Raw genomic sequence first — 57,671 nt, 5'->3', positions numbered from 1 at the left:
CTGATCTCGGCGTTGCGAAACCACTAGGCCATCCAAGGGGACATGTCCCCTTTTCGCGGGGCGCACGACGGCGGCGCGTCAGGCTTTCTTGACCCTCGCCCTGGGCTTGCTCGCCGCCTTTGTGGTGGCGCCGTCGTCGGACTCTTCGGTGGACGACGCAGCAGACGATCCGCTGGCCGCTTTGCCGCGCTTCTTATCGAGACTCCGTTTGAGGGCTTCCATGAGGTCGATGACCTCGCCGCCTTCCCCTTCGCTGGCTGCGACACCGAACGTCTCCTCGGTGTCGATGGAATCGCCCTTTTCGAGTTTGGCAGCGATGAGTTGGCGTAATTGAACTTGGTAGTTGTCGGTGTATTGCTCGGGCTCGAAGTCGCGCGCCATGGAGTCCACCAGTGCGGCGGACATCTCCAGCTCCTTGTCCGAGATCTTCACGTCCGTTTCCAGCGACGGGAAGTCGGCTTCGCGGACCTCGTCGTCCCAGAGCAGGGATTGCAGCATCAGCACGTCGCCGCGTACCCGCAGCGCGCCCAGCCTGGTCTTCTGCCGGAGGGCGTACTGCACAATCGCGACGCGCTCGGTGTCCTGTAGCGTGCGCAGAAGCAGCATGTAGGCCTTGGGCGACTTGGAATCCGGCTCGAGGTAGTAGGGCCGCTCGTACATGATGGGATCCAGTTGCTCGGCCGGAACGAACTCCACTACCTCGATTTCGCGGCTGTTCTCCGCGGGCAGCGATTTCAAATCGGCCGCGGACAGCACCACGGTGCGGCCTTCCTCTTCGTAGGCCTTGTCGATATCCTCGTAATCCACAACAGAGGCGCAGATTTCGCACTTCCGTTGGTAACGGATGCGGCCTCCGTCCTTGTTGTGGACCTGGTGGAGACTGACATCGTGGTCCTCGGTGGCGCTGTAGAGCTTGACAGGTACGTTGACCAGCCCGAACGCGATAGAACCCTTCCATATGGCCCTCATGCACTAAGTGAACATCACAAGAAGGCGGAGGTGAAGAGGTGGCAACCAGCCAAAAGGAGCGCGTCAACGTTGAAGGCCATGAACTGACGCTCACCAACCTGGGCAAAATCATCTACCCGGAGACTGGCACCACCAAGGCCGAAGTGCTCGAATATTACGCCGCCGTGGCCCCGTTCCTGATCCCCGCTGCCGCGAACCGGCCCGCCACCCGGAAGCGCTGGGTGCACGGAGTAGGGACCACCTCGGATCCCGGGCCGATGTTCTTCCAGAAGAATCTGGACGACTCCACGCCGCCATGGGTTCCCAGGGTCACCATCCAGCATAGGGAACACAGCAACGTTTATCCGCTCGTCAACAACCTTGCCACGCTCACCTGGCTGGCCCAGATTGCCGCGTTGGAAATCCACGTGCCGCAATGGCAAGTGGACGCCGACGGGACCATGTTGCCACCGGACCGCCTTGTCCTGGACCTCGATCCGGGTCCCGGCACAGGCCTTCCCGAATGCGCCGAAGTCGCCAAGTTGGCTCGCAGCATCCTGCAGGACATCGGACTTGATCCGGTTCCGGTGACGAGCGGCAGCAAGGGGATCCATCTTTACGCCGGCCTGGATGGCACCCGCAAATGGGAGCAGGTCTCCGCGTTCGCCCACGAATTGGCGCGCTCGCTCGAGGCCGACCATCCGGACCTTGTGGTCAGCGACATGAAAAAGACCCTGCGCAACGGCAAAGTCCTGGTGGACTGGAGCCAGAACAGCGGGAACAAGACCACCATCGTCCCGTACTCCCTCCGCGGTCGGGCCCACCCCATGGTCGCCGCCCCGAGGACGTGGCGGGAACTCGCCTCCCCCAAGCTCGAGCATCTCGACTTCACAGCCGTCATGAAGCGCGTCAAGGAGGGAAAGGACCCGTTCGCCGCGGTGGCGGCAGCCAAGAACGACGACGACGGCGGCTCACCCGGTGCGGCCGTCGTCAGCACCGCCGTCGCGGCCACCGCCGTGAACCCGCGGCTGGCCAGCTACGTGGACAAGCGCGATCCGCAGCGGACGCCCGAACCGTTTCCCGCCGTCGGACACCAACCCGGTTCGCGTCCCCTCCAGGCCGACGCGGAGCCCAATCCGCCCGGCGGAATCTTCGTCATCCAAGAGCATCACGCCCGACGTTTCCACCTGGATTTCCGGCTGGAACACAACGGTGTCCTGGCGTCCTGGGCCTTGCCGCGGGGCGTGCCGGACACTCCGGACAAGAACCATCTCGCGGTGCGGACGGAGGACCACCCCATGGAGTATGCGCAATTCGCGGGCATCATTCCGAAGGGCGAGTACGGTGCCGGGACGGTCAGCATCTGGGACAGCGGCGAGTTCGAGTGCGAAAAATGGCGCGACGGCAAGGAAGTCATCGCCACCCTCACCGGCAAACCCGGCGGCGGATTGCACGGCACCCGCCGTTTCGCTCTCATCCACACCGGGGAGTCGCCGTCGCAGTGGCTGATCCACCTGATGAAGGACAAACCGGGCCACCGGGCGGTGCTGTTGCCAGACTCCCGGCCGCAATCAATCGGGACCCCCAGCTACGCACCCATGCTCGCAACATCCGGAACAACCGCCGACGTCTCCTCCGGCGACTGGCTGTTTGAGCTCAAATGGGACGGTTTCCGGGCCATCGTTTCAGGTTCGGGCGGCAAGATCAGGTTGACCAGCCGCTCGGGGATCGACATGACACCTACGTACCCAGAACTGGCGGATCCGCGCTATTGGCCGGATCACGACTTCGTGGCAGACGGGGAAATCGTCGCACTCAGCAAGAACGGCCGGCCCAGCTTCGAGTTGCTCCAAAAGCGGATGAACCTCTTCAAACCCGGCGACGTCGAACGCGCCCGGGCCGCGGTCCCCGTGCACCTCATGGTGTTCGATCTCCTGTACGACGCCGGATCCCACGGCAACGCCGAAAAAGGCAGTACCGAAAAAGGCGGCGCCGACCTCACCTCCCTGCCGCTCAGCGAGCGCCGGGACCGGTTGGCGGCGTTCCGTGCCAAGCTCCCGGCCAAGGGCTCCCCTATCCATGTATCGGAGGTTCTTGAGCATGACCTCGACGACATCCTGGCGAGCGCCGAGGAGCTTGGCCTGGAGGGGGTCATGGCCAAGCGCGCGGATAGCCGGTACCAGCCGGGGCGGCGCAGCAGGTCCTGGATCAAGCTCAAGTTGGAACGCACACAGGAAGTGGTGGTGGGTGGCTGGCGGCCCGGCGCCGGGGCGAGGCTGGGGACCATTGGCGCGTTGCTCGTGGGAATTCCCGACGGCGACAAGCTCCGCTACGCGGGACGGGTAGGCACCGGGTTCAAGGACTGGCAACTGCGAGACATCCTGAAGCGCATGCAGGGGCTCGATCGCCCGGACTCACCTTTCCATGACATCCCGGCCGAGGACGCCGCCACCGCGCACTGGGTTTCGCCCGAACTCGTGGGAGAGGTGACGTTCGGCGATTGGACCGGCACCGAGCGGATGCGCCATCCCGTCTGGCGAGGATGGCGCCCCGACAAGTCCCCCGACGACGTCGAGCGCGCCTAGCTCCCCGACCAATCCAGCGAAACGGAAAATGCCCTGCGCCACCGGAATTCCGGTCTCGCAGGGCATTTTCCGTGTCGAAGGTGTTCCTAAGAGGAGTGTGGCATCTGGGGTCGGCTGGTGCGGTGAACCGCGGTGACCGCTGCCTGTTGGCCCACGCGGCCGTGGCTGGCGCCGCGGTCCTTGGGGTGCCTGGTCTTGCCGCTACCGTCTGGCCAAGCCTGTCCTTGCGTCGAACCCAGTGCCATGGCCACAGTTGCCGGGGCCGGCATGGGCGCCTTGTCCATGGACTCGACCAGATGGCTGGCCACCTCCGAGTTGATTTGTTGCTCAACATGCTTCGCAGCCATTGTTCTTCCTTTCTGCATTGAAACGAAGGGATTTTCCATACTAGGTGGGAGCTGTCCGCTTGTCTGCAGGATCTACCAGCGGACCTTCTTCTCGGACTTGGCCTGCTTGCCACTCGCTTGAGTGGGTTTGTGTCCCTTTCCGGTGCTCTGCCAGCCGTTCCCTGCCCCACCGCGGGACTTGCGGGCCAGCATCTCCTTCTGGGCGTCAGTCAGTTTCGATTTGATTCCGGCAGCCGGGGCGTCGGTTTCCTGCGCTTCTGGTTCCTGCCCGGCGTCGGTTTCGGGTGTGTTCGGTGTCATGCAGTGGACTCCTTAAAGCTCTTGATTTGCCTGAGGAGGTATCGGGACGCGATGTCCGCTGCGAGACCCTGGGTCTAACAAAAGCGACAGGAACGGCGCGGAGGCGAAGCCTCAACAGGCATGGATTTTTGTCGGATCAAAACTCAGCGGCATCGGCAAGGGTCGGCAGTGCCTTGACGGCAGCTGCGACGAACCAGGACCCGCTGGTCTATTCAAAAATCAGTGTTCCCATGCACCCACCCTAGACACTCCTGGCCGTGTTTGTGAACCCCGGCTTTTGTCGAAGCCGTTTCACGCATGGCCCCCACCTACGCTCTCGGCTAGCATGGCCCGGAGAGCACCCCTCGGTGTCCCGAAAGGCTCTCCCATGTCAGCACCCACGTTCCAGCCTTCCCATTCCGCCGTCACAGCACGGCTCCGTTCTGCCGGTTGCGTCTTCGCCGAAGACGAGGCCCGCCTCCTGATCGCCGCGGCGCGCGCTCCGGAGGACCTTGACCGCTTGGTCGAACAACGCGTCTCGGGATTACCCCTTGAATACCTCCTGGGCTGGGCCGAGTTCTGCGGCCAACACATTGCGGTGGATCCCGGAGTCTTCGTCCCCCGCCGCCGCACGGAGTACCTCGTCCAGGAGGCGGCCCGCGCCGCCAGGCCGGGCGCCGTCATCGTCGATCTTTGCTGCGGTTCGGGTGCCGTGGGCGCCGCTTTGGCTGCCGCGGTGGGCGGCATCGAGCTTCATGTGGCCGACGTCGACCCCGCTGCGGTCCGCTGCGCCCGCCGCAACATCCGGCCGGACAGCGGACAGGTGCATGAAGGCGATCTCTATTCGGCACTGCCGGAGACTCTTCGCGGCCGGGTCGACGTCCTGGTGGCCAACGCCCCCTACGTCCCTACTGACTCGATCGGGATGATGCCGCCGGAGGCCCGATTGCATGAACCGCGGGTGGCGCTCGACGGCGGCGCGGACGGTTTGGACGTGCAGCGCAGGATCGCAGAGGAGGCTCCGTCATGGCTGGCTCCCGGGGGTCGGCTGCTTATCGAAACGAGCGTCCGGCAGGCCCCGACGACGGCGGCCCTGTTCGGGCACGCGGGGCTGTCCGCGCGGGTGGTCCATTCCAAAGAATTCGATGCCACGGTGGTGCTCGGAAAACTACGGTAAACCCACCAAAAATGATCAGCAAACTGTGCGTTTCGAGGACCCTGACCAAAAATTTTGGTTCCGCAGTCCTGGAGCACGCCAAAATCCGCGTGATTCCGGGGCTTTAGGGGGCGCATGGATGTCAGACATTTGCGCCGAAAATGGGCCGGAATGGCCCCGGAATTCAGACTCCGACTCTCAGTTTCGACGAATCTCGCGTAAAATCGAAACCCTGCCCAGAGCGGAGCAGCTGTATGTCGCAAGCAAATGATCTCCCTAGGAGAAACCCAAATGCCCACAGACCGAAGCATCACCGACTCTTCAGCAGGCGCTAGGAACGCCGCTGCAACGAGCAAGACCGCACCACGCGGTGCCTCAAAATTGAAACTTCCAACACGCCGTCGACTCAAGGTATCCGACGTCAACGTCGTTGACCAGCCCATGCTGAAAAAAGCACTCGGCGGCACGATCGTCGGCAACACCATGGAATGGTACGACGTCGGTGTGTTCGGCTACCTCATCACCACGATGGGGCCGGTCTTCCTGCCCGAGGCCGACAAGTCCGTGCAGACCCTGTTCCTGCTGGGAACATTCGCCGCGACCTTCGTGGCACGGCCGCTCGGCGGCGTCGTCTTCGGCTGGCTGGGTGACAAGGTGGGCCGCCAAAAGGTGCTCGCCACAACACTCTTGCTGATGGCGGCGAGCACCTTCGCCGTCGGACTCCTGCCCGGATACGCACAAATCGGCATCTGGGCAGCCGCATTGCTCGTCATCCTGAAACTCATCCAGGGCTTCTCGACGGGCGGCGAGTACGCCGGCGCCACCACGTTCGTGAGCGAATACGCTCCCGACAAGCGCCGCGGCTTCTTCGCGAGCTTCCTGGACATGGGCTCGTACATCGGCTTCGCCCTTGGCGCGGCGCTCGTGTCCATCCTGCAGCTCACCATCGGCCAATCGGCCATGGAGGACTGGGGCTGGCGCTTGCCGTTCCTCATCGCGGGTCCGCTCGGCGTCATCGCCGTATACTTCCGTAGCAAGATCGAGGAATCACCCCAGTTCCAGGCCACCTTAGATGCCCAGGAAGCCCTCGCCGCGGACGCCGCAGCGGGCGACGCCGCAGTGGCCAAGGGCCCTATCGGCATCGTCAAGGCTTACTGGCGCCAGATCATCCTCGCCATGATCCTTGCCGCAGCCGCCAACACGGTGGGCTATATGCTGACTTCCTACATGCCCACGTACCTGACCGACTCCAAGGGCTACGACCCCGTTCACGGCACGCTCCTGACCATCCCCGTGTTGGTCGTCATGTCAGTCTGCATCCCGCTGACGGGCAAGCTCTCCGACCGGATCGGCCGCCGGCCCGTACTGTGGATCGGCGCGGTCAGCACCGTCGTGTTCGCCGTCCCGGCCTTCCTGCTGATCGGCATCGGCGACATTTGGTCCACGCTTGCCGGTTTGGCCCTGATCGCCTTCCCGGTCACGTTCTACATAGCCAACCTCGCCTCCGCGCTTCCGGCGCTGTTCCCGACGTCGAGCCGTTACGGGGGAATGGGCATCGCCTACAACTTCTCCGTAGCGATCTTCGGCGGCACAACGCCGTTCATTGTCGCCGCCTTGATCCAGGGCACCGGCAACGACATGATGCCTGCGTATTACCTCATGGGCACGTCCGTGGTTGGCGCGATCGCCATCTACTTCCTGCGTGAATCCGCGCAACGCCCGCTCCCGGGCTCCATGCCGAGCGTGGACACCCAGGCCGAGGCTCACGAGCTCGTGGCAACCCAGGACACCAACCCGTTGATCGACCTGGACGAAATGCCGTTCGACGCCGGCACGCCCGTAGCAGCGGAGCCGGACCGGGACCCGGTTCCGGCCTAGGGCTTGTCCTTTACGCCTTGCGGTCGACTTTCTGCTCTTGCATCCGCTTTGCCTCTGCCTGGATCTTCGGGCCGTAGCCGCCGTTCAGTGCGGTGTCCCTGATGTGGGTGGCTTTCGCGACCCGGTCGCCGTCGGCCGCATCCTTCAGCGCTTTCAGGTCCGCCTGCAGCGGGGCTGGAAGCTTTGCGGCCAGCTTCGGGCGCTTGTCCAGGATGAACGTGGCGATCTTCGCGGCGCGCTGGCCGTAGTTGGGCTTGCTGCTGTCACCGTTCACGAAGAACCGCAGGCTGGCCGCCAGCGGATGCCGCCCGAGAGCCGTTTTGGCCGCGACGGAAGCCGTCGCGGCCGTCGCGGTCGGCTGGGAGGTGGCTGCCGCCGTCGTGCTTGGTGCATTGGCCGAGGTGGCTGCGTTTGCGGCAAGCACCCCACCGCCCAGCAGGAGGCCTGCTGCCAAAACACCGACGACGGCGGTGCGGGCCTTGGTGTGTTTGCGGCCCTCAGTGGGGGTACTGGAGCTCGGGGTGGTGTTGTTCATGATCCGTGTCCTTTGTTCCGGCCGGCGGTCGATCCGCCAGCGCTCTTCACCACACTCTGGTCCGGCCGCATGAACTGACTGTTCGGCCAATGTTCGAGGAATGTAAAACCGTCCCCGGCGGCCGACAACGAGGCTCCAAGGGCTCCCTCCTTGCTGTTGAATGGACGCATGGAAGACAGCCGCGGATTGGTGCTGATTGCCGAGGATGAGCAGGCAATTGCCGATATCCAGCGCCTCTATCTGGGCCGCGCGGGTTTCGGGGTGCACGTTGAGCGGGACGGGATTTCCGCGCTGGCACAGATCAGGCGGCTCAGACCGGTCGCAGTGATTCTCGACGTCGGCCTGCCCGGTATGGACGGGATCGAGCTCTGCAGGCAATTGCGGCAAGCAGAGGACTGGACGCCGGTACTGTTCGTCACTGCCCGCGATGAGGAGGTGGACCGCGTCCTTGGCCTGGAATTGGGCGCGGACGACTATCTCACCAAGCCGTTTTCGCCCTCCGAACTGGTCGCCCGGGTGAAGGCGGTCCTGCGCCGGACCGAAGGAACCCCACGGTCCAGACCATTGGTGCTGGGCAGCGTCGAACTGGACCCGCTGAACCGGACAGTACGCGCAGGTGCCGAAGACCTCACGCTGACCGCCACCGAATTCGACCTCCTCGCGTATCTCATGGCCCAGCCCGGCAGGGTCTTTTCCCGTGAGCAACTCCTGTCCGCCGTGTGGGGGCAGGCCAGTTATGCCGCCGGACGGACCGTGGATGTGCACATCGCGCAACTCCGCGCGAAGCTCGGCGGGCACTCCCCTATCGCGACGAGCCGCGGCGTCGGCTATTCGGCCTCAGCTCCCCAAACATCCGGGCCCCGCCCCGGCGCCGGGGGAGCCACGTGAGGCGATGGTTCGGCACACTGGCCGGGCGCACGACGGCGGTGATCGCCGCCGTCGCGACTGTCGCCGTCGTGCTCGCCGGCCTTCTGGCCGCGCAACTGGTCAACGCCACGGCGGTGGACGAAGCCAAGAAGTACCTCGCGGTCGAGGCCGATTCCCTGAGCAAGCAGTCAAGCCTTGGAAGCCTGCAGGACCTGCGCGCGGATCTGCTCACGCACGGCGCGAGGCTCGCGCAAATCAGCACCGACGGCCGCGTAACAGGCGGCGGGGCGAGGCTCGTGGATGCGAAGACCGTGGCGGATGTATTGGCCGGAAAGCCGGTATCCAGGACGGTGGACGGTCCGCAGAACACTGTGGTCCTCGAGGCCCGGCCCTTGGCGGCCGGCGGAGGCGTGGTGCTGGCGCAGCCCGTGTCCGAAATCCGCGCGGCCGCCGCTCCCCTGTTGAGCCGCATGCTGATTGCCCTCGCCGTCTGCCTCGTGTTCGCCATCGTGGCCGGCGGCCTGTTGGCGCAATGGCTGAGCCGCCCGCTGGTGCGCACGGCATACTCGGCCCATCGGCTCGCAGCCGGAGAACGATCCGTGACCGTGGCACCCGGCGGACCGGCCGAAGTGGTGGAGGTTTCACAGGCGCTGGAGGCCCTCGATGCAGCGCTCCGGACCAGCGAGGGCCGCCAACGCGAGTTCCTGCTCTCCATTTCGCATGAAATCCGGACACCCCTGACCGCGCTGCGCGGCTACGCCGAGGCGCTTGCCGATGGCGTGGTCAGCGGAGACGACGTGAGCGGGGTCGGACGGACGCTCGTTGTCGAAACCAACCGTCTGGACCGTTTTGTCCGCGATCTCCTGGAATTGGCACGGCTTGAGTCCGATGATTTCCGGGTGGAACCGCAGCCCGTGGACGCATCCCTGATCCTGCGCGAGAGTTGGCAGGCCTGGCAGGCGGTGTGCATCCAGAACGGCATAGTTGGACGGCTCGAACTGCCTCTTGGGCCGTTGCCGGTCAGCAGCGATGGCCAGCGGCTGCGCCAAGTGGTGGACGGTTTGCTGGAAAACGCCTTGCGCGTGACACCTGAAGGCTCTCCCGTTGTGCTCGCCGCGTACCTTTCCGGCAGCGCGCTCACTGTGGAAGTGCGGGACGGCGGGCCTGGCCTCACGGAGGCGGATGCCGCCGTCGCGTTTGAACGCGGGGCGCTCTTTGCCAGATACAGCGGACAACGGCCTGTTGGAAGCGGGCTGGGTTTGTCCATCGCCGCAAGGATCGTGCAGCGGATGGGTGGCCGCATCAGTGTGCGCGCTGCGCCTGAGGGTGGCGCGGCATTTGTGGTGGAGTTGCCAGCCATTCCGGCGGACTCCCGGCAAAAGTAGACTCTGCGCATGGCTGATGTTCCAGTGGGTTCGCTGCACCACGTAGAGATCTGGGTGCCTCACATCGCGCGGGCGCAGGAAGAGTGGGGCTGGCTGCTGACCGAATTGGGCTACGAACAATTCCAGGAGTGGCCCGAGGGCTGCAGTTGGAAACTCGGAGGCACGTACATCGTGATCGAACAGTCCACGGCGCTCACGGGAAGCACTCACCGGCGGACGGAGCCCGGGCTCAACCACCTCGCCTTCCATGCGGGGACGAGGGAGAACGTGGACCGGCTCCGGGAGCTCGGCGCGGACTCAGGCTGGTACGAGATGTTCGAGAGCAAATATCCCCACGCCGGCGGGGCCGACCACTACGCCGCCTATCTGGTGAATACCGACGGATACGAGGTAGAGCTAGTGGCGGGGTAGCTTTCTCGGCGGAGAGGGGACCGACGTTCGGCCGATTTCCGGGTTTTTCGGCGGGCAGGCGTTCTTTGACCTATTAATGTCAGACCCCCCTGAAATGCTTTGGTTATGGACGGCATTCGGAGAACCCCGGCAGTGGAGGATCTGATCGCTGCCGTGAAATCAATTCGGCCAGCCTCCGGCGGTTCCGGGTCAGTCGACGGCGGGGCACTGCCCGACAGCAAACTGGGCGACTGTGCCTTGCTGATCGACCAGTTACGTGGGCTTGAGGACTTGAAGTCCGCGGCCGCCGCTGCCCAGGCCCGGATCGCCGTCGCGTTCGATGCCGCCCAGCGCAGCGCCGACGCGGCGGCAGGTGTGCCCGCCGAGGAACGCGGACGCGGCGTCGGAGCTCAAATTGCGTTGGCCCGGCGGGAATCCCCCGCCCGCGGATCCCGGCTCGTGGGACTCGCCAAAGCGCTCGTGACCGAAATGCCGCACACCCTCGCCGCCCTGGACACCGGCCAGTTCACCGAATGGCGCGCGACCCTTTTGGTGAAGGAAACAGCCTGCCTGTCCGCCGAAGACCGCTGCGCCGTCGACGAGGAACTCGCCGCAGACACCGGAACCTTCGACGGCGCCGGGGACAAGGCCATCATCGCCGCCGCCCGGGCCGCGGCGTACCGGCGGGACCCCCGCTCCGTGACCCAGCGCGCCAGCCACGCCGCCACCGAACGCCACGTGAGCCTGCGCCCCGCGCCTGACACCATGACCTACCTGACCGCACTGCTTCCCGTCGCCCAGGGCGTGGCCGTGCACGCGGCCCTGACCCGGTACGCCGACACCCTCCGCACCACCGGGGACACCCGGACCCGGGGCCAGATCATGGCCGATGCCCTGGTCGAACGCACCACCGGCACCCCGGGCGGTATTTGCGGGGTTGAAGTCCAGCTCGTCATGACCGACCGCACCCTGTTCCAGGGCGAGAGCGAACCGGCCAGGCTCCCCGGCTACGGCATCGTCCCCGCCGCTTGGGCACGCACACTCCTCACCGGGAACCACGGCCAGGCCGGTCCCGGCCAACCCGCGAACCGGACCTTCAAGGTCTGGCTCCGGCGCCTTTACACCGCCCCCGGAACCGGAGAACTTGTCGCCGCCGATTCCCGGGCCCGGCTCTTCCCTGCCGGCTTGCGGCGCTTCATCCAAGCCCGCGACGACACCTGCCGCACCCCCTACTGCGACGCACCGATCAGGCATTTCGACCACATCATCCCCTGGCACCACGGAGGACCCACCACCCTGGCCAACGGCGCGGGCCTGTGCGAAGCATGCAACCACACCAAGGAACTCCCCGGCTGGACAGCACGAACCGGAGCAGCAACAACCCAGCACGGGACACGGCATGTCCTGGAGATCCGCACCCCCACAGGACACCACCACCGGTCAACAGCCCCGCCCCTGCCAGGCTTCCACCTGTCCGCTGCCAGCCAGGTGACCAGCAATTCACCCGGCGCGGCCCCACCCGCCACGACGGAACACTACTTCGGGGACCTGTACTACAGGCGCCTGCAACGACAGCCGGCCTAGGATCCCGGATTCTGGAGCCGGGCCTTCAGTGCCGCCGTGTCCACGCCCAGCTTATTGAGCAGGACGGCGGCCGGATCGGGTTCGTGCCGTTCCAGCAGTGCGAGCAAGAGGTGCCGGGTGGTGATCCTGCGGGCCTTCTCCCGGGTGGTCAGTACCAAGGAGTCTTGAATGACTGAGCGGGCGGCCGACGTGAAGGTGGTTCGGCTGCTTCCCTTGGGCGCATCCAGCGGGCCGAAGTCCCCCAACGTGATGCCCACGGCTTCCAGCGCCTGCTGGTCGAGGGTGTCGAGCTGGGCGCGGGCAGATTCGAGGTCCGTCTCCAAAGTCCGGCAGCTCTCTGGGTCGTGGAGCAATCCCAGCAGCAAATGGTCCGTGCCGATTCGCCGGTCTCCACGGCGTTTGGCTTCCTCGGCGCCAGCATGGACAGCAGTTCTGGCTTCGCCGGCAAATCGTTCAAACATGGCAGGCTCACTTTCCGTATTTGGCGTGGACCGACTGCTTGGAGACGCCCAAGGCATCACCGATTTGCTCCCAGGACCAACCCTGCTCCCGCGCGAGGGCTACGTTGGTGGCCTCGACTTTTTCGGCCAGGCGATGCAGGGCACCGACGGCGCGGAGGCCAATTACCGGGTCCGTCGCCCGGATGTGGGAAGTCAGCTCATCACCATTCATGCTGTCAGTTTGAACTGACAGCATGAGCCTGTCAATACAGACTGACGGAATCTTCCTGAAGGGGGATTGACCTGACGCGCCGCCGCATCGCGATCCTCGGCCAACGACTCATGCCGACCAAACCCTCGCACTCCAGGATGCCCCTGAGTCCGTCCTCTAACATCTCCGGGCCCAGCTCCTCGAAACCAAGCCTGCGATAGTACGGCGCATTCCACGGAACATCACGGAAAGTGGTCAGGGTCAGCCAGTCCAGCCCCTCGGCGTGCGCCCACTTCTCGGCAACGTCGAGCAGCTCGCTCCCGAGACCTCGCCGCGCATGCGATGGGTGGACACTCAACTGCTCCACGTGTGCGTTGCCGTCGAGGTGCTCAATCAGAAGATAGGCCACGGGAACATCTGACGCGTCGGCAAAGACAAAGGCACCACCGCGCGCCTGGTAGAGAGCCATTTCCGTGACGGTTAATGGCTCGTCGTCTGCGATGGCGTCCATTCCACAGGAGCGGAAGATCTCCCCCGCGGCGAATTCGATCCCCCGGAGCCGTTCCAGTTCGTCCGCGCGGGCCGTCCTGATCATGCGGCGGCACCGTTGCGGACGAGATATTCGTTGCGCAGTTCGATGAGGTTCTGCAGGTATCGCCCCAGGTGCCGGAAGAAGCGAAAGGGGCCCCGCACTTGCTCGTCCGTAAATGAATCGGGAAAGCGAAACCGGGTGATGCGGCTGCTCATCCTCAGGGGGACAGCGAAATGCCAAGCCTGCCAGGTGACCTCGTCGCCTTCCGAGAGCAGTCCGGACACGACGCCGGCAACCGCACGTTCCCGGGACTTGGCCATGGAGCCGACGTGCGCGTCGACGTTGCGGGCGAGGTCGACGAGCTCCCCGGGTTCCATTCCGATATGGGTACGGCATGTGAACGACACAGTCATGCTTCGATCCTGCCACCGTTTCGCCCGGCCCACGTGACGGCTGCGCTGCAGCCAGCGCAGCCGTCACCGAGCCGTACGCCTCAGTTCGACGGAAAGTTGTACGAAGCTCCCGAAGCGTGGGCCGACTCGGGCCAGCGGGAGGTGATGACCTTGCCGCGGGTGTAGAAGGACACGCCCTCGGGGCCGTAGATGTGCTTGTCCCCGAAGAGCGATGCCTTCCAGCCGCCGAAGGAGTAGTACGCCACCGGAACTGGCAGCGGCACATTGATGCCGATCATTCCAACGTCCACTGAACGTTGGAATTTCCTGGCAGACGCTCCCGAGGAGGTGAAGATCGCCGTGCCGTTGCCATAGGGGTTGGCGTTGATGAGCCTGATGCCTTCGTCCAGGTCCTCCACCCGCACCACCAACAGGACAGGTCCGAAGATTTCCTCCCGGTAGGCGCTCATTTCGGTCTTGACGTGGTCGATCACGGTGGGGCCTACCCAGAAACCGTCCTCGTGGCCGGGGACCACAAGGTCGCGGCCGTCCACGACCATCGCCGCGCCGGCCTGCTCTGCTTCGCTCACCGTCTTGACGATGAACTCGCGGGATTCGGGGCTGATCACGGGACCCATGTCCGCGTCGGCGTCGGTGCCGTTCTTGACCTTGACGTCGAGGGCACGCTCTTCGACCTTCTTGACCAACAGATCGGCGGCATCGCCGACGGCGACCGCAACAGAGATTGCCATGCAGCGCTGGCCGGCGGAACCGAACGCCGCGGCGGCCAGGTGGTCGGCGGCGTTGTCGAGGTCGGCGTCGGGCATCACGATCGCGTGGTTCTTCGCGCCGCCCAGTGCCTGGACCCGCTTGCCGTGCGCCGTCGCCACTTCCAGGATGTGCTTCGCGACAGGGGTGGAACCCACGAAGGAGATGGCGTCCACGTCCGGGTGCGTCAGGAGCCCGGAGATGACATCGCGGTCTCCGTGGAGGACCTGGAACACGCCGTCCGGCAGCCCGGCGTCCTGGAACAGCTTGGCCAGCAGCATCGCGGCCGAGGGCACGCGGTGCGAAGGCTTGAGGATGAAGGCGTTGCCCGTCGCGATCGCCATCGGCGCCATCCAGAGCGGCACCATGACCGGGAAGTTAAAGGGCGTAATGCCCGCGACGACGCCGACGGGCTCGCGGAACGAGAAGACGTCGATCCCGGTGGAGACCTGGTCCGAGTACTCACCCTTGAGCAACTGCGGGATGCCGCAAGCGAACTCGATGACCTCCAGGCCACGGCCGATCTCGCCCTTGGCGTCGTTGAGGACCTTGCCGTGCTCGGCGGTGATCAGGGCCGCGAGTTCGTCCACATGCGAGGCGACGAGCTCACGGAACTTGAACAACACGGCAGTGCGCTTGGCCAGCGAAATGTCGCCCCAGCTTGCAGCGGCTTTCTTTGCGGCGGCAACGGTGGCGTCCAGATCAGCCAGGTTGGCGAGGCGAAGCTCGGCCGTCACGGCACCCGTGGCCGGGTTGTAGACGGGCTTGGTGCCGGTTCCGCTGCCCGCGGTCTCGGCTCCGCTGATGAAGTGGTTGATGATGGTCATTACTGCTCCTGTAGTAGGTGGTGCTCCACGGCATGTACGTCGTTGACATCCCGCGGCAAGCCGGTGGCGAGTGATTCCTGGAGCGCCAGGCGGACGGCCAGGTTCTGTTCGGTCAATTCCCTCTGGACGAGTTCGGGTCCGGAGTTGCGCACCCAGGCGCTGAACCGTTCGATCTCCGTCTTGAACGGGTCTTCCCCGATGTCGACAGACTCGCTCCGGCCGTCGCGGAGGGACACGGTAACTCGGGCAATTTCGCCCGGGTCCGGGTCGAAGGCCTTGTCCAGGGTGATGTGGCCTTTCGTGCCGATGATCTGGAACGTGTTGGTGCGGGGGCCTTCGAAGCCGCAGTCCAGTGTTCCCAGGACGTCCCCATAGTCCAGGATCGCGGCCATGGTCGTTTCCACTGGGTCCGTGCGGCTTGTGCCTTTGCCGTAGACGGTTCGCGGCGCGCGGCCCATGACCATGTTCATGATGTCGACGGCGTAGCATCCGACGTCGTTGAGCGCGCCTCCGTCCATTCCCGGCTGGAGGCGGACCTCGCCTTCGCTTCGGTCCATGACGAAGTGGAAGCGGGCGTGCATGGACACCAACTCGCCGATCTTGCCCGAGTCGATGAACTCACGGACCTTCTGGTGCTGGGGGTGGAAGCGGTACATGAACGCTTCCATCAGGTTCACCCCGTTGCGTTCGCAGGCTTCCAGCACCCGGCGGTAGTCGTGGGTGTTGGCGACGAGCGGCTTCTCGCAGAGGATGTCCTTTCCAGCCTCCGCGGCCGCAACAATCCAGTCGGCGTGCAGCGAGTTGGGAAAGGGCAGGTAGACGGCTTCGATGCTTGGATCGGCGAGCAATTCCTCGTGGGAAGAATAGGCGGCCGGGATGCCGAAGCGCTCTGCGACTTCGGCTGCCTTTCCGTTCGGGCTGCTGATGGCCGATGCAACGGCGTTCCGGGCGCGGCTCATGGCGGGCAGGAACCTGCCTTGGGCGATCCGTGCCGTGGTCAGCACTCCCCAGCGGACCGCGCTCATCGCTCGATTTCCGTTTCGAGTTGACGTAGGAAGGCCACGGACTGCCGGACATCCTGGACCGGGCCGTCGTCGATAGGTTCGGCGTCGAGGATGGTGTCCTGCTCCATGGTGAACCAGCCCTCGTAGCCGGCATCCAACAGGTCCCGGACGATTCCGGCAATGCCGACGTCGCCTTGACCCAGCGGCACGTACATCCCTGATTTGACGCCGTCCGTGTACGAAATCTCCCCCGTCTGGACACGCTTCGCAACAGCGGTTCGCACGTCCTTCAGGTGGGTGTGGCCGATACGGGCTGCGTAGCCGCGGACGAGCAACGCCGGATCGGTGCCGCCGATGAGCAGGTGGCCAGTGTCCAGGCAAAGGTTTGCTGCGGTGTCGTTCAAGACCCGGTCAACATCCGAGGTGCTCTCGATCATGGTTCCGACGTGCGGGTGGACCACCGCCTGGATACCTTTGTCAGCGGCGGCCTTGACCACGGCGTCGAGGTTCCTGCCAAACAGCTCCCAGCCTTCGGCGTCGAGCTCGTGGCGCTGATCGTAGCCTGCGACGCCGGTCTCCGCGGCGAGGACCATGACGCTGGCCCCCGCAGCTTCGTAAGCATCCAACTCAGCCGACACAACATCCAAGGGGTTCTTGGACGGATCGTGCAGGATGACGGGGAAGAAGCCGCCGATGGCCTGGAGGTTGTGCCGCTTCAGCACGTCCGCGCGTTGGGCGGCCTGTTCGGGGAGGAACCCTGCGGGGCCGAACTCGGTGGCGCTGATGCCCAGGGCGGTCATTTCGGACAGAACCCTGTCGGCCTCAAGCTGGTGGCCCCAACCGGGGACTTCACAGACGCCCCAGGAGATGGGTGCTGCGGCAAGGCGCTTGGTGATGGTGCTCAATCTGATCCTCCGTATACGTTTTGGTCCCAGTCGATGACCGAGCCCGTGACAACACCGCTCCTGTCGGAGAGGAGAAAGACAATGAATTCGGCGATCTCGTCCACTTGTCCGAGCTTTCCCATGGGAACGGATGCGTTGGCTTTTTCGAGCCAGTCCTCCCCTGCGCCGTGGAATTTCTTCTGGGTTTCGGCTTCGCCGTCCGTGGCGGTCCAGCCGATGTCGAGCCCATTGATGCGGATCTTGTCCCAACGGTGGGCATGCGCCGCGTTGCGGGTTGCTCCGGCCAGGCCGGCCTTGGCCGCCACATACGGCGCCAAGTACGGCTGCCCGCCGAGTTCGGCGATCGAGATGACGTTCACGATGCTTCCTGGCACACCCCTGCTACAAAGGTGCTTGATGGTTTCGGCCATGATGAAGAACGGCGATTTCAGGTTCACCGCGATGTGCGCGTCGAAAAGCTCGGGCGTGGTGTCCAGCATGGTGCCGCGGGTGGTCAGTCCGGCAGCATTGACGGCGCAGTCGAGTTGCCCGAAGACGTTGATCGTCTCAAGCACCGAGTTCCGGGCCTGTTCGACGTCGGCGAGGTCGGTTTTAATGAACCGGGTTTCGACACCGGATGCTGTGATCTCCGCGGCGAGCCGTTCACCCGAGTCCGCGTTCCGCCCGGTGATCGCAATCCCGGCCGCACCTTCGGCGGCTGCGCGTCGTGCGACGCCGGCCCCCAAACCTTGGGTGCCTCCGCTGATAAGGACCACTTTGTCTTGGAGAAGTGGCATGGCTACGGCTGCCCGATCTTAACTGAGTTTTCGATCCTGACAGCGCGGCCGGAACGGGCGGACTCTTCGGCCGCGTTGGCCAGGGCGAGTGCCTGCAGGCCGTCGTCGAATCCCGGGCTGCAGGCAGTGCCCGAGCGGATGGCCTTGGCGAAACCGTCCAGCTCGTTCCGGTAGGCCTCGGCGTAACGCTCCAGGAAGAACGGCAGGTAGGCGTCCGCCTCTTCGGCGCCGGCCGCACCATACTTGCGCACCGTCGTCGGGCTGACGTTGCCCGCGTTGAGCATCCCTTCGCTGCCGAACGCCTCCAGTCGCTGGTCGTAGCCGTAAGCGCTGTGGCGGGAGTTGGTGATGGTGACCAGTTCGCCGTCGCGTCCCCTAAGGGTGATGACCACGGAGTCGAAGTCACCGGCTTCCTCGATGTAGTCGCAGAACACGTTGGCGCCCGAAGCCGACACCTCGACGATGTCCGGCACGAAGAACCTGGCCATGTCGAGGTCGTGGATGCTCATGTCCCGGAAGATCCCTCCCGAGGTGGCGATGTAGGCCGCCGGGGCCGGAGCGGGATCGCGGCTGATGATGGTGAGCTGTTCGAGGCGGCCGATCTCTCCCGCCGCAACACGGCGCTGGATGGCCGCGAAGTGCGGATCGAAGCGCCGGTTGAACCCGAGCATAAGGGGGGTGTTGTTGCCCTTGATCGCGTCGCGGCATGCGAGTGCACGGTCAATGTCGAGGTCGATTGGCTTCTCGCAGAGGGCCGCCACGCCTTGCGCCATGGCACGCGAGATCAGTTCCACGTGCGTGCTGGTGGGCGAGCCGATCACGACGGCGTCAAGGTCACCGTTCGCGAAGACCTCGTCGGCAGTCTCGACGGCGATGGCTCCGGTCCCGGCCGCCAACGTGCGGGCCCCTTCGATGAAGGGATCGGCGATCCAGGCCAATTCCAGGTCCGGGTGGGCGGCGATGTTCCGGGCGTGGACTTGCCCGATACGGCCCGATCCGAACAGCGCGACTTTGAGGGGTCGATCAGTGGACATGTGCATTGGTCCTTTCTAGTGGGCTGCCCGGAGAAGACCGGGGCCTTGGCTTGGTTCTGGAGAGTTGACGGGGACATGCTCAACAGAGGGACCTGTCATGGCCCTGCCACCGCCGCGGGCGTGCGGCCTGCGAGGACGTCAACCGCACCTTGGGCGGCGTCCCTGACGGTGTGGGCCATGCCTTGCCGGGTGAATCCCATCAGGTGCGGAGTCAGGACCACGTTTTCATGGTCAAACAGCGGGTGGTGGGCAGGCGGTTCGGGATCGTACACATCCAGTCCGAGCCCGGAGAGCTGTCCCGACCGCAGTGCCTCGTAGGCGGCGTCGAGGTCGATGAGGCCGCCCCGGCTGCAGTTGATGAGGACCGCTCCGGGCCTCATGGCCTTGAGGCGGTCCGCGTTGATGAGGTTCTGGTTCTCCGGTGTCAGCGGCACGTGGAGGGTGACGAAATCGCTGCCCTCAAGCAGCTCCTCCACGGTGTCGCACCGGATTTCCGCGGGAACCTCCGCGAACGGATCGTAGGCGAGAACCTTGAGCTCGAAGGCTTCGGCGATACGCGCCACCCGGCGACCAATGCGGCCGTATCCGATGATGCCGAGCGTGAATCCCTCGAGGTCTCCGACGCCGACGGCGGCCCGCTGCTCCCAGCGTCCCTCGATGACCAGCGCGGTCAGCGGAGAGAGCTTCTTGACGAGGGCGAGCAGGTGGGCGAACACGCCTTCGGCCACCGAGGCGGTGTTGCTTCCGGGTGTGATGACCACCGGAATTCCGCGTCGATTGGCCTCGGCGACGTCCACGAGCTCGGTTCCCACGCCGGTCCGGGCGATGACTTTGAGCGCCGGCATGCGGTCCAACAGTTCCCGGTCCACGCGGTAGGCGGCCCTGACAATTGCCGCGTCGGCGTTCGCCAGATCCGCGTCGGTGGGGTCCTGGATGAGTCGCTGGTGTTCGGACAGGAGCGGTTCCACCAAGTCGGGCTCAACGCTGCCGAGAGCGACGAAGATTTGGGGTGTGGTTTTGGAAGCCATCGTCATCCTTGAAGATGTGGAGGGGTATGGGGCGGTGCCAGGAATGGCACCGCTGATACGTCTAGAGGCCTGTGTTTTAGAGGCCCAGGAGGCTGGACTTCCGCACGACCAAGTGGGGCGTGACGGAATGGTGGACGAAGCCGCTGCCTTCACCATGGATGCGTTCCAGGAGGGTTTTGGCCCCTGTGACGCCAATGGTGGAGCTGTCCGGGTCAACAGTGGTCAGTCCCAGGCGCGGCATGGCACCCAGCGCGATGTTGTCATAACCGGTGACGGCTATTTCGATGCCGCGTTCATCGGCAGCCGTCATGGCACCAAAAGCGGCAAGGTCGTTGATGCAGGCCAGCGCTGTGGGGCGCTGGTGCGTGGAGCGGGAACTCAGGGCCCTTTGGGCGGCAACATAACCGGATTCCTGGAAGAAGTCGGCGTCGACCACACGGATGTATCGGGCCAGACCGTGCTCTTCCATTGCTGCCGAATACCCGTCCACGCGTTCCCGGCCGACCGAGCCACCCAAGCCGCCAAGGTGCACGATGTTCTCGTGTCCCTGGGCGATCAAGTGCTCAACAACCATGGACATGCCGAGGGCATCGTCGCTTCGCACGATATCGGCGGTATCGATGTAGTCCGGTCCACCACCTGCAAAGACCACAGCTCCGCCGGAAACGGCCCGGCTGAACGGTGCTTTGTCAGGCACGGTTCCGACGACGAGCAGGCCCGCGACCCGCAAGTCCCGGAAGGCCTGGAGGATGGACTGGTCCACCCCCCTGCCCGCCGCTGTGACCGCACTGAAGAGGACGGTGTGCCCGGCCTCTTCAAGTACGGTCCGTGCGGCGTCGGCGACGTCAAAGGCCCACGGGTTGTGCATGTCGCTGACCAGCACACCGATGGTTCCGCTGTCCCGTGTTGCCAGGGACCGGGCTGCGAGGTTCAACTCGAAGCCCATCTCTTCAACAGCCTTGAGCACCCGCTGGCGGCGTTCGTCGCTGACGCGCGGTGAGTCGCGCAGCACGAGTGAGACCAAGGACTTGGAAACGCCGGCGCGTTCTGCCACGTCCATGATCGTTGGCCGCCGGGCGGATGGAGGTGCCATGGTTATGCCCGCGCTGCCGTCGTGCCGTGGATTTCCTCGATCTTCTGCCATTGACCGGACAGCGAGGACGCTTCCGCAGCGCTGACAATGGCAGCGGCCGAGGCGGCGTCGTGGATGTTGGAGTTTTCCTGTGCTCCTCCAGCGACGGCGACGAGGAACTTCTTGGCTTCGATGACCTTGAGGTCGTCAAAACCCATGCTGTTGCCGGGCCCGGGCTGGAAGTGCGAGTAATCCCCATGCCGAGGGCTGGCGTTCACCGTGGTGTAGCCCTGCTCGTCGTTGTTCCGGCCCAGGCAGACCTTGAGTTCGTTCATGCGCTCGAAGTCCCATTTGAGCGAGCCCTCGGTCCCGTAGACCTCGATCTGGTAACCGCATTCGGGTCCAACGGCAACGCGCGAGGATTCGATGGTGCCGACGGCGCCTGCCCCGCGGGCGGACGGGCCGAAGCGGACCAGCGCTGCAGCGTAGTCCTCATTCTCGACCTCTCCCATTTCACCGTTTTCGATCACCGCGAAGTGCGTCCCTGACCCCATCGCCAGCTTGGGGCGCTGCGTGTAGACCGTGCTTGTGAGCGCGGTTACCTCGGCGATGGGCCCAACTACATATTGGCACAGGTCGGTTGCGTGGCTGAACAAGTCCGCCAGCACGCCGGTGCCGGCGAGTTTCCGGTCAAAGCGCCAGGACAAAGCGCCGTTGGGCTCGGACGCGTATCCGGAGAAGAACACCGCGCGGACATTCGTGATGCGCCCAAGGCGCCCGTCCGCGATGAGCTTCCGCGCGTGTTCCACCGCCGGAGCGTGGCGGTAGTTGTATCCGATGGAGGTCACGACGCCGGCCTCCACGGCGGCTTCCTGCACGGCTGCGGTTTCCTCGTAGCCGCGTCCAACAGGCTTTTCGATCCAGAAGTGCTTGCCGGCCTTGGCCGCCGCGATACCGATTTCGGCGTGCAGGAAGTTGGGGGCGCAGATCGAGACAACGTCCACGTCCGGGTGGTTCAGGACATCGTGGTAGTCGGTGGTGCCTTCCGCGAAGCCGAGGACATCGCGGGCGTAGTCCACCCGGTCCGGTGCTGTGTCCGCCGCGATGACGAGCTTGGTGGTCAGGCCAAGCTCAGGGTAGGCGTACGGTACCGTCTGGTAGGCGCGCGAGTGGAGCTTTCCCATCCATCCGACGCTGATAAGGCCTACACCGACTGTGCGGGATTCTGGGCTCACGTTCATGCCTTTCTCGTTGAAAATTCTTGTCAGTTGCGGGCTGTGTCGAAGGCGTCCCGGAACGCCGCCGCCATGATGGTGGAGTCCGAGCCGATGGCCACGAACCGGAAGCCTTGGCGGACGTACTTGGCCGCCGCCATGCCGTCCACCGCGAGGATGCCGGCAGCTTTGTTGTGCAGTTGCGCGGCCGCGACTACCCGCTGGAGTGCCTCCTGGAAGACATTGCTGTCCAGTTGCATCGGGACGCCCAAAGCGAAGGACATGTCCATCGGTCCGACGAAAAGGACATCCACGCCGTCCTGCGCCGCGATCTCCTCCACGTGCTCCAGCGCGTCCAGGGTTTCAATCTGGACGATTCCCACGGCTGATTGCTGGTCTGCGCTCAACGGAGCCCGGTCCATCCCCCAGCGGCACGCGCGGTTGTACGTTGCCACGCCGCGGTCGCCGTAGGGCGGATACAGCATGTGCTTCACGGTGTGGCCGGCTTCCTCCACGGAATTCAGGCGGGGAACCATGATGCCCGCTGCGCCTTGATCCAGGACCCGGCCGATGCGGATCCGTTCTCCGCTCTCCACGCGAACAATGGTGGGGACGCCGTAGCTTCCGGCCGCAAGGACACCGTCGCGGACCGCATCCTCACCGCCGGAACCGTGCTCAAGATCGACGAGCACCCAGTCCGCGCCGGCAGCGGCGCACACTTCCACCGCGGTTGCCGAAGCCATGCCAACGAAGGTTCCCAGGGTCACGTCTCCGGCGGCCAAGCGGCGCCGCAGCCGACCGCCGTCGAGCGGTCCGCCGTCGTAGTTGCCGCCACTCGAGGCGTTCATCCGAACCACCGCTGGCGGCCCTTTGCCTGCTCGTAGTCCGAGCGCAATGAACGGACCCATTCCTGTCCGGACACTTCTGCGGGAGCTACGTCCCACCAGACGTCGCCGCCAGGCAGGTCGACATGGGGAACGGTGGGCACCACGATCACGACGGGTCCTTGGGTGTCGCGAGTGGAAGACAGCGCTTCCCGGACCTCTGCCGCCGTGGTGGCACGGATAGCGAGGGCGCCTAGGCCTTCGGCGATCTGCCGGAGGTCCACCTTGAGGTAGTCGCCGTCGAGCCGCGCCTTCGGGGCGTCGTCGACGGCGACGCTTCCGCCGGTGGTACGGTAGCGGAATTCGTTGCCGAATTCGCGTCCCATGCGGTTCATCTGCAGGCGGTGGATGACCTGGTAGCCATGGTTCTCTGAGACAACAACCGTGACGTTGAGGCCTTCCTGGGCCGCGGTGAGGATTTCCGTAGGTGCCATGAGGAACGTGCCATCACCGATGAAGGTGACCACGCGGTTGTCGTTGTTGCCCTCGGCCAAGCGGACCCCCATGCCGGCCGCGATTTCGTAACCCATGCAGGAGAAGCCGAATTCCAGGTGGCAATTGCGGTTGCCCGTGGCATCCCAGACCTTTTGCAGGTCACCGGGAGGTCCTCCGGCCGCGGCGATGATAGTGTCGCCGGAGCGGGCGTGCTCCTGCATTAGTCCGATCAGCTGTGGCTGGGTCAGGACGGCTCCCGTGACCGGCGCGTCCGGGTGGTCTTCCGGGCGGTAGGGCGTGTCGGCGTCGAGCCATTGGGACCGGATCGGGGCCCACTTCGCCTTCTCGGAATGGACTGTTTCCTGCCAGTTTTCAGCGGTGCTGTGGCCCTCCAAGGCCCGGGCAAGTGCTTCCAGGCCTAGACGGGCGTCCGCGAGGATGCCGGTTGCGCCTTGCTTGCGGGTATCGGCGTCCACGATGTTCAAGGACGCGAAACGGACGTCCGCGTTCTCGAAGATCGACTGGGAGCCGGTGGCGAAGTCGGTGAGGCGCGTGCCGACGCTAAGGACCAGGTCGGCTTGCTTGACCAGGGTGTTGGACGCGAAGTTGCCCTCGAGCCCGACGCCGCCTACTTGCCACCATTCGTCCTTGGTCACGGCGCCCTTGCCGCCGAACGTCTCGACGACGGGAATCCCGACCTGGCCTGCCAGCGCCTCGAGCGCCGCGTGGGCGTCGGAGTAGTGGATGCCGCCGCCGGCGATAATCACGGGACGCTCGGCCGAACGGATGAGCCGGGCGACGTCGTCGACCTCTTCCAGGTCCGGAAGCGGACGCCGGATCTTCCAATCGCGTGGCTCGAAGAATTCGACCGGGAAGTCGTAGGCGTGGGATTGCACGTCCTGAGGAAGCGAAATGACCACTGCGCCCGTATCCGTGGGGCTCGTGAGCACGCGCATTGCCTGCGGAAGGGCGGTCAGGAGCTGCTCCGGGCGGTTGATCCTGTCGAAGAAGCGCGACACGGGGCGGAACGCGTCGTTGACCGTGGCATCAGCCTCGGTGGGGTGTTCCAGTTGCTGCAGCACGGGTCCCTGGTGACGCGTGGCGTAGGTGTCGCCGGGCAGGAGCAGCAGGGGGACCCTGTTGACCGTTGCCAGGCCGGCGGCGGTCACGAGGTTGAGCGCGCCCGGGCCGATGGAGGCCGTGACGGCGAGGACTGCCTGGCGGCGGCTCGCCTTGGCGTACGCGGTGGAGATGTGGGCAAGGTACTGCTCGTGCCGGCCCTGGATGAACGGCATGTCGTCGGCCAGTTCATCCAGTGCCTGGCCCAGGCCCGCCACGTTGCCGTGCCCGAAGATTCCGAGGGCGGCAGGGACCAAGCGGCGGCGGACGCCGTCGGCCAGCGAATACTGTGCGGAGAGGTACTTGATGACCGCTTGGGCTGTGGTGAGCCTGATGGTCTGCGATGGTGTGGTCATTGCCTTATTCCCGTTGTCGTGGTTACCAGGGGCGCCCGTGCAGGACGACCGTCTTCTCTTCGGTCATTTCCTGGACAGCAGAACGGACGCCTTCCTTGCCGATTCCGCTGCCTTTCAAGCCGCCGTAGGGCATGAGATCGGCCCGCCACAGCGGCGACCAGTTGATGTGGATGTTGCCGGCGTCGATCTGCCGCATGGCCTGTACCGCACCGGCGACGTCGCTCGTGAAGATGCCTGCACCCAGCCCGTACTCGTTGTCGTTGGCCATCGCGATGGCGCTTTCCATGTCCTGCGCGGAGGAGACCGCGACGGCGGGCCCGAACAGTTCATTCCGGCTCAGCGGCGACCGGGGGTCGACGCCGGCAACGACGGCGGGAGTCACCACGGCGCCGTCACGGTCACCACCGGTGAGGACACGGGCGCCGGAATGGCGGGCCTCGAGGATCGAGGTGTGGACGCGTGAGGCTTCCTCTTCGGAGATCAGCGAGCCGAGACGCGTGTCCTCTTCCTTGGGGTTGCCCACGGCGATCGCTTCGACCTTCGGGACGAGAGCGTCCAGGAAGTCTTTTTCCACGCGACGGTCAACGATGACCCGCTGTACCGAAATGCATACCTGGCCTGCGTTGACGTAGCCGCCAGCCGCCACTGCAGTGGAGGCGAGTTCGAGATCGGCGTCCGGCAGGATGATCACCGGGCACGAAGCGCCCAACTCAAGGGACAGCTTCTTCACGCCCGCGATCGAGCTGATGCGCGTTCCGATGCTGGTGGAGCCTGTGAAGGACACCTTGCGGACCCGCGGGTCCGTCACCAGCACGTCGCCCAGGGAGCTGCCGGGTCCGGTGATCACGGACAGCGCCTCGGGCGGCAGGCCGGCGTCGACGAAGCACTGCGCCAGCTTCAGCGCCGTCAGCGGTGTTGCGCGGGCCGGTTTAAGTACGACGGCGTTACCGGCCGCCAGCGCGGGTGCGATCTTGTGCAACACCAGCAGGGCCGGGTAGTTGAACGGCGTGATGGCGACGACGATGCCCACAGGCTGCCGCAGCGTGAAGCCGATCTTGTCCAAACCTGTCCCGGCGTTTGCGTCCAAAGGAAGCGTGGAGCCGTACAGCTGGCTCCCTTCGTAGGCGGCGAGGCGGATGATGTTCCCGGAGCGACTGGCTTCGCCCCGGGCTTCCGTGATGGGTTTACCGGATTCGGCGCTAATAGTCTGGGCGATGTCCTCGGCACGTTCATCCGCCAGGGCGGCCGCGCGCAGGAGGATATCGACACGCACGTGGGCCGGTGTTGTCCTTTGCAGGTGGGCGCCGATTTCGGCACGGTCAAGGGCGGCTTGGGCGTCCTGGACCGTCGCAACGGGGACTGTGTCGATCGTCCGGCCGTCGAAGGGCGAGCGGACTTCCTCTGTCCTTCCGTCGGCGGCGCCGCGCCAGTTTCCGGCTATTAGCATTTCCATGGTTGCTCCATCGGGTTGTAAACGTTCGCGCTTAGTGGCGCTTGGTGTTGCTTTCGTATGCCGCGTCCGTGACTTCGGCGACTTCGGCTTGGACTTCCTTGAGGGCCTCCGTGTGCCCGCCGAGTTGTTCGAGTTCGTGGGCGAGTTCTGCCAGTTCCGCGCCGCCGGCCATCTGGGCGGTGAGTTCGTCCAGGGTGATGTCCTTCTTGTCGTAGTAGCCGATCGACTTGCCGCGCTTGAGCAGCAGGAACCGGTCACCCACAGGGAAGGCGTGGTGCGGGTTGTGCGTGATGAAAATGACGCCCAGCCCGCGGTCGCGGGCCTGCAGGATGTAGCGGAGCACGACGCCGGACTGCTTCACGCCCAGCGCGGCCGTCGGTTCGTCCAGGATCAGCACCTTCGCCCCGAAATACACGGCCCTCGCGATCGCGACACACTGGCGCTCCCCTCCGGAGAGCTGGCCGATGGGTTGTTCCACATCGCGCAGGTCGATGCCCATCTGGGCCAGTTCCTTCAGCGTGATGTCCTTCATCTTCTGGACATCCATGGACTTGAACGGCCCGAACCCGGTGGTCAGTTCCGAGCCGAGGAAGAAGTTCCGCCAGATCGGCATCAACGGGACCACGGCCAGGTCCTGGTACACGGTGGCGATGCCCGCGTCCAGGGCGTCGCGGGGGGAGTTGAACTTCCGCTCATCGCCCATGACGTGCAGCACGCCCTCGTCGTGCTGGTGGAGTCCGGCGATGATCTTGATCAGCGTGGACTTGCCCGCACCGTTGTCCCCCAGCACACAGGTCACCCGGCCGTTGTCCACGGCCATCGTCACGTCGCGCAGGGCGATGATGTTCCCGTAGTGCTTGCCCACCCCGTCCAGGGAGAGCAGGTGCACGGGGGTGTGGGTCAGCGGGTCCTTCTCATCCCGGAGCAGGGTCTGCTGGTCGATCTGTTTGGCATTCATGTTCTTGCGGCCCTTCTACTTGAGCTCTGCGCGGCGTTTGACGATGAGGTTCACGATGGTGGCCAGCAGCAGCATCAGGCCCAGGAAGAACTTGAACCAGTCCGGGTTCCACTGCGCGTACACGATGCCCTTGTTCGCCATCCCGAAAATGAACGCACCGATCGCCCCGCCCACCGCGGAACCGTAGCCGCCGGTGAGCAGGCAGCCGCCGATCACCGCGGCGATGATGTAGAGGAACTCGTTGCCCACGCCCTCACCGGACTGCACCGCGTCGAAGGCGAAGAGGTTGTGCATGCCCAGGATCCAGCCGCAGAACCCGACCGCCATGAACAACCCGATCTTCGTCTTCGTCACCGGCACCCCCACCGCACGGGCCGCGTTCGCGTCCCCGCCCACGGCGAAGATCCAGTTCCCCACCTTCGTGCGCAGCAGCACCCAGGACGCGATGGCGACCAGGATGATCCAGAAGAACACCGTGATCTTCACCTCGACCCCGCCGATGCTGATCGAGGACGCGAACACCGCGTGCGCCGACTCGAAACCATCCAGCTTCGAAATCGACGGGGACGACACACTGCCGCCGATCAGCCGGGTCAAGGCCAGGTTCAGGCCCGTGAGCATCAGGAACGTCGCCAACGTCACAATGAAGGACGGCAACTTCGTCTTGACCAGGATCCACCCGTTGATGAAGCCGATCGTCAGGGAAACCAGCAGTGCAATCACCACTCCGACCCAGGCGTTCATCGAGAAGTACCAGCTGAACAGGGAAGCGGTGAGGGCCGAGGAGATCACGGCCACACCGGTGGAGAGGTCGAACTCGCCCCCGATCATCAACAGCGACACCCCCACCGCCATGATCCCGATCGTGGAAGACCCGTACAGGATCGTTGCCAAAGCATTCGGCTGGGTAAACGTGCCGGACACCGAAGCGAAGAAAATGAAGAGAACAACGGCCCCCACCAGGGCGCCGACTTCAGGACGGGCCATCAACTTGCTCAACGGGCTCCGCTTCGCGACCCGCTCATCCGCGGCAGTTTTGGGTGCCGGGGCAGTAACTAAAGCCATGAAATACCTTTCTTCTCGATCAGCTCGCGCGGCAAAGAAATCGTGCCGCGCGAGCCGAGCGGTCATCGGATTAGCGGATGCCCTGCTGAACGAACTTCAGAACGTCGGAAATGTTGGACTTGTCCACGATCGTCGGGCCCGTGAGGACAGGTTGCCCGCCACCGACCTTGAAACCACCAAGCTTGTTCTGCCAGATCGAGTCAATGGACAAGTAGCCCTGGAGCCACGGCTGCTGGTCCACCGTGAAGAGCACCTTGCCATCGTTGATCGCCTGCGCCAGCGCGGGGTTCAGGTCGAAGCTGGCCACCTTGATCGGGCTGTTGGCATCTGCCACGGCTTTGAGAATGGTCAAGGTGAAGGGAGCGCCCAACCCGATGATCACGTCAGCGTCCTTGCTGGCCTGCAGTTTCGCCGTCGCAGTGGACTGCACCGCCGTCATATCGGCCCCGTTGACATATAGGATCTCGGTCCCGGGCACCTTCGTCTTCACGCCTGCGCACCGCTGTTCGAGTTGCACCTGTCCCTGTGACATGATCACGCAGATGGGGTGCTTGTAGCCCTGCGAAGCCAGCTTGGCGCCCACCGCTTCGCCGGCCAGGGTCTCATTGGAACCGAAGTGGGTGAACGCGCCCATCTGCGCGGAGACGTCACCGCCGGCGTTGAAGCTCACCACCGGGATGCCGGCGTCGGTGGCCTTCTTCAGCACGTCCTTCATGGCGCCTGGGTTGGCGATGGTGACGGCGATGCCGTCAACCTTCTGGTCGATGGCCTGCTGCACCAGCTGGGACTGGCGCCCCGCGTCGGCGTCGCTCGTATAAAGAACCTCGACATTGTCCTTCGCGGCCGCCGCCTCCGCGCCTTTGCGGACGATGTCCCAGAACGTGTCCCCAGCCTCGGCGTGGGTGATGAGCGCCACCTTGATCCGGGGAGTGCTGGCGGCTTGTCCGCCACCGGCGGCGTTGGCGGTGTCAGCCGGCTTCCCGCCTCCGCTGGAACAGGCTGCCAGGGCCAGAAGCGGTACTACGGCCAGCGCCACTGCGCCCCGCCGCCAATTGAGCTTTGCCACGTGAAATCTCCTTTGATGTCGCGTACTTCGACCGTCGACCCCGTATCTGTGCCGTCGAAGGCAGGGGACGCCGGAACCATCTAGCTATGAACGGATGTGATCCACTTTTCGCAATGTGATTCAGATCGCTTTGTGGAACGCTCCAACGCTAAATCAAGGCTTGACCAATTGTCAATGGAGCGTTCCAATTAGATTGTGACTGGGTATCCGCGCCCTCACCTGCCGTAACTAGCCGCGCACTGTCGCGAGGAGAACGATGACGTACTCAAGCACACCCGAACTAATCGCGACCTGCTGGACCAGCGCAGGAGACATCGCGCCTTTGACCAACCCCGAGACAAGCCCGGTCCCCCTGGGCGAACGACTGGAAGCCATCGCCTCCACCGGATGGGCAGGGTTCGGATTGGCGTGCGACGACCTGGTGGCCGCAAGGGACACCATCGGCTTCTCCGGGCTCAGGAAACTCATCGATCAAGCAGGTTTCCGCCACGTTGAAGTCGAGCTTCTCAGCAACTGGTGGGACGAATCCCGCTCCCACGAATGGAAGCCGCAATTCGAACTGCTGCTCGAGGCGGCCGAAACACTGGGCGCGCGCTTCATCAAGATAGGAACGGCGTTCGGTGAGCCCCTGGATGATCTCGAATTCCTGGTGGAACCGCTGCGGCACCTGACAAAGGAAGCCTCACAACGAGGGACCCGCATTGCGCTCGAGCCAATGCCGTTTTCGATGGTCGGTTCGATGCCGGCGGCGGCCGAGCTCATGCGATCTGTCGATATGCCGGACTGCGGTTTGGTGGTTGATTATTGGCATGTCTTCCGGGCTGGAACGAGCTTGGATGAGCTGTCCCGCAGTCTTACCCCCGATCAGATTTTCGGCGTCGAGCTCAATGACGCTGATGCGGAAATCAAGGGGACGCTCTTCGAGGACACTCGCGACAATCGCCGCCTTTGCGGAGAGGGCGACCAAGACGTCGCAGGGTTCATCACAACGCTCCAGGCGATCGGCTTCAAAGGGCCGTGGGGCGTGGAAATCCTCTCCGAAGAACACCGCGCACGTCCCGTTCGCGAAGCGCTGGAATCCGCCCGCTCGACGGCGTTGCGATGCTTCCCGGCCTGACGCCCCTTTCGGGCACGTTGGCCACGGTCACGGGGGACGCCAGGAGGATGCACCTCCAGCACGACTGGGTGGCGCTACTCGGCGAATTGATCCAGATCCGGTTGGATGACAGGACAGTCCGCACCGGTCGCGTTGACGGCGTCACCCCGGACGGAGCCATCCTCTGGATCGAGGGACACGGCGCCGAGTCCCGCACGATGTTCGAGCGCTGCGAGGGGTTCACCGCGTGGATCGACTACAAATGGGATTCAGCGGGATGCCGCTGACCTCGGTGCGATCACCAACGACCGCCAGCGCGCGACGCACAAGTTAACGTTGTGACCCAGCTAATGGCGCGGATCTTGGGGTGCTGATAACTTCCCAATGATCGACTGAATTGATTGGTGGTGTCCCGTTGCGATCAATCATGGCCCATGCCCGTGCGCTCCACACCGTTCCACCGGCAAGCAACGATCACCTGGCCGCCGTCCGCGTCGCACTGAGCGTCGCCGTGCCGGCACTCGTGCTTCTCGCAGTTGGCCGGGCGGACCTCATCATCTACGCCGTGTTCGGCGCCCTGACCGGCATGTACGGTCGTGCCGAATCGCATCAACTGCGGCTCAAGCACCAGGCCCAGGCCGCGGCTGTACTCCTGGCCGGCGTCTCTGTGGGCACGTTCTTGTCCGTCTCCCATATCCATTCATGGGGATTGGTAGTAGTCGAGGCGCTCCTGGCGGGTGTTGGCTCGCTGTTCTCGGACAAGGTACGGCTCAAACCCAATGGCCCGTTCTTCGGGATCCTGGCCCTTGGAGCATGCGCTTCCGTCCCCGGGCACCTCCCTTTCCTTGCCGCGGTCCTGATCTGCGCGGCATCGGCAGCGTTTTCGATGGTGGTGGGTTTTGCCGGGTGGCTTCTGTACCGGGTGTGGGAACGTGGCGCCGTCCGGGACATTCCGGCATCCTCGGCGCGGCTGCGCCAAGCAGCCGGGCTTCACGCGGCCCGGTATGTGCTCGCCGTCGGCGCGGCAGGTGCTTGCGGAGTGCTCACGGGCAGCGGGCACCCGCACTGGGCCATGGCTGCCGCCGCCGTTCCGCTGGCCGGAGCCGATGTGCCGAGCCGCCTGCACCGCGGCATTCACCGCATCGTGGGGACGTTCCTCGGATTGGCGATTGTCGCCGTCGTACTCTTTCCGGGACCACTGTCTCCGCTGCACTATTTCCCGGGACAAACCACCATCATCCTTGCCCTGCTGGTGATCGGTTTCCAGTTCCCCACCGAGCTATTCATGGCTCGGCACTACGGCTGGGCCATGGTGTTCTTCACTCCGGTCATCCTGCTCATGACTCAGTTGGCGGCGCCCGCGGATCCCGGTGTGCTGGTCCTGGAACGCGGGGTGGAGACGTTCGTGGGAGCCGTGATCGGGATTGCGGTGGCGGTGCTCGTCCAGGCGCCGCGGCTCACTTCGCGGGCCCGGATTCCTTCGCGGCGAGGCGAGGCGGACCCGACGTAAGCTTCGCCGGCAGGAAGCGCATGACGGCGGTGAGCGCTTTGTAGCGCTTCGACGGAATGGACACTCCTTTGCCCCTGGCGTTGTCTTCCAACCCTTCCCGGACAACGCGCTCGGCCTTCAGCCACAAAAAGCGCGGAGCCACCGACTTGTCCATGCCCATGCGATCGTGGAACTCCGTGTGGGTGAAGCCCGGGCACACCGCGGTGACTTTCACGCCGCTGCCGGCATACGCAGTGTTCGCCCAACGGCTGAAGCTGACCTGCCAGGCCTTGGCCGCCGAATAGCTTCCCCGGTTCGCGAATGCCGCAACGCTCGCAACGTTGATGATCCGGCCCGACTTGCGTGCCAACATCACCCCCAACGCCGCGTGGCACAGCTCCATGGGCGTCTGGACATGCAGCCGCAAATGCCGCTTTTCGTCTTCCACATCGTTTTTCTCGAAAGAGTTCAGCAAACCGATTCCGGCGTTGTTGACCAGCACGTCCACCGGCCGCGAAGCGTCCCGCAACCTGGCCGCCACAGCCGCAACCCCGACGTCGGAGGTCAAGTCTGCGCGCAGGACCTCCACAGAGATACTGAAGTCCCGCTCAAGCACCTCGGCGCTTGCCCGCAGCCTGCTTTCATCGCGGGCCACGAGGACGAGGTGGTGGCCGGATTCGGCAAGCTGGCGGGCGAATTGCGCACCGAGTCCGGCAGTAGCACCGGTGACCAAAGCGGTGAGTTCGTTGGCACGAGTTGTCATGCGCCCAGACTAGTCCCGTCGGGCCTGGAGTGGGCCGGCCGCCTACGTGAACTTCGCCAGCGGGTTTGTCAGCCGCCCGGCCATCTGGAGGCCGCCGGACGGATCCGCGAGGTCCAGCATGTGCTGGTTGTTGCGCAGCTGCAGGCGGTTCAGGCATGAAAGCTCGAAGTCCGGCGCGAAAAGATTGTGCCTGGCGAACTGCTCCGCCAGTTCCGGGTGCCGCTCCTGGTATTCACGCACGACGACGGCGGCCGTCGCCCAGAATTCGTCCTCGCCGAGCGTGCCGTCCTCCACAAGAATCGCGGCAAGCAAACGGAAAATGCAGTCGAAAACGTCCGTGAAGACCGCGAGCACCATTTCCTCCGCCGGGATCTCCGCCTTGATGCGGGAGACCTCTTCCGGAAGCTGCAACCGCTCCCCCATCACCACGATTTCCTCGCCGATGTCCTTCATGATGGCCCGGACCGGCACGCCGTCTTCCAGCACCAGGATGACGTTTTCACCGTGCGGCATGAGCGCGAGCTCGTACTCGCAGAGGAAGTGGACCACGGGCACGAGGTACGCCTCGAAATAGCGACGCAGCCACTCGCGTGGGGCCAGTCCGGAGCGCGCGATCAGCGCGGAGACCGCCGGAACGCCGTCGGCGTCGACGTGCAGAAGCGAAGCCATCGTGGCCAACTGTTGGCCTTCCTTGAGCAAGGGAAGCGGACTCTCCCTCCACAGCGCCGAGAGCATCTTCCGGTACGGGGATCCCTTGGCCGAAGCGGCCTCGAAGTAGTGGTTGTGGTATCCGATGGCCGCGGTCTCACGGATCATGGCCAGGCCCCGGTTCTGGAGCTCCTGGTCATTTTCGATGAGTTCCTGGAGCCAATCATTGATAGCCGGTGTAGCTTTCATGTATTCCGGCGATAGACCTCGCATGAAGCCCATGTTCAGCACGGACATCGCCGTCTTGACGTACGACTTCTCCGGCGAGCTGGTGTTGAAGAACGTTCGAATGGATTGTTGTGCTTGGTAGACATCTTCCCCGGTACCCAGGTGGACGATGTGGCGCTGGGCGATTTCTGCCGCAAACGTCACGCTGAGCTTGTTATCCCACTGCCAGGGATGGACCGGCATCAGCAAGTAGTCCTGCGGATCCAGCCCGTTGGCCGACAACTCCGCGTCGAATCCGGCCAGGGTGGCCGCGCCGAGTTCGGCCTCGAAGTGGGTGCGGTAATCGAGTCCGGCCCTGGAGGTGAACTCGGCCTTGCTCCGGTGGACCGCGATCCATTGCAGTTGCACCGCGGCACCCGTTTCCGGGGCGAAGGAGTGGTAGTCCAAGATGCCGAAGCCCAGCCTGCCGTTATTGGCAACGAAACACGGGTGACCCTCGCTCATGCTCCGTTCGATCGCCTGGAAGCCGGCCGAAGGGTCCGAATCGCTGGAGATTCCGGCAATCAGGGCCGCCGAGCTTCTGCAGGCGCCCTGTTTGTAGGCGTGACTCGCCAGCGTACTGCTGATTTCCTCGAGGTACACCGGCAGCATTTCCTCGCGGACGCCAAGGGTGTCACGGAATTCGGTGATGAAGGACAACGCATCCAGGGGCAGTCCGGGGACATTCCCGGCGGCTCCGCGCTCGATCCGTACAATTGATTCCGCTGGAATGGACCAATGATCCAGTTCCAGGATCCGGGCACGGAAGCGGTACTCGACTGTCCCGTCGTCGCTGACCACGCAGTAGAGGCCAAGGCCGGTGCCAGCTTCACTGAGCAACTCCGGCGTCAGGATGCGTTCATGCGAAAACTCGGCGAGCGCCTTGCGGACCAGGTGCCGATTGGCCACTGCCCAGCGTTCGGGGTTCAGGTGGGACGTGGATGAGCCGGCTTGGCTGGCGATGGTTTCAGCTGTGGTGGTCACGGGGTCTCTCCAAGGGTCGCCGCGGCAGGCGCGGCCAGGATGGGGTTCAGGGTCGCGTGGAAATCCGCGCGGTTGCAAAAGCTGAGCAGGGCCTGCTTGCGGTTTTCGGAAAGGTCGACGGCGGGAAGCGTCACCACCCCGCCGGGCCGGAAGCCCACGCGCTCGTTGAGGATGTGGATCTTGTGGTTGCGGGCATCCGGCTCCACCACGATGCGCTCTGTTCCGCGATCTTCGAAGAGGTACGCCATGACGGACTGCATGACGGCGGTGGTGTACCCGGCAGCGGGAGGACCGGGAGGAGGCCCCACAAGAAGGTGCATCCCGATGTCGCCGGGCAACACGTTGTAGGCGCCGGCCAAAGGTGATTCGGCGGGCAGGTACCTTTCCATCAGGAAGGCGGGGACGCCGTCGTCGAGCCCTAGGAACGCTTGGTGGTGACTGCTGGCAGCGAGGCGCGAGTACTCCTCCACAACGTCCTCGACTGTGGAGGACAACATGCCCCAGAAGCGCGCGTACTCCTGGCTCACCCAGCTGTGGAGGACAGGTGCATCGGCAGCCGGATCAACGGGCCGGAAGCTGAACCTCACGCGCCAACCTCCGCGACAAGCTCGGCCGACGCATCAACCGGCGCCCCAAACTGCTGGAATGCGATGCTGCGCTCAACGGGGTAGGGCTCTTCGCCGGTGATCTCGCGCAGGATGCAGGAGTTTCGGTATGCCGCCATGCCCAAGTCCGGAGTGACGAAGCCGTGGGTGTGAAGCTCTGCGTTCTGGACGAAAATCTCACCAGGTTCGACGCCGATGCCGTAGTTTCGTGCGACGTCGAAGCGGCCTTTCGCGTCACGACGGATACGGTCCTCGATGCCCCCGAGAAACCCGGGCTCTTTGTAGGAGTATCCGGTGGCAAGCACTACGGCCTCGGTGTCCAAGGAATAGTCGCGGCCGTGTTCTTCATGGCGGAATTGCAGGGTGTGGCTGCCAGTTGCCGGGTCCCACTCCGCTACCGTCAGGCTGGAGTGGGTGTGCAGTTGCGTGTCGACCATCCCGGAAAGGCTCTTCGTATAGAGAAGGTCGTAGATGCTGTCGATCAGCTCCGAGTTGATGCCCTTGTACAGGTTCTTCTGGCTGCTGATCAGCGAATCGCGCTGTTCCGGCGGAAGGGAGTGGAAGTAGTCCACATAGTCCGGCGAGGTCATTTCGAGCGTGAGCTTGGTGTATTCCAGCGGGAAGAACCTGCCCGAGCGCGTCACCCAATTCAGTTGGTAGCCATGGACGTCGATCTCCTGCAGTAGCTCGTAGTAGATTTCAGCCGCACTCTGGCCGCTGCCCACGATGGTGATGCTGCGCTTGGATTGGAGTTCACTCTTCCTCAACAGGTAGTCGGCGTTGTGGAGGACAAGTCCGCCCCCGTCCACAATTCCCGCACAGGCCTTGGGAACGTGCGGCGATGTTCCGGTACCCAGAACCAGCCGCCGGGCGCGAAGCACCTCAGCGCAGTCCGGGCCTTGGACCGAAAGCCGGTACACGCCGTCGTCGTACGCCACATCTAGCACATCAGTGCTAAAACGCACCGATCGCAGTTGCCCGGCCACCCACTGGCAGTACTGGTTGAACTCGGCACGCAGCGGGTAGAAGTTCTCGCGGATGTAGAAGCGGTACAGACGGCCGGTCTGTTTGAGGAAGTTCAGGAACGAGTACTTCGATGTGGGATCAGCCAAGGTCACCAGGTCTGCCAGGAACGGGACCTGTAGGTGTGCGGGCTCCAGCATCATGCCAGGGTGCCAGTCGAAGGATTCGCGGCGCTCCAGGAACACGCACTCCAGCCCGTCCAGCGGCTCGCTGAGGGCGGCGAGGCCCAGGTTGAAGGGCCCGACGCCGATGCCCGCGACGTCGTAGATCTTGCTGTCCGGTTCGTGGGTGCTCACGCTGCGGCCCCTGCCTGCCCAGTCGCCTTATCGGCCGCCCGATCCGCCGCCCGATCGGCCGCCCGATCGGCCGCCCGATCGGCGAGAAGGTCCTCGCCGGTTCGTCTGATGAGCTCGACGATTTCCCTAATGTCGCCCAGGGTGGCCTCGGCATTGAGCAGGGTGAATTTCAGGTAGTGGCGGCCGGCCACTGTGGTTCCAGCAACAACAGCCTGCCCCGAGGCAAAGATCGCGGCGCGGATGGCGGGGTTGAGGACATCGCTTGCGTCCTCCCCGAGCCTGACTCCCCCAGCGAGCGGACGGTAGCGGAAAACGAGGGTGCTCAAATGCGGTTTCGACGCGAGTTCGAAGTCCGGATCGTCGGCGAGCAGGGAGCCGACGCGTCCGGCGAGATCGATCGCCTCGTCAAACAACGCGCCGACGGCATCGGCGCCCATGATGCGCAGCGTCAGCCAGAGCTTGAGGGCATCGAAACGGCGGGTGGTCTGGATGCTCTTGTCCACCTGGTTGGGGATTTCGGCCAGCGCAGCGCTCTCGGGATTCAGGTAGTCGGCGTAATACGTGACATGGCGCATCATGGCGCCATCGCGGAGCAGCACGGCGCTGGAACTCACCGGCTGGAAGAAGGTCTTGTGGAAGTCCACGGTCACCGAGTCAGCCAGGCGGGTGCCTTCGAGGAGATGCCGGTAGCGATTGGAGACGAGCAAGCCGCCGCCGTATGCAGCGTCAACGTGCAGCCAGGAATCATAGGCGCGGGCCAAGGCAGCGAGCTCTGCGAGCGGGTCCACCGCTCCGAAGTCAGTAGTCCCGGCGGTGGCTACAACCGCCACCGGCACCAGACCGGCATCGTGCGCTTCCGCGAGGGCCGCCGCCAAAGCGGTGGGATCCATGCGGTGATCTGCGCCGGTCCGCACTGCAACCACGGCGTCGAAGCCCAGTCCCAGCATGGATGCCGACTTCTGGATGCTGAAATGGCTGTCCGCCGAGGTGAAGATCCGCAGACGCTCAAGGAGCGTAGGTAGCCGACCCCCGCCGCTTTCGGCCCGAAGCTTGGCCACGGCATGGTTCCGGGCGATGAGCAGGGCCTGGAGATTGGACTGGCTGCCTCCCGAGGTGAACACGCCGTCGGCGCCTTGTCCGAAGCCAAGCCGTTCGGCAGCCCAGTCGATCAGGCGGCGCTCGATCATCGTTGCCCCAACGCTCTGGTCCCAAGTGTCCATGGAGGAATTCACGGCGGACAGCACCGCTTCGCCGAGCAATGCCGGGATCACCACAGGGCAGTTCAAGTGCGCGGCGTAGCGTGCGTCATGGAAGTAGATGGCGTCCCGCAGATAGAGCTCGTCGAGTTCCTCGAGGGCGGCGGCAGTGTCCGGGAGCGGACGTGAGAGGTCGACGGCGGCCACTCGCGCCGCCATTTCGCCATGCCCGACGCCGGTGAACGGTTGGGTGGTGCGCTGCACTTTCGTGGCGACCGCGTTGACACCTTGCAGCACCTGGGCGACGTAGCTCGGCGAATTTCGGGCGTTGAAAAGCTGGTTGGTGGCCGCAAGGGCCAGCTCCACACGGGAGCCGAAATCCTGGTCCGGTTCAATCCGGTCTTCGACACTGGGCGACGTCACGTCGGCTTCCTTCCGTCGGGGTTGAGGCACTGGGCTTGCTTCACTCGTAAGCAAAGGTAAGCCTTACTTAGGTTTACCTTTTCGTCAAACTTTCGTGTCCTAATTCGCCGTGGGTGAGTGCTCGCGGTAGAGTGCTAAAAAGTGCGCCTTTCGAGCCTCACTGGAGGGCCACGGCACACCAAACCGGGGGGAAACGGACAATGGACGAGGCTCGGGCCAGGATTGAATTCCGCGAAATCGACGAGCACGGCAATGCGCTGGAGCATCGCCTAGAGACAGCGGAGGCGCCTCGGAGGGCCTCGGTGAATCCGTTCATCATCGGGTTGTGGGTGCTGGAGGTGGCTCTCGTCATAGCCATCATGGTGATCATCAATGAGGCCATGGCCCCGTTCATCCCCAGCCCGGGAAATACGATGCCGTTCGCGTACGTCCTGATGAACATGACCCCGCAGCTTCTCCAGGCCGCCGCCTTGATCCTGGCGACACTGCTTTTCTGGCACGCCTGGCAATGGCAGAAAAGGAAGGCGCAAAAGTAGGCACCCGCCCGGCGATGGAGGACTTCCGCGGCGGCAGTTCGGCCTGATTACGGCAATGGCAGAGGTGGCGTGCGGCTGGGGGTCTCAGATCCAGCCGCACGCCGTGCAGGGATCCGTTGATCCCTGCACGCGCCCGGGGCCGCGGGTCGCATGGGGGCGCGCGGCCCTATGGGCACGGCCTGACATGAGGTCCATCGGGAACGCCTCCGTAGCGGCCCCCCAATAGGTCCGCCAGGAGTCTCATTCCATCCCATGCCAGGCACTAACTTTGTGTCGCTGGGGTGCGAATCGTGTCGCGAACGCCGCAAGATGTTTCCGAAAGTCTGTCCAAATCCCTGGGCTGGACTTAGTCGGCGGGGCGGTTTTCCGGCGTCGAACCGGTGAGATCAACGATGCGCCCCTTGACGGCGGCCTCGCGAACTGACCAGATTGCTGCGATTGCCGCATCCTGGTCCTCAAAAGCCGTGGAGGTGAGCAGCACGTCTCCATTTCCGGTGACGAGTTGGAAGCGCAGACGGGAGTCCGCGTCAACGTAGAGATTGAATTGCGAGGTCATTGTGGTGCTTCCTTGTCTGGACGTAGGTGTGCCTCGGGCCCTTGCGTGCCTGAAGCCTTTGGATCATCGGCTTCGTCGACGGTTCCACACACGGGAAGCCAGGTAGAAGGTGAGCAGGCCGCCGATGAAGTAGACAATCCAGAACGGGAATCCGATGTTGGCTTGGCGTCCTGCGAGGGTTTTCTGTTCCGGTGCGTCTTTGGGGAGGTCTGCGATCCGGGAGGCGTGGACGAGGAGCCGGTGCGAGTTCACGCCGATGGGGGTGCATGTGATCAGGGTGATGGAGTCCTGGCCAGGGGTGATTTTCAGTGAGGAAATGTCATCCGGTTTGACCACTTCGATCCTGTTCACCCGGTATAGGAACGTGTGGTCCATGACCTCCGTGGAGAAGATGTCACCCGTTTTGGAGCTATGGAGGGGGTTGAAGAGCTCGGCATTGGGGATTCCTGAGTGCGAAGTCAGGACGCTGTGAGTGCCGGGGCCTCCTACCGGAAGGGAGGATCCGTAGAGGTGGCCGACTCCTTTGGCGAGGACGTCGTCGCTGGTTCCGTGGAAGATCGGCAGGTCGATTTTCACGGACGGGTAGCGGAATCTTCCGATCACCTCGTCATTGGCGACGTTCAACTGGCTCTGATAGTCCTTCAGTTGCCCTTCCAAAGCCGTCGCGGGGGCGTGCGCGGAGTAGGGGTCCCGCAGCTGTCCGGTGGGGATGCGGGAGTTGTATTCGCGTGCCCGGTCCAAGACTTTCGTCCGGGCTGAGGGTTCGAGTTGTTCGACTTCCTGTGCGTAGCCGGAAAGTTTGCTGTTGTGCGAGATAGAGCTGAACCAGTCCGCTGCCTGGGGGTAGAGGACCAGACCAAGCCCGATGGCCGCGATGACCATCATCGTGACAAATCTGCGGTCGATACGGCCGCGCAGGATGCTTGTGCGTCCACGCAATGCCTTACGCGGGCGCCGAGGTTGGTCGTGTTTCGGGCCGGTTTCGGAACCCTCCATGAATTCCTTGAGGGTTTGAGTCATTGGTGCCTCTTGCTTTGATGGACGGGAGCAGCATGGGGCATCCACCAGTTGGTGGATGCCCCATACCTGCATCAAGGGGTGCAGGTCACCGCGGAGTGCTTATTTTGCTTCGTTGCGCTTCCGGCGGCCGGTGACCGTGAACAGGCCTGCGCCTGCGAGCACGAGGATCCCGCCCGCGGTCAGGGCCCAGGTTCCCACGCCACCGGTGAGCGGCAGCCGGAATCCGGCGGCGTTCGCCAGGACGTTGTCGATCGTCACCGTCACGGTCGAGGGATCGTTGCCGGTGACCGCGGTCTCGACCGGCTGGGCGAGCAGCGCGTACCCGGTCGGGGCCTTGGTCTCCACCAGCCAGTACGACTGGTAGCCGGCCTCGCCCGGGCTCACGGCTGCCCCGTTGGCCCAGTTGGAGTACCGCAGACCGGAGATCACAAGGTTGCCGCCGGCATCGGTGGTCCAGGAAGTGGTCCCTCCGACGCTGATAGCGTTGGTGCCGGCCAGCGCATCGGCCTGGGTCCGGTACACCGAGAAGACGGCACCGGCCAGGGCTGCGGAGCTCCGGGAATCCTTCTTGTGCAGCACGATGTTGCCCCACTTGGTTATTACCGGCGCGGTCGCGGCCGGGCCGTTGGGCTGGCCCGGGGTGATGGTGAAGCTGGCCGCGTTCGGGTAGACATGGGCCGTGTTCGCGACCTCACCGACCGTGTTCACCGTGGTGTTCACCGTTACCAGGACTTTGGCGGTGGGGTTGGCGGCCAGGATGGCCCGGCCGCTCGCGGTGAAATCGACAGTGAGGGTGTTCGAGGCCGCGTCGAAGACGATGGTGTAGTCCGTATTCAGCGTCAGGGTAGTCCCGTTGGAGAGCGCGACCGTCGAGTTGCTGTAGCTCAGCTTCGAATCAAGCTTGTCCACCACCCGGTACCCGTCAATTGGGTTGACATTGGGAATGTCGGAGGTGATGGTCCACTGCACCGTATCGCCGAGCTTGACGGCGGACGCATCGTTAGCGCTCTTCGTGGCTGTCGTCACAGCGTTCTTTGGGTAGACGTTCACGTCATACATCCAGCCATTCCCGCCGGTTGGGTCTGTCATGGGTATCGTCACCAGGAACGGGGCAGAAGGAGTCACACCGGCCGGGTAGCCGGTCTCCGTCACCAGGTACAGGCCCAGGGGAAGGCTCCCCAGAGTCGCCGTACCGGTAGCGTCGGTCGTGACCGCGGTGCCCGGGGTGGCCGCCTTCGCCGCGGCCTGAGCCGGAGTCAGGGCCGCCGCCGCAGCCCAGCCCGCATTCGTCGCCAGGTCAATGTCGTTCACCTTCTGCACCGTGAACGTCACCCCCGCCATCGGGGTCAATGCCGCGGTCTGGGCCGGGGTCAATGCCGTTCCGTCGCTAGGCAGACTGGTCGCCGTGGCTGGCTTCTCATACTTATGGATAGTCAACGAACCCGTCTTTGACGGGTCGATGTTCGCGGTGTTCGCCGCGCTTGCACCTCCCGCCCCGAGGGCAAGCATGCCCGCTGAGGCTATTGCGGCCAAAGAGGCTATTATGCCGCGCCTCACCTTCGATGATTTCATCGTGTTCCTTTCGTGTTCCCCCATTGATTTGCGCCGATCTGCGCTACGGAGTTTGGGTTTGTGGGGTCTTGTCCGCTCGCCTGAAGATGATGAGGGCGAGGGAAATCATGAGAAGCAGTAGTCCTGCGAGGGTCGCTGCGAAGAGGCCGGCAGTGCCTGGTACGCCGGCCGATGGGAGTTTGACAGCAGCCATGTCAAGAACGGTGATGGTCGAGCCGTTGACTGTTACTGACGTTCCCGCGGTGGCCGTGTCCAAGACGATGGCGCCGTTCGCCGCAACGGTGAACTTCACGGGGGTCGCGAGGAGCGAGTAACCGTTCGGGGCTTTGGTTTCGAGCAGCCAGTACGTCCCTGGAAGCAGATTCCTGACCTCGACCAGTCCGGGTGACCCGAACACATCGCTGTTCACTCCGACAACTGTCGTGCCCGTTTGCCCCGCTGCGTCATTGCGGATCTCAAAGGTCGAGCCAGTCAGCTGGGCGGTGGAACCCTGGACTGACCCGGCTCCTGCTTTTTGCACGAACACGTGGCCGGTAGTGGGATTCGTGGTGAAGCAGGCCGGGTCGAGAGGTGCCGCGCTTCCCGTGACGCACCGTGCAGGAGGGATGGCCCCGTTGCCGGTTGCCCCGTTCTTCAGGGTGACGAGCCAAGCGTTCGCGTTGACCGTCACCGAGTAGGTCAAAACCGCCGTGCCATTGCCCGGGAGGGTGAAAGAGGGACTGGTCAGCTTGCTGTCAGCACCGGGATCAGGAACCGCGACTGGTGTGCCCCCGTTGATGGTCAGCTTCGCCGAACCTGCGGTGAACGTGGCGTTGTTCAGTACCTGGCCCAGGTCATCGCTAAGGATCACGCCGGTGATGGGATTCACCGTGGAATTGGTGGCGGTCAGCGTATACGTGATCACCCTGCTCGCGGCCGGGTCGCCCGGGTTGATGGACGTTCCCGAGGCCGGGGACGCAGACTTGCCCAACGTCCATGAGCCCACGGGATTGACGGTGCAAGTGGTGCTGCCGGCCGGGCAGCTCGTTGGCGGAGTGGTGGTGGTCGAGGGTGTCAGGTAGTTCGCGATCGAGGCATTGCCCAGGGTGCCGGCGTTGTTGACCTTCACCTGATAGGTGACGACGCTTTTCGCCCCTGCAGCCACCGTGCCGGTGATGCCCAGGGTCGGTGGTGCCGCCCCCGAGTTGTTGGCCACCACCAGGGCAGTGCCGCTTGTGGTGGTTGTGGTGATGGAATTGGCCACGAAGCTTGTGTCATCCAGGATGTTCCCGAGCCAGTCGGTGTAACTGACGGGAGCCGGCGCGGTACCGGTTGTGTTGTCGAAGGTCAGCGAGTACGTCAGGACCTGTCCGGGTTGGACCACGGTACCGGCCGCCGGCTCCACGCTCTTGGAGGCCACCAGATTGGGCAGGAGGGAACCGCAGGCGGAGTTGTCCGTCGTCGGGCCGTGCTCCTGGCCTGCCGGCAAGGCAACCGAGTTGAACAGGCCTGTCCCGGGACCGGCGCAGGCCGTTGGCTGGTTGCTGTTTGTGTAGTGGAACGTCACCGCGAGGTTGAAGCTGTGCGTGATTCCCGGGCCGATGGCGACACCCGGCTGGGCCAGCGCGTATGGACCGGAGGTCGGAGGCGAGCCGCCGGCGGGAGCACCGGCCCCTGACGTTGTCCAGGAAGCACCGGTAATAGCCAGGTTCGGGGCGAATGCCGGTATGTCGGCCAGTGAGCCGTAGCTCCCGGCTGCCGAGCCGGTGTTGGAGACGGTGATGGTGTAGTTGGCGACATAGTTGCCGTTCGTATCCGGACCGGTGACGGCGCCCGCCTGCTTGGCTACATTGATGATGGGCATTGCGAGTGCGCTGTTTGACAAGGTGCAGGCGATGTTGGCCCCGGCCACCGGTGTGATGGCCAGGGATCCGGTGAAAGTTGCGCCGTTCGGCAACCCGGACTGCAAGCCGGACGAGTCCGTACAGGAGATGGTGCTGGCGTAGTAGGCAAGGTTTGCCGTTCCGGCGGCCGCTTCGCTCAGGGTGTACGTTGTTCCGGCCGTGGCCGAGTAGGCGCCGGTGGTGCCGGATCCCGCAGTTACTGACGATCCCGTACCAGTCGTTGTCGAGTTCGCGGGGTCGTTCACCACCGTGCCATTCGCGCCGCCGGTGCGGATCTGCATCGTGAACTGATCCGTCGCCGCCTGACGCGGCGCCCCGAGCGCCTTCGTCAACGTGATCCGCGGCGCCCGGACCGTCAAAGTGGCGTTCGCCGGCGGGTTGAGGTTGGTCACGATGTTGGCCGGCCCATTGACATATGTCCCCTCTGCGGCTGCCGTCACATTGAACGTGATGGTGCAGGATGCCTGCCCCGTGAAAAGGTCACCGCCCGTGGCCGTGAAGACACTTGATCCGGGAACTCCTGTTTTGACGAAGGGTGCGCCCGCCACCTGGAAACACGTCCCACCGATCGCGGGGTTCTGTGCGATGACGACGCCGGCAGGCAGCGTGTCCGTGATGTTCCAGTCGTTCTTCGTGTTCAACTCACTCGTATTGGTCACCGTCAGGGTCACCGTCGAGGTCTGACCCGGAACAATCAACGCCGGGCTGAACGACTTGTCCAGTTGAGGCGTTGCGTCCACGAGTTTGATGTTGCTGAACGCACCGTCGTTGCCTCTGGTGGCCCCGTTCGTGTTGTGCATCTGCAGACCAGTCCCCGTGCTGGTCGCCTTAAATGCCTGGTTTGTGGTCATCGAAGCGACATTCACGGTCCTCGCGACGGTGCCGAGGGTTCCGCCGACATTGCTCGTCACCGTCTGCGTGGAGGTCTTCACGTTCGGGCTGCTGGTCGAGGAGCAGCCGTTGAGCGGAGTACCCAGGTTGCTGATGACAGCACCGGTGACCGGATCCACGGTGGCGAATTGGTAACCAGGGTCACCGCCCGCGATCCCGCAGTTCATGTACGCGGTGTTGACGCTGAAGGCGTAGTAGTGACCGGGGATCGTCGGGATCGGCTGGGTGGTCTTGAACATGACGCTACCGGTGGCGACATTCGGGCCAACCGGTAGGGTGTCGCAGGCGCCGCTGGTGGTCGAGTTGGTCTGGCATTCGGTGTAGGAGCTCACCACGTTGTAGGTCGACGGCGAATTCGGGCCGAACTGCTGCCCCATCGCCAAGGCCAGCATCCGAAGGAATTCGTAGCTGCGAACCCCATCGGCATCTGAGCAGCGACCGTTGACGCCGGAGCTCCAGCTGGCGTCACCCGACCGGGCCCACGGCGGGAGATTCCAGTTCACGTAGTTCAGAATGATCCCGTTGCAGCGGCTTCCGTTGATCCATTGCGGTGATCCCGAATAGGTCGTAGTCGTCCCGCCGTAGTCACCCCAATAATTGATTGATCCGTTTGCGGAGTATGACTTCGCCCCGTTTGCCGTTGTATCCGGAAAACGGGAGAAGTCCTCGGTGTAAACCGGCTTGCCCGGCTGGGGCACACCAGGCGTACCCGGCGTGGTCGCATTCGCGGGTGAAGGCAGGGCGCCGCCCAGGCCAAGGCAGACGATCGTGGCGGCGAGGAGAATTGCCAGCAGCTTGGCTGGAAGGGACTGCTTCATGGGCTTTTCTTGCATCACTTTCGGGAGCAGGCACGCAGATGGTCTCTAGCCTTCAAGTGCGCGCTTCCCACGATTCGTGTCGCAGAAAACAGATTCAATTTTTTGAATTAAGTGTGGAGAAACGGCCACCCACTAAAGTAGTAGGAGCTATTCGCGGATCGTGACGCGAAAATCAGAAAATATTTTCAGAACGTGACATCGCTCGCTCAGGTTCCGGGCAGCCAGCACCGCGGAGTGCTTATTTTGTTTTGGTGCGCTTCCGGCGGCCGGTGACCGTGAAGAGGCCTGCGCCTGCGAGCACGAGGATCCCGCCCGCGGTCAGGGCCCAGGTACCCACGCCACCGGTGAGCGGCAGCCGGAACCCGGCCGCGTTCGCCATGACGTTCTCGACCGTCACCGTCACGGTCGAGGGATCGTTGCCGGTGACCGCGGTCTCGACCGGCTCGGCGAGCAGCGCATACCCGGCCGGGGCCTTCGTCTCCACCAGCCAGTACGACTGGTACCCGGGCTGGCCCGTGCCCACGGCCGCCCCGTTGGCCCAGCCGGAGTACCGCAGACCGGAAATCACCAGGTTGCCAGTGGCATCGGTGGTCCAGGAACTGGCACCTCCGACGCTGATCGCGTTGGTGCCGGCCAAGGCATCGGCTTGGCTCGGGTACACCGAGAACACAGCGCCGGCCAGCGCTGCAGAGCTCTGGGAATCCTTCTTGTGCAAAACGATGTTGCCCCACTTGGTGGTGCTTACGGGAGGCATGACCACCGGACCGCCGGGCTGGCCAGGGGCGATGTTGAAACTGGCCGCGCTCGGGTAGAAGAGAGCCGTGTTCGTGATCTCACCAACGGTATTCACCGTGGAATTCACCGTCGCCAGGACCTTTGCCGTGGGGTTCGCAGCCAGAATGGCGCGCCCGCTGGCGGTGAAGTCGACCGTGAGGGTATTCGTGGCCGCATCGAACACGATCGTGTAATCCGTATTCAGCGCCAACGCCGCGTTGTTGGACAGCGCGACGGTCGAGTTGGTGTAGCTCAGCTTCGAATCCAGCTTGTCGACGATCCTGTACCCATCGATCGGGCTGACATTGGGGATGTCAGAGGTGATGGTCCACTGCACGTTGTCCCCGAGTTTGGCGACGGACGCATCGTTGACGGTCTTCGTCGCCCCGGTCACCGCGTTCTTGGGGTAGACGTTCACGTCATACAACCAGCCGTTCCCGCCGGTAGGATCCTTCATCGGCAGTGTCACTAGGAACGGGGCCGTGGGAGCCACACCGGCCGGATAGCCGGTCTCCGTCACGAGGTACAGGCCCAGGGGAAGGTTTCTCAGGGTCGCCGTTCCGGTCCCGTCCGTCGTCGTGATAGAGCCGGGGCTCGCTGCCTGCGCCGCGGCCTGGGCGGGGGCCAGGGCCGCCGCCGCAGCCCAGCCCGCGTTGGTCGTCAGGTCAATGTTGTTCACCTTCTGCACCGTGAACGTCACCCCCGCCATCGGCGTCAGCCCCTGCAACTGCGCGGCGGTCAAAGCCGTTCCATCGTTGGGCAGACTGGTCGCCGTGGCCGGCTTCTCATACTTATGGATAGTCAACGAACCCGTCAGCCGAATGGGGGTTGTGATGACGGGTTCGGAATCAACCACCCTGACCGTCTGCTGCGGCACAGGAACCGCTTCCGGCGCGATTGGCGCGGGCGCCGGGGGTTCCGGCACCGCGATGGCGGACGCGTCCGCCGTCGGCGCCGAGCTCGGTGCGGGTGCCGTTGGTGCCGTCGGGGGCCGTTCCGGCACGGACTGTGGGGCCGACGGCGCGCTGCTCGGAACATCGGCTTCAGCGAGTGGCGCCGGGCCGGCCTGTCCCAGCCACGCGAGGATGCCCCCGATCACGAGGCCGCCCACGACCAACGCGGCGACTGCCATCGTCCAAACTCCACCCACTGAGCGCAGTCCGGCGGCGGCCGGTTCGGCCCCTCCCGGAAGGAGCGTCTTGGGAAGGAACGGCTTGGGAAGGAATGGCTCCCGGAGAACCCCGCCGGGGAGAAGCGTCTCCAGCAGTACGGTTCCGGGGAGGAATCCGGCGGTCACTTCCGGTGTGAAGACCACCCCGACCACCAAGGGGAAGACAAGCGCCCTCATGCCCGCCTGGACATCGTTGAGTTCCATCAGCACGGCCGTGCACTTCGGACACTCCTCCAAGTGGGCCGTGACCTTCTCGTAGGACGCGCGTTTCAGGCCGCCGCGGGCGTACTTTCCCAGCTGGCTCGAAAATTCGGCGCATGGGTCGTCACTGTCCAAGCTGATGTGGTTTTGCAGGTAGGCCTGCCGGAGCCCCTCACGCGCCCGGATCACGAGTGACGAAACGCCGTTGGGGCTCAATCCGATAAAGGGTGCGGCTGCGGCAGGTTTCAGACCTTCGATGTCCACGTGCCAGAGGGCCGCCTGCCAGCGTTCCGGAAGCGACTTGAACGCCTTCGCCATGGTGCTGGACTCAAAGGCGTCCAGAACGGTGTCCGCGTCGACGGCAACGGTATCTAAGACGTCGACGTCGCCTACGACCTGAGTACGCCTTGCCTTCCGGTTCCGGTCGTAGGCAATTCGCCGCACGGCGGTCAGAAGATAGGACCGGAAGAACTGGTCCGGTCCCTTGCCCTCAGTGAGGGCTTGGAAAATCGAAGCAAAAGCCTCGGACACGACGTCGTCGGCGTCACTGGCATTGTCTGTCTGCGCGCGGGCAACAAACTGGGCCGCTGCCACATGTCGCTGGAACAGCACATCGAAGGCGGAAAAATCGCCGTCACGCACCATCGCCATGATTTGAGGGTCGCTGTGCCCGACGGTCAACGACGCGTCCCCACCCTCCGAACCGTCCTTTGAAACCTGCCCCATAGCAACCCAGTGTGACAGCAACAGAGTTTGTGACTTGAATTTTACTTCGAACCCGGTTAGTCAACGGCACCGAGCTTGTTTACGCCACGGGTATCACAAAACTGCGTCACGATCCGGCGTCAGCGCCCACTCATCAATGACACGACCACTCAAAGAACACCACTCGACGGGAAGTTTAGATGATTCAACCCATGCCGCTGGACCGCGAGGGAAAGCCCCGCGTTTTCTACGTGACCCTTGATTGCAGGGACGGGGTTCACGCGGCGTGCGTTGTATGCCATTGCCTTTGCCACGCCGCCAGGCACGGGCCGGGCACGGCGGACTGACTAATCGTTCCCCGGTTCCCCCACCGGCGGTTCCGGCGGCCAGTCGACGTCGAGCTCGTAGCCCTCATGCTTGCCCAGATAGGCGGCGATGAACGGGCAATGCGGGATGATCCGCTTGCCGGAGGCGACGACGTCATCCAAGGCAAAGTGCGCCAGGACCTTGGCCAGCCCGCGGCCTTTGAACTTGGGGCGCGTCTCGGTGTGGAGGAAGTCGATGTGGCCGGGTTTGTCCATGAACTGCGAGATCACGGCTACTTCACCGTCAACCAGAAGCTCGTAGCGGTGGAATTTGTCGTTCCTGACCGTTGTCACGTCCGGGCTGAACGACTCTGCGGTTGAATCCGTGAACTCAGTCATGAGTCGAGATTCGCACGTAAACCGGGCTCTGGCAATGGCACCGCAGGGGCACCGGGAACCGCCGGGGACAGGACTCCGGCAGGCACCCGTCCCAGCAGTAACACTCCCAGCGCGAAGCACGCCGCTCCCCCAGCGAGGAGTGTCAGCGTGAGTCCGTTGAAGGCGGCGTCCACTACCGGAATGAAGACCACGACGCCGGCAGTCACCACCGCGACGCGCGTCCTGCCGCGCGCGTGGCTGGCCGCCGTCGGGCGCTCTTCAAGTCTGCCGCACAGCAGCAGGACCGGGAGCAAGAGCAGGAGGACGCCGAGCAGCACAAGCGGGCGGGCCCACCACCATTCGGCTGTACCGGCCGCCGGCTTGGGGAAGTCGGTCAGCAGAAGCAGTCCCGACATGGCTGCGAGCAGCGGCAAATGCCACAGATAGACCGTCATGGACCGTCGGCCCGCCACGGTCACCATCCAACGGATCCAGCGCACGCCGGCCGCCCAGACAAGAGCAGGTCGCAGCAATTGGAGGGTCGCCGCCTGGGACAGGCCCAGCAGCAGCATGCAGAAGTTGGGCGGATTCAGGTCCACGATCATGTTTCCGGAGTAGACCCCGATCCCGGTCACGAACCCCAGCAGCAGGTTGCTGCCCACGATCAACCCCGCGAACCAGCCCCGGCTGCGTCCGGCGAAGATGCCGTCGGCAATGAAGAAGCCGAATTGCTGGACTGCGCACCACACGAAGAGCATATTGACGAAGGCGAGCATCGGAAACGCTCCGCGCAGGGAGTCCAGGGTGATCACTGCGGCGACGAGCCCGCTGAGGGTCAACCACGGGGAATGTCCGTGCAGGCGGGCCAGCAGAGGAACACTCAGTTGGGTAGCGAGGTACGCGGCCAGGAACCACAAGGGCATTCCCGCCCCGGTCGCGATGAGCTGGACCACTTCCGGGTCGACGCCGAGTAGGCTTGCGGCCCACAACCCCACGAACATCGAGGCCAGCAGCGCGGTTGCCGGACGGATGAGGCGCAAGAGACGCAGTTGAGCGTAGTCGACGCCGGAGCCGCCCCGCGCACGCAAGCGACGCCACGATTCCAGTCCCGTGATGCCGCCAAGGACGAAGAACAGCGGCATCACTTGGAACACCCACAGGACGGGTTCGAACCAGTGCTGTTCCATCAGCGTGTTTTCGGTGGTGACGGTCCCGTCGGGGTGCAGGACCGGGCTGACCATCATGCAGTGCGAGAGCACCACCAGAATGAGGCAGAAGAACCGGGCGAGATCGATCACGGGATCACGCGAGCGGCCAAATGCGGCCATGCCCGCCGACGTCTTCTGTTGCCTCGAGAATCCCATTGCGCTCCCTCGCGAACTGCTGAGACCATTGTCCGCCCGCTCGACGGCGGGAACCAGAGCGGGCGGACTGCGTGAATTCGTGGGTGCGGCCCGGGGCCTGCGTGCCGGAACGAAGCTGTGGAGCCGCACCCACGGTCACGGCGCTTAGCGAAGGAGCCGTTCCCGTTGCCGGGGATCGCTGGCCGCCGCGCAGGCCGCCAGGGCCAGACCGAAGGCGCCGTCCAAGACCGCCCGGTCCGCGGAGGCGGACGAGCCGTGGGCAGCAAACTCCGCGGTGTGGTGGGCGGCTCCGTGTACGTCGTACCCGAGCAGCGGATGGATGCTTGGTACCAGTTGCGAGACGTTGCCCATGTCTGTGGAAGCTACTGGATCTTCGTTGAACGCAACAGCCCTCCCCCGGGCGGACATTGCTTCCCGGTATGCCTCGGAAAGGTACCGGTCCTGCCTGAGTTCAGCGTAGGCGTTGCCCGTGGGGGATACCTTGAGCGTGCTCCCGCTGGCCAGCGCTCCCGCTTCCAGGCAGCGCCGCACGCGTTCCTCGATGACGCGAAGATTCTTGATGCTGGGTGAACGCATTTCGACGTTTGCCCGCGCCCGCTCCGGTATGACGTTGACGGCGCTCCCGCCTTCCGTCACGATCAACGAAACAACCGAGCCGGGCGGAAGCTGCTGCCGCGCCAAGGCAATGGCCGTCTGGGCAATCACGAGCGCGTCGAGGGCATTGACCCCCTCGAACGGAGCGGCCGCGGCATGCGCAGGCCGCCCTTCATAAAGCACGTCCCACATACCCATGGCCAAGGATGAGCCGCCGATGACGTCCTCGGCACCGGCATGGGCCATCATCGCCAGGGACACGTCCTCGAAGAAGCCCTCACCAATGAGATCGACCTTGCCGCCACTTGTCTCTTCCGCAGGAGTGCCGAGGACCTTGACGGTGATCCCGAGCTCGTCGGCGACGGAAGCGAGCGCGAGTGCCCCGCCTACAGCACAGGCCGCGTTCACATTGTGTCCGCAGGCATGCCCGATGGTCGGCAAGGCGTCATATTCGACGCACAACGCGACCACCAGCTCACCGGTCCCGAACCTCGCGCTGAAGGAGGCCGGGAGCAGCGGCTGCGGAGCGTCAAAGCTGAAGCCCGCACTCCGGAGCAGCCGGCTAACCCGCTTGGCGGCCCGGAACTCCTGCCCGCTGAGCTCGGGATCGGCGTGGATGGCGTGGCTCAGGCCAAGGATTTCCGGCTTCCAGCCCTCCAGCGCAGCGGAGACGGAGCGCTCGACGGCGGCCGAAGAGGTTGTGACGGGCGTTGCGGTTTCCAGGGAGGCCGCTTTCACGGCCGCGGCTTTCATACGGCGACCCCTGCGGTTGTCGCCGCGGCTGGCCGCTTCGGGTAACGGGCGGCTGCTGCCGCGGCAATCAGGGCAGCGATGGCCAGGGCAATCCAGATCGACAGGAGCCCTCCCTCACTGATGTGACCGGACTGGACTGACGACGAGGAGATGAGCTTCACGACGGCGGCGCCCACCGCGATGCCAACGGACAGCGCCAGTTCGTTGAGGCCGGCCGCGGTCGAGGTTTCCTCCAGGGGAACCCCCTCCACCGACAGCGCCCGGGTTCCCGCCTGGTACATGCCAAGGCTCAAGTTGAACATGGCGAATCCGGCGCAGTAGCCGGCCAGGGAACCGTGAGCAGCCGCCATGACCAGGAAGCCGCCCGCCAGCAGGAGACCGGCGAACACCAAGGTGGCCCGTTCGCCGAACAGGCTGAGCGCCTTTGAGGTAAGAAGCGAGGAGAGCAGCGAGAGCACGGATGCCACCGCGAGGACGATGGCGATCATGAGCGGGCTCAGCGCGAAGCCGTATCCGGTCTTGTCCGGGTTTGAATACAGGAAGATGCCGTTGGTGCCGAAGTAGCTGATGGAAGCAAAACCGAAGAAGAAAGTGGTCAAAGAAACCGTCCGGATCCGCGGGATGGCAAGCATCCGCAGGTCCATGAAGCGCTTCCCATTCACGTCGCGAGAGTCCAGGACCACCCAGTAGGCCAAGAGCGCGAGTCCGATGATTCCGGAGCTGAGCGTCTTGGCATCCAACCAACCCCAGTCCGGTCCCATCGAAAGAGCCACGACGAAGCCGATCAGTCCGAGGGAACATGCCATGAGTGGCACCAGGGCGAGTCCCTCGCGGGTGGGGGTTCCGGCGTCGGGCAGGACGAAGGAGCAAAGCAACCCCACAACCGCGAACGGCACTGCCACCCAGAATCCGAGGGTGGGATCGTCGACGCCGATTATCCCGGCGAGGAGGCCGCCGGCACCAACCATGATCATGAGCATGCCGATCATCACGCTGACCCCGGTGCGGGTCCGCGCCGGGCTGCTGACGCGCAGGATGCCCATCATGAGCGGAATGAAGCCAACCACGCACGTGAGCATGACGACGCCGATCGTCACCGTCCACAGCGACGGCCACAACGCCATCATGACGACGCCGGCCGCGACTACCGCCGTCGACCAGCGGAGGACGAGCCTGTAGCCGTAGCTGTCGCCGAGCCGCGAGATGATCGGCGTGAGCACGGCAAAGCTCACGTTGGAGATGAGGAAGATGCCGTTGATGGTGGGGTCGTCGATCGAAAAGGCGGGCCCCAAGGCGGGGAGGATCGGGTTCAGGTAACCCTGGGTGACTCCGCTGAGCGATTCGATCAGGGCCATCGCCACGATCATTCCTGTGATGGTCCGGCGGGCGATGGCCGCCGTCGCCGGAGGTGCTGTCTTGCTTGCCATGTGCTTCCTTGAGTGTTGGGGGCTTCTTTGCCTGGGTCTTCGGATGCGAGTGGGGGTGATGCGAGTCACAACGTTAGGTCCGCCGTCTACACTGGCTAGGAATTTGTTTGAAATCTTCTGAGAATCGTGAATTTTGAAGGAATCGGCCATGATCTCTGAAACTGATCTTGAAATCGTCAATGCCCTGCAGATCAATCCCCGTGCCGACTGGAGCCGCGTTGGGGATGTCCTGGGCTTGTCCGGACCCACCGTCGCGCGCCGCTGGAACGCCCTAGCTGAGCAGGGACTGGCGTGGATCACCCCGGCCCCAGGTCCGCGCTATCTGAGTGCTGGCTGGTCGGCGTTCATCAGTCTTTCCTCTCTTCCAAGCGAGAACGAAGCCCTCGTCCGGAAGCTGTGCGAAGAGCCCGCATTCGGCACCGTTTCGCTTGTGTCCGGCTCGCACGATCTCTTCATCGACTGCTTCGCCTCGAGCCACGAAGAGCTCATGGAGATCGTCACCGGCTCCTTCGCAGGCCTCCCCGGAGTGACCCACCGGGAGGTCGTTTTCGTCACGAAGCTTTACCGGCAGGCTTCCGACTGGCGCAGCGGCACCCTGGAACCGGCGCGGGCACGGCTCATGTCGGCAGAACCCGTGCCCGCCCCGGCGGCCTATGCGCCGGACAGGCTCGACGCATCCCTCTTGGAGGAACTGGCAAAGGACGGGCGCGCCAGTTGGGCGGAACTGGGAGCCGCCTGCGGCGTCTCTCCTCAAACGGCACGACGGCGGGTGGAGCGGTTCCTCGCGTCCGGCTACATGACGCTGAGGTGCGATACGTCCGCTTCAGCCCAACAAGGACTAAGGGAAGTGAGCCTGATCCTCAACGTGCCCGCCCACCATGTTGACGCCGTCGGGCGCTATTTCGCGGCCCTGCCGAATTGCAGGCTCAGCGCCCAGGTTCTGGGCGCCCAGAACCTGCTCGTGACACTGTGGGTCCGCGACTACCTGGAGGTCCAGGGCCACGAGCGCGAACTGGCGGAGCGCGCTCCAGGAAGCGCCGTGATCTCCCGGCAAGCCGTGGTCCGCAACTACAAACGCCTCGGGCACGTGTTGGACGAGTCCGGGCGCAGCCGCAGCGTCGTCCCGTTGCCGCTGTGGCGTGAAGGGTAGCTGCCCACTCGTCCCCCAACGCTCGCTCACGTATGACACCAAATCCCCCAACGCTCGCTCACGTATGACCGGAAGATCCGCTCCCATCTGGACACCCAGACGGCAACCCGGACATTTGCCCTACACCGCGACGAGCCGCGGCGTTTAGTAGAGAGTGCTATCAATCCATGACAAAGGAGTCATCGTGGCACGCGCCGATTTCGCGACAGTGCAGTCAGCCCCATTTCCTCTCCCTCCAACTCCACTTGCCAGCGGCAATGCGCTTGGCCCCGGTTTGGCGGCAAGACCAAACGCCGACGACGACTCAGAGGCCGGCGGCGAGGTCCCCAGCAGCGCGTGGCGGGTGCGCGCGGACGCGTGGGAGTTCCTTGGCTACGCCGTCAAACAGCTGGCCGCCGGCGCCCGGACCTTCGCCGGCCGGCAGCCGCGCGAACTGCCGCAGGAGGTTCGAAGGCTGTTGCCGCTGCTGGAATCCCTCGAAATGTATTGGGCGTCTCCGGGGCAGCAATATGTCATGGAATTGCGGCGAATCCTGGAGGCTGGAGAATACCCCGAGGCGCTAAGTCTCATAGAGCCAGTCGCGCGACGCGTTGCCGGCCACAACCAACATGCCCAGGAACCATCGCCGGACCCCGAACGCGAAGCGGAACGGGTTGAAGAACCCGCCGAATCGCGCAAGCGGTTCGAGGTCCTCGTGATCGATGATGTCTCCAGCGCCGACCGTGAAGCACTTCAGACCGAACTGCTCAGCCAGCGCCGCCCCGCCGACGCCTTCAACTACGAGCTCGTGTTCGTGCCGAGCTTCGAGGACGCCATCGTGGCTGTCCTGCTCAACCCCGACATCCAGGCGTGTGTGCTGCGGCCGGGGTTCGTTCCCGACAGCAGGCAGCGCCTGAGCCGGGACGTGCGCAGCTTCCTGGGCAGGTTCTTGGGGAAGTCACTCCCCCAGCGACCGTTGGACCGGATCCTGAGCTTGGCGGAGAAGCTGGGCCAACTCCGCCCCGAGCTTGATCTCTACCTTGTGGCGGGCGTGGGGATCGAAGAACTCGCCGGTTCCTTGACCCGCCAATTCCGCCGGATATTCCGCCGCCAGGACGGGCTAGAGCTCCATTTGTCCTTGCTGGCCGGCATCGCGGAACGGTATGAAGCGCCGTTCTTCCACGCGGTCCAGCAATACAGCCGCAAACCCGCCGGTGTTTTCCATGCCCTGCCGGTATCCCGGGGCGGATCGGTCATCCATTCCAAGTGGATCAACGATCTGGGCGATTTCTACGGCCTCAACCTGCTCCTTGCTGAAACCTCTGCCACGTCAGGCGGGCTCGATTCGTTGTTGGATCCGCACGGCTCCCTCAAACAAGCCCAGAAGCTGGCGGCCCGGGCATTTGGCGCCCAAAAATCGCTTTTCGTCACCAACGGAACGTCAACAGCCAACAAGATCGTGCACCAATCGATCCTGGCTCCCGGTGATGTGGTCCTGGTGGACCGGAACTGCCACAAATCGCACCACTACGCCCTTATGCTGGCCGGCGCGCAAGTCTCATATTTGGACGCGTACCCCTTGAACGATTTCTCCTTCTATGGCGCGGTTCCCTTGGAAAGCATCAAGCGGATGCTCCTGGATTACCGCCGGGCAGGCAGGCTCCACGAGGTCAAGATGCTTGCCCTCACCAACTGCACGTTCGACGGCATTGTGTACGACGTCGAACGAGTGATGGAGGAGTGCCTCGCCATCAAACCGGACCTGGTATTCCTATGGGACGAGGCCTGGTTCGCATTCGCGGGCTTCCACCACATCTACCGCCGCCGCACTGCGATGGCTTCGGCCCGATCACTCGAGGCAAAGTTCGCGGATCCGGCTTATGCGGCCCGCTACGCCCAGCAATTGCGCGAGCTTGCAGCGGCGGGCGGGGCGGCCGACGGCGCGGCGGGCGGCAGCGAGCCCGACGACGGCGGCCCGGGTTCCGGCGTCGGGCACGTCAGCGATGAGCTGCTCCTGAAGACACGGCTGGTGCCGGATCCGGCGAAGGCCCGCCTGAGGGTCTACTCGACGCAGTCGACCCACAAGACCCTGACGTCGCTCCGGCAGGGTTCGATGATCCACATCCATGACCAGGACTTCGGCCAGTTGAACGAGGAGAGCTTCCGGGAGGCGTATATGACGCACACCTCCACGTCGCCCAACTACCAGATCCTGGCTTCCTTGGACATGGGACGGCGGCAGGTCGAGTTCGAAGGATACGAACTCGTGCAACGGCAGGCAGATCTCGCGGTCAGCATCGCCCAGGCCGTGGCGAGGCACCCCTTGCTGAAGAAGTACTTCCGCGTCCTCGGCACCCAGGACCTCATACCTGCGCAGTACCGCGAAACCAGCCGGCAAATGCCGCTCCGCGACGGGCTGGCGGCCATGTCGGAAGCCTGGGAGCGGGACGAATTCGTTGTTGATCCGAGCCGTTTGACCCTGCATATCGGCCTCACCGGCGTGGACGGCGATACCTTCAAGCACGACTTCCTGATGGACAAGTACGGGATCCAGGTCAACAAGACGTCAAGGAACAGCGTTCTCTTCATGACCAACATTGGCACCTCGCGAAGTGCCGTCGCCTACCTCGTCGAGGTCCTGGTCAAACTGGCCGAGACCTTCGAAGACGAGCAATCCGGCCTGAGCGGCTTGGGCCAGCGGGCCCGCCGTGCCCGTGTCGCGGCACTGACCAGCACGCCGCCGCCCTTGCCGGACTTCAGCCGCTTCGCCGAACGGTTCCGCAGGGACGCGGACACGCCGGACGGCAACATGCGGGACGCCTATTTTGAGAGCTACAAGGCCGGATCCTGCGAATACTTCACTGCTGCCGAACTTGCGCGAAGGGTCGGGGCAGGAGAGGAGATGGTCTCGGCGTCCTTCGTCACCCCCTACCCGCCGGGATTCCCGGTCTTGGTTCCCGGGCAGGTGATCACGGAGGAAATCCTGGCCTTCATGTCGGCATTGGACACGCGGGAGGTCCATGGATTCAATCCGGAACTGGGGTTCAGGGTTTTGACGGGTGAGCTAGCGTCACGCCAAAAGCCCGCATAAGTGAGCGAGCGACGGGATTGGAGGGCACATACGTGAGCGAGCGTTTGCCTCGTAGCACGCTCGCTCACATCTGACGCCATTTTCGCCAACGCTCGCTCACATCTGACGCCTTTTTCGCCAACGCTCCCTCATCGTCAAGCTGGTTGTGAGTCATTCATTACCTGTTGATTGAAGGAGCCGGCGATGGCCGTTGATAACAAGGGTTTTACGCGTGAAGAGA

50 protein-coding genes (1 of these 50 running past the window's edge) are annotated in these 57,671 nt (G+C 64.3%); 14 read left to right on the top strand and 36 right to left on the bottom strand.

The window, feature by feature from the left end; all coding sequences use genetic code 11:
* Positions 1–27 carry the end of a Rho termination factor N-terminal domain-containing protein gene (locus ACFVTG_RS20085; protein WP_284754434.1) on the top strand. Its footprint begins 240 nt before the window's first position, so only the last 27 of its 267 coding nucleotides appear in the window; its start codon lies off the left edge, out of view; its stop codon occupies positions 25–27.
* Positions 28–78: 51 nt separating this feature from the next.
* Here the strand turns inward: ACFVTG_RS20085 and ACFVTG_RS20080 are convergent, their stop codons facing one another.
* A complete protein-coding gene (locus ACFVTG_RS20080; protein WP_284754433.1) occupies positions 79–969 on the bottom strand; it encodes a Ku protein in 891 nt (296 codons plus the stop codon).
* Between the two features lie 38 nt (positions 970–1,007).
* Between ACFVTG_RS20080 and ACFVTG_RS20075 the strand changes: the two genes are divergently transcribed.
* Entirely contained in the window at positions 1,008–3,533 is a 2,526-nt protein-coding gene (locus ACFVTG_RS20075) for an ATP-dependent DNA ligase (protein ID WP_390282630.1), read from the top strand.
* A gap of 86 nt (positions 3,534–3,619) precedes the next feature.
* On the opposite strand, the gene ACFVTG_RS20070 is transcribed toward ACFVTG_RS20075, so the two are convergent.
* Together ACFVTG_RS20070 and ACFVTG_RS20065 are read right to left on the bottom strand one after the other, a co-directional pair.
* On the bottom strand, positions 3,620–3,880 hold the full coding sequence (locus ACFVTG_RS20070) for a hypothetical protein (RefSeq protein ID WP_390282629.1): 261 nt from the start codon (positions 3,878–3,880) through the stop codon (positions 3,620–3,622).
* Positions 3,881–3,952: 72 nt separating this feature from the next.
* Positions 3,953–4,180, bottom strand: coding sequence for a hypothetical protein (locus tag ACFVTG_RS20065; RefSeq protein ID WP_390282628.1), 228 nt, complete (start codon positions 4,178–4,180; stop codon positions 3,953–3,955).
* 367 nt (positions 4,181–4,547) lie between these two features.
* Between ACFVTG_RS20065 and ACFVTG_RS20060 the strand changes: the two genes are divergently transcribed.
* Together ACFVTG_RS20060 and ACFVTG_RS20055 are read left to right on the top strand one after the other, a co-directional pair.
* On the top strand, positions 4,548–5,336 hold the full coding sequence (locus ACFVTG_RS20060; protein WP_390282626.1) for a putative protein N(5)-glutamine methyltransferase: 789 nt from the start codon (positions 4,548–4,550) through the stop codon (positions 5,334–5,336).
* Positions 5,337–5,606: 270 nt separating this feature from the next.
* Entirely contained in the window at positions 5,607–7,193 is a 1,587-nt protein-coding gene (locus ACFVTG_RS20055) for an MFS transporter (protein ID WP_390282624.1), read from the top strand.
* Between the two features lie 10 nt (positions 7,194–7,203).
* On the opposite strand, the gene ACFVTG_RS20050 is transcribed toward ACFVTG_RS20055, so the two are convergent.
* Positions 7,204–7,728 (bottom strand): hypothetical protein, encoded by a 525-nt coding sequence (locus ACFVTG_RS20050; RefSeq protein ID WP_390282623.1) that lies wholly within the window; start codon positions 7,726–7,728, stop codon positions 7,204–7,206.
* Between the two features lie 168 nt (positions 7,729–7,896).
* On the opposite strand from ACFVTG_RS20050, the gene ACFVTG_RS20045 reads away from it, so the two are divergent.
* From ACFVTG_RS20045 to ACFVTG_RS20030, 4 genes are all read left to right on the top strand, one after another.
* Positions 7,897–8,616 (top strand): response regulator transcription factor, encoded by a 720-nt coding sequence (locus ACFVTG_RS20045; RefSeq protein WP_284754426.1) that lies wholly within the window; start codon positions 7,897–7,899, stop codon positions 8,614–8,616.
* Entirely contained in the window at positions 8,613–9,980 is a 1,368-nt protein-coding gene (locus ACFVTG_RS20040; protein WP_390282622.1) for a sensor histidine kinase, read from the top strand. The genes ACFVTG_RS20045 and ACFVTG_RS20040 overlap by 4 nt, the downstream gene beginning before the upstream one ends.
* 9 nt (positions 9,981–9,989) lie before the next feature.
* The gene (locus ACFVTG_RS20035) at positions 9,990–10,391 is read left to right on the top strand and encodes a VOC family protein (RefSeq protein WP_390282621.1); all 402 of its coding nucleotides are present in this window, start codon (positions 9,990–9,992) and stop codon (positions 10,389–10,391) included.
* A gap of 105 nt (positions 10,392–10,496) precedes the next feature.
* Positions 10,497–11,954, top strand: a complete 1,458-nt coding sequence (locus ACFVTG_RS20030) for an HNH endonuclease (protein WP_390282620.1) — start codon at positions 10,497–10,499, stop codon at positions 11,952–11,954.
* Here the strand turns inward: ACFVTG_RS20030 and ACFVTG_RS20025 are convergent.
* The 18 genes from ACFVTG_RS20025 to ACFVTG_RS19940 form a co-directional block, all read right to left on the bottom strand.
* Complete coding sequence (locus ACFVTG_RS20025) at positions 11,951–12,415, bottom strand: Clp protease N-terminal domain-containing protein (RefSeq protein WP_284754423.1); 465 nt, start codon at positions 12,413–12,415, stop codon at positions 11,951–11,953. The two genes, ACFVTG_RS20030 and ACFVTG_RS20025, sit on opposite strands and share 4 nt — an antisense overlap.
* 7 nt (positions 12,416–12,422) lie before the next feature.
* Positions 12,423–12,626: a hypothetical protein gene (locus ACFVTG_RS20020; protein ID WP_390282619.1), complete on the bottom strand. Its 204-nt coding sequence runs from the start codon at positions 12,624–12,626 to the stop codon at positions 12,423–12,425.
* 31 nt (positions 12,627–12,657) lie between these two features.
* Positions 12,658–13,200 (bottom strand): GNAT family N-acetyltransferase, encoded by a 543-nt coding sequence (locus tag ACFVTG_RS20015; RefSeq protein ID WP_284754420.1) that lies wholly within the window; start codon positions 13,198–13,200, stop codon positions 12,658–12,660.
* Positions 13,197–13,550 (bottom strand): cyclase, encoded by a 354-nt coding sequence (locus ACFVTG_RS20010; RefSeq protein WP_390282618.1) that lies wholly within the window; start codon positions 13,548–13,550, stop codon positions 13,197–13,199. Before ACFVTG_RS20010 ends, ACFVTG_RS20015 begins: the two co-directional genes overlap by 4 nt.
* An 80-nt stretch (positions 13,551–13,630) precedes the next feature.
* Positions 13,631–15,124: a CoA-acylating methylmalonate-semialdehyde dehydrogenase gene (locus tag ACFVTG_RS20005; RefSeq protein ID WP_390282616.1), complete on the bottom strand. Its 1,494-nt coding sequence runs from the start codon at positions 15,122–15,124 to the stop codon at positions 13,631–13,633.
* Positions 15,124–16,149 carry a Gfo/Idh/MocA family protein gene (locus tag ACFVTG_RS20000; protein ID WP_390282615.1) on the bottom strand — a complete coding sequence of 342 codons (1,026 nt, stop codon included), beginning with the start codon at positions 16,147–16,149 and terminating at the stop codon, positions 15,124–15,126. The genes ACFVTG_RS20005 and ACFVTG_RS20000 overlap by 1 nt, the downstream gene beginning before the upstream one ends.
* A complete protein-coding gene (locus ACFVTG_RS19995) occupies positions 16,146–17,033 on the bottom strand; it encodes a sugar phosphate isomerase/epimerase family protein (RefSeq protein ID WP_390282614.1) in 888 nt (295 codons plus the stop codon). The genes ACFVTG_RS20000 and ACFVTG_RS19995 overlap by 4 nt, the downstream gene beginning before the upstream one ends.
* On the bottom strand, positions 17,030–17,809 hold the full coding sequence (locus ACFVTG_RS19990; protein WP_284754411.1) for an SDR family oxidoreductase: 780 nt from the start codon (positions 17,807–17,809) through the stop codon (positions 17,030–17,032). The genes ACFVTG_RS19995 and ACFVTG_RS19990 overlap by 4 nt, the downstream gene beginning before the upstream one ends.
* Positions 17,810–17,811: 2 nt before the next feature.
* Positions 17,812–18,843, bottom strand: a complete 1,032-nt coding sequence (iolG, locus tag ACFVTG_RS19985) for an inositol 2-dehydrogenase (protein ID WP_390282613.1) — start codon at positions 18,841–18,843, stop codon at positions 17,812–17,814.
* Positions 18,844–18,938: 95 nt separating this feature from the next.
* Positions 18,939–19,871 carry a hydroxyacid dehydrogenase gene (locus ACFVTG_RS19980; protein ID WP_390282612.1) on the bottom strand — a complete coding sequence of 311 codons (933 nt, stop codon included), beginning with the start codon at positions 19,869–19,871 and terminating at the stop codon, positions 18,939–18,941.
* A gap of 76 nt (positions 19,872–19,947) precedes the next feature.
* On the bottom strand, positions 19,948–20,964 hold the full coding sequence (locus ACFVTG_RS19975; RefSeq protein ID WP_390282611.1) for a LacI family DNA-binding transcriptional regulator: 1,017 nt from the start codon (positions 20,962–20,964) through the stop codon (positions 19,948–19,950).
* Between the two features lie 2 nt (positions 20,965–20,966).
* Entirely contained in the window at positions 20,967–22,178 is a 1,212-nt protein-coding gene (locus ACFVTG_RS19970) for a Gfo/Idh/MocA family protein (protein ID WP_390282610.1), read from the bottom strand.
* A gap of 29 nt (positions 22,179–22,207) precedes the next feature.
* Complete coding sequence (locus ACFVTG_RS19965; protein ID WP_390282609.1) at positions 22,208–23,005, bottom strand: HpcH/HpaI aldolase/citrate lyase family protein; 798 nt, start codon at positions 23,003–23,005, stop codon at positions 22,208–22,210.
* Positions 23,002–24,951: a 3D-(3,5/4)-trihydroxycyclohexane-1,2-dione acylhydrolase (decyclizing) gene (gene iolD, locus ACFVTG_RS19960; RefSeq protein ID WP_390282608.1), complete on the bottom strand. Its 1,950-nt coding sequence runs from the start codon at positions 24,949–24,951 to the stop codon at positions 23,002–23,004. Before iolD ends, ACFVTG_RS19965 begins: the two co-directional genes overlap by 4 nt.
* Positions 24,952–24,973: 22 nt before the next feature.
* Positions 24,974–26,404, bottom strand: coding sequence for an aldehyde dehydrogenase family protein (locus ACFVTG_RS19955; RefSeq protein WP_284754403.1), 1,431 nt, complete (start codon positions 26,402–26,404; stop codon positions 24,974–24,976).
* Positions 26,405–26,435: 31 nt separating this feature from the next.
* Complete coding sequence (locus tag ACFVTG_RS19950) at positions 26,436–27,362, bottom strand: ATP-binding cassette domain-containing protein (protein ID WP_390282607.1); 927 nt, start codon at positions 27,360–27,362, stop codon at positions 26,436–26,438.
* Positions 27,363–27,377: 15 nt separating this feature from the next.
* A complete protein-coding gene (locus tag ACFVTG_RS19945) occupies positions 27,378–28,427 on the bottom strand; it encodes an ABC transporter permease (protein WP_284754400.1) in 1,050 nt (349 codons plus the stop codon).
* A gap of 70 nt (positions 28,428–28,497) precedes the next feature.
* Positions 28,498–29,493 carry a substrate-binding domain-containing protein gene (locus ACFVTG_RS19940; protein ID WP_284754399.1) on the bottom strand — a complete coding sequence of 332 codons (996 nt, stop codon included), beginning with the start codon at positions 29,491–29,493 and terminating at the stop codon, positions 28,498–28,500.
* 256 nt (positions 29,494–29,749) lie between these two features.
* Here ACFVTG_RS19940 and ACFVTG_RS19935 point away from each other — a divergent pair, with 256 nt between their 5' ends.
* From ACFVTG_RS19935 to ACFVTG_RS19925, 3 genes are all read left to right on the top strand, one after another.
* Complete coding sequence (locus ACFVTG_RS19935; RefSeq protein ID WP_390282605.1) at positions 29,750–30,610, top strand: sugar phosphate isomerase/epimerase family protein; 861 nt, start codon at positions 29,750–29,752, stop codon at positions 30,608–30,610.
* Positions 30,595–30,876, top strand: a complete 282-nt coding sequence (locus ACFVTG_RS19930) for a hypothetical protein (protein ID WP_284754397.1) — start codon at positions 30,595–30,597, stop codon at positions 30,874–30,876. Before ACFVTG_RS19935 ends, ACFVTG_RS19930 begins: the two co-directional genes overlap by 16 nt.
* 140 nt (positions 30,877–31,016) lie before the next feature.
* The gene (locus ACFVTG_RS19925) at positions 31,017–32,099 is read left to right on the top strand and encodes an FUSC family protein (RefSeq protein WP_390282604.1); all 1,083 of its coding nucleotides are present in this window, start codon (positions 31,017–31,019) and stop codon (positions 32,097–32,099) included.
* On the opposite strand, the gene ACFVTG_RS19920 is transcribed toward ACFVTG_RS19925, so the two are convergent.
* The 5 genes from ACFVTG_RS19920 to ACFVTG_RS19900 are packed head-to-tail and all read right to left on the bottom strand — an operon-like array spanning position 32,047 to position 38,283.
* Positions 32,047–32,841, bottom strand: a complete 795-nt coding sequence (locus ACFVTG_RS19920; protein ID WP_390282603.1) for an SDR family NAD(P)-dependent oxidoreductase — start codon at positions 32,839–32,841, stop codon at positions 32,047–32,049. The two genes, ACFVTG_RS19925 and ACFVTG_RS19920, sit on opposite strands and share 53 nt — an antisense overlap.
* Before the next feature lie 42 nt (positions 32,842–32,883).
* Positions 32,884–34,740 (bottom strand): IucA/IucC family protein, encoded by a 1,857-nt coding sequence (locus ACFVTG_RS19915; protein ID WP_390282602.1) that lies wholly within the window; start codon positions 34,738–34,740, stop codon positions 32,884–32,886.
* Complete coding sequence (locus ACFVTG_RS19910) at positions 34,737–35,327, bottom strand: GNAT family N-acetyltransferase (protein WP_390282601.1); 591 nt, start codon at positions 35,325–35,327, stop codon at positions 34,737–34,739. The genes ACFVTG_RS19915 and ACFVTG_RS19910 overlap by 4 nt, the downstream gene beginning before the upstream one ends.
* Positions 35,324–36,664 carry a lysine N(6)-hydroxylase/L-ornithine N(5)-oxygenase family protein gene (locus tag ACFVTG_RS19905; protein WP_390282599.1) on the bottom strand — a complete coding sequence of 447 codons (1,341 nt, stop codon included), beginning with the start codon at positions 36,662–36,664 and terminating at the stop codon, positions 35,324–35,326. The genes ACFVTG_RS19910 and ACFVTG_RS19905 overlap by 4 nt, the downstream gene beginning before the upstream one ends.
* Positions 36,661–38,283: a pyridoxal phosphate-dependent decarboxylase family protein gene (locus ACFVTG_RS19900; RefSeq protein WP_390282598.1), complete on the bottom strand. Its 1,623-nt coding sequence runs from the start codon at positions 38,281–38,283 to the stop codon at positions 36,661–36,663. Before ACFVTG_RS19900 ends, ACFVTG_RS19905 begins: the two co-directional genes overlap by 4 nt.
* 200 nt (positions 38,284–38,483) lie before the next feature.
* On the opposite strand from ACFVTG_RS19900, the gene ACFVTG_RS19895 reads away from it, so the two are divergent.
* Entirely contained in the window at positions 38,484–38,819 is a 336-nt protein-coding gene (locus tag ACFVTG_RS19895; protein WP_284754387.1) for a hypothetical protein, read from the top strand.
* Between the two features lie 346 nt (positions 38,820–39,165).
* Here ACFVTG_RS19895 and ACFVTG_RS19890 read toward each other — a convergent pair whose 3' ends face one another.
* The 9 genes from ACFVTG_RS19890 to ACFVTG_RS19850 all read right to left on the bottom strand — a co-directional run bounded on the left by ACFVTG_RS19890 (position 39,166) and on the right by ACFVTG_RS19850 (position 53,231).
* Positions 39,166–39,375: a YegP family protein gene (locus ACFVTG_RS19890; protein ID WP_390282597.1), complete on the bottom strand. Its 210-nt coding sequence runs from the start codon at positions 39,373–39,375 to the stop codon at positions 39,166–39,168.
* A gap of 63 nt (positions 39,376–39,438) precedes the next feature.
* Positions 39,439–40,395 (bottom strand): class C sortase, encoded by a 957-nt coding sequence (locus tag ACFVTG_RS19885; RefSeq protein ID WP_390282596.1) that lies wholly within the window; start codon positions 40,393–40,395, stop codon positions 39,439–39,441.
* Between the two features lie 99 nt (positions 40,396–40,494).
* Positions 40,495–41,967 carry a SpaH/EbpB family LPXTG-anchored major pilin gene (locus ACFVTG_RS19880; protein ID WP_390282595.1) on the bottom strand — a complete coding sequence of 491 codons (1,473 nt, stop codon included), beginning with the start codon at positions 41,965–41,967 and terminating at the stop codon, positions 40,495–40,497.
* Positions 41,968–42,010: 43 nt separating this feature from the next.
* Positions 42,011–45,559, bottom strand: coding sequence for a SpaA isopeptide-forming pilin-related protein (locus ACFVTG_RS19875; RefSeq protein ID WP_390282593.1), 3,549 nt, complete (start codon positions 45,557–45,559; stop codon positions 42,011–42,013).
* 238 nt (positions 45,560–45,797) lie between these two features.
* On the bottom strand, positions 45,798–48,431 hold the full coding sequence (locus ACFVTG_RS19870) for a SpaH/EbpB family LPXTG-anchored major pilin (protein WP_390282592.1): 2,634 nt from the start codon (positions 48,429–48,431) through the stop codon (positions 45,798–45,800).
* Between the two features lie 326 nt (positions 48,432–48,757).
* On the bottom strand, positions 48,758–49,114 hold the full coding sequence (locus ACFVTG_RS19865; protein ID WP_284754377.1) for a GNAT family N-acetyltransferase: 357 nt from the start codon (positions 49,112–49,114) through the stop codon (positions 48,758–48,760).
* Entirely contained in the window at positions 49,111–50,457 is a 1,347-nt protein-coding gene (locus ACFVTG_RS19860; protein ID WP_390282591.1) for an acyltransferase, read from the bottom strand. Before ACFVTG_RS19860 ends, ACFVTG_RS19865 begins: the two co-directional genes overlap by 4 nt.
* A 144-nt stretch (positions 50,458–50,601) precedes the next feature.
* Complete coding sequence (locus ACFVTG_RS19855) at positions 50,602–51,804, bottom strand: amidohydrolase (RefSeq protein WP_390282590.1); 1,203 nt, start codon at positions 51,802–51,804, stop codon at positions 50,602–50,604.
* Positions 51,801–53,231 carry an MFS transporter gene (locus tag ACFVTG_RS19850; RefSeq protein WP_390282588.1) on the bottom strand — a complete coding sequence of 477 codons (1,431 nt, stop codon included), beginning with the start codon at positions 53,229–53,231 and terminating at the stop codon, positions 51,801–51,803. The genes ACFVTG_RS19855 and ACFVTG_RS19850 overlap by 4 nt, the downstream gene beginning before the upstream one ends.
* 148 nt (positions 53,232–53,379) lie before the next feature.
* On the opposite strand from ACFVTG_RS19850, the gene ACFVTG_RS19845 reads away from it, so the two are divergent.
* Both ACFVTG_RS19845 and ACFVTG_RS19840 read left to right on the top strand, forming a co-directional pair.
* Positions 53,380–54,381: an Lrp/AsnC family transcriptional regulator gene (locus ACFVTG_RS19845; RefSeq protein ID WP_390282587.1), complete on the top strand. Its 1,002-nt coding sequence runs from the start codon at positions 53,380–53,382 to the stop codon at positions 54,379–54,381.
* 274 nt (positions 54,382–54,655) lie between these two features.
* Entirely contained in the window at positions 54,656–57,451 is a 2,796-nt protein-coding gene (locus ACFVTG_RS19840; protein WP_390282681.1) for an aminotransferase class I/II-fold pyridoxal phosphate-dependent enzyme, read from the top strand.
* Positions 57,452–57,671: the final 220 nt, after the last annotated feature.

The sequence above is a fragment of the Arthrobacter sp. NPDC058127 genome, from assembly GCF_042884555.1.
Taxonomy (GTDB): Bacteria; Actinomycetota; Actinomycetes; order Actinomycetales; family Micrococcaceae; genus Arthrobacter.
Note: the sequence above shows the minus strand (reverse complement) of the source record. Positions and strands in the feature narration are given on the sequence as shown.

Coding starts and splice junctions, on each gene's coding strand:
- ACFVTG_RS20080 (WP_284754433.1), bottom strand. CDS start 969: ATGAGGGCCATATGGAAGGGTTCTATCGCGTTCGGGCTGGTCAACGTA.
- ACFVTG_RS20070 (WP_390282629.1), bottom strand. CDS start 3,880: ATGGCTGCGAAGCATGTTGAGCAACAAATCAACTCGGAGGTGGCCAGC.
- ACFVTG_RS20065 (WP_390282628.1), bottom strand. CDS start 4,180: ATGACACCGAACACACCCGAAACCGACGCCGGGCAGGAACCAGAAGCG.
- ACFVTG_RS20060 (WP_390282626.1), top strand. CDS start 4,548: ATGTCAGCACCCACGTTCCAGCCTTCCCATTCCGCCGTCACAGCACGG.
- ACFVTG_RS20055 (WP_390282624.1), top strand. CDS start 5,607: ATGCCCACAGACCGAAGCATCACCGACTCTTCAGCAGGCGCTAGGAAC.
- ACFVTG_RS20050 (WP_390282623.1), bottom strand. CDS start 7,728: ATGAACAACACCACCCCGAGCTCCAGTACCCCCACTGAGGGCCGCAAA.
- ACFVTG_RS20045 (WP_284754426.1), top strand. CDS start 7,897: ATGGAAGACAGCCGCGGATTGGTGCTGATTGCCGAGGATGAGCAGGCA.
- ACFVTG_RS20035 (WP_390282621.1), top strand. CDS start 9,990: ATGGCTGATGTTCCAGTGGGTTCGCTGCACCACGTAGAGATCTGGGTG.
- ACFVTG_RS20030 (WP_390282620.1), top strand. CDS start 10,497: ATGGACGGCATTCGGAGAACCCCGGCAGTGGAGGATCTGATCGCTGCC.
- ACFVTG_RS20025 (WP_284754423.1), bottom strand. CDS start 12,415: ATGTTTGAACGATTTGCCGGCGAAGCCAGAACTGCTGTCCATGCTGGC.
- ACFVTG_RS20020 (WP_390282619.1), bottom strand. CDS start 12,626: ATGAATGGTGATGAGCTGACTTCCCACATCCGGGCGACGGACCCGGTA.
- ACFVTG_RS20015 (WP_284754420.1), bottom strand. CDS start 13,200: ATGATCAGGACGGCCCGCGCGGACGAACTGGAACGGCTCCGGGGGATC.
- ACFVTG_RS20010 (WP_390282618.1), bottom strand. CDS start 13,550: ATGACTGTGTCGTTCACATGCCGTACCCATATCGGAATGGAACCCGGG.
- ACFVTG_RS20005 (WP_390282616.1), bottom strand. CDS start 15,124: ATGACCATCATCAACCACTTCATCAGCGGAGCCGAGACCGCGGGCAGC.
- ACFVTG_RS20000 (WP_390282615.1), bottom strand. CDS start 16,149: ATGAGCGCGGTCCGCTGGGGAGTGCTGACCACGGCACGGATCGCCCAA.
- ACFVTG_RS19990 (WP_284754411.1), bottom strand. CDS start 17,809: ATGCCACTTCTCCAAGACAAAGTGGTCCTTATCAGCGGAGGCACCCAA.
- iolG (WP_390282613.1), bottom strand. CDS start 18,843: ATGTCCACTGATCGACCCCTCAAAGTCGCGCTGTTCGGATCGGGCCGT.
- ACFVTG_RS19980 (WP_390282612.1), bottom strand. CDS start 19,871: ATGGCTTCCAAAACCACACCCCAAATCTTCGTCGCTCTCGGCAGCGTT.
- ACFVTG_RS19975 (WP_390282611.1), bottom strand. CDS start 20,964: ATGGCACCTCCATCCGCCCGGCGGCCAACGATCATGGACGTGGCAGAA.
- ACFVTG_RS19965 (WP_390282609.1), bottom strand. CDS start 23,005: ATGAACGCCTCGAGTGGCGGCAACTACGACGGCGGACCGCTCGACGGC.
- iolD (WP_390282608.1), bottom strand. CDS start 24,951: ATGACCACACCATCGCAGACCATCAGGCTCACCACAGCCCAAGCGGTC.
- ACFVTG_RS19955 (WP_284754403.1), bottom strand. CDS start 26,404: ATGGAAATGCTAATAGCCGGAAACTGGCGCGGCGCCGCCGACGGAAGG.
- ACFVTG_RS19950 (WP_390282607.1), bottom strand. CDS start 27,362: ATGAATGCCAAACAGATCGACCAGCAGACCCTGCTCCGGGATGAGAAG.
- ACFVTG_RS19945 (WP_284754400.1), bottom strand. CDS start 28,427: ATGGCTTTAGTTACTGCCCCGGCACCCAAAACTGCCGCGGATGAGCGG.
- ACFVTG_RS19935 (WP_390282605.1), top strand. CDS start 29,750: ATGACGTACTCAAGCACACCCGAACTAATCGCGACCTGCTGGACCAGC.
- ACFVTG_RS19930 (WP_284754397.1), top strand. CDS start 30,595: ATGCTTCCCGGCCTGACGCCCCTTTCGGGCACGTTGGCCACGGTCACG.
- ACFVTG_RS19925 (WP_390282604.1), top strand. CDS start 31,017: ATGGCCCATGCCCGTGCGCTCCACACCGTTCCACCGGCAAGCAACGAT.
- ACFVTG_RS19920 (WP_390282603.1), bottom strand. CDS start 32,841: ATGACAACTCGTGCCAACGAACTCACCGCTTTGGTCACCGGTGCTACT.
- ACFVTG_RS19895 (WP_284754387.1), top strand. CDS start 38,484: ATGGACGAGGCTCGGGCCAGGATTGAATTCCGCGAAATCGACGAGCAC.
- ACFVTG_RS19890 (WP_390282597.1), bottom strand. CDS start 39,375: ATGACCTCGCAATTCAATCTCTACGTTGACGCGGACTCCCGTCTGCGC.
- ACFVTG_RS19885 (WP_390282596.1), bottom strand. CDS start 40,395: ATGACTCAAACCCTCAAGGAATTCATGGAGGGTTCCGAAACCGGCCCG.
- ACFVTG_RS19880 (WP_390282595.1), bottom strand. CDS start 41,967: ATGAAATCATCGAAGGTGAGGCGCGGCATAATAGCCTCTTTGGCCGCA.
- ACFVTG_RS19875 (WP_390282593.1), bottom strand. CDS start 45,559: ATGAAGCAGTCCCTTCCAGCCAAGCTGCTGGCAATTCTCCTCGCCGCC.
- ACFVTG_RS19870 (WP_390282592.1), bottom strand. CDS start 48,431: ATGGGGCAGGTTTCAAAGGACGGTTCGGAGGGTGGGGACGCGTCGTTG.
- ACFVTG_RS19865 (WP_284754377.1), bottom strand. CDS start 49,114: ATGACTGAGTTCACGGATTCAACCGCAGAGTCGTTCAGCCCGGACGTG.
- ACFVTG_RS19860 (WP_390282591.1), bottom strand. CDS start 50,457: ATGGGATTCTCGAGGCAACAGAAGACGTCGGCGGGCATGGCCGCATTT.
- ACFVTG_RS19855 (WP_390282590.1), bottom strand. CDS start 51,804: ATGAAAGCCGCGGCCGTGAAAGCGGCCTCCCTGGAAACCGCAACGCCC.
- ACFVTG_RS19850 (WP_390282588.1), bottom strand. CDS start 53,231: ATGGCAAGCAAGACAGCACCTCCGGCGACGGCGGCCATCGCCCGCCGG.
- ACFVTG_RS19845 (WP_390282587.1), top strand. CDS start 53,380: ATGATCTCTGAAACTGATCTTGAAATCGTCAATGCCCTGCAGATCAAT.